Genomic DNA, 44,592 nt, shown 5'->3' with positions numbered 1-44,592 from the left:
CCCCCCCCCCCCCCCCCCCCCCCCCCCCCCCCCCCCCCCCCCCCCCCCCCCCCCCCTGCGACCTGGTCCCGCTAGAGGCGCACCCCGTGTCGCCGCAGGTAGGCCACCGGGTCGACGTCGGAGCCGTACCCCTCGCCCGTGCGCACTTCGAAGTGCAGGTGCGGGCCGGTGGTGTTGCCCGTGGAGCCCGAGCGGCCGACCTGGCGGCCCGCGGCCACCGACTGACCGGCACGTACGGTCAGCGAGGACAGGTGGCCGTACTGGGTGTACATGCCGTCGTGGTGCCGGATCACCACCTGATAGCCGTACGCGCCGCCCCAGCCGGCCTCGACGACGGTGCCCGCGGCGACCGCCTTGACGGAGGTGCCGGTGGGTACCGTGAAGTCCTGGCCGGTGTGGTAACCGCTGGCCCAGTGGGATCCGCTGCGGTGGTACGGGGTGCCGAGCGCCCCGCCGACCGGCGCGACGAACGTCCCCGCGGCCGAGGCGGGTGCGGCCCGCCGCTCCGCGGGCTTGGCGCCATTCCCCGGCTTGGCGCTCTTCCCCGGCTTCGCGCTCTTCCCCGGCTTCGCAGGCTTGGCGGCCTTCGCGGGCTCCGCGCCGGGCACGGACAGTTCCTGTCCGGGGAGGATGAGGTCGGGGTCGGCTCCGACGATCCGGCGGTTCACGTCGTAGAGGCGCTGCCAGCCGCCGAGGACGTCCTGCTCCTCGGCGATCCCGGAGAGGGTGTCCCCGCTGACGACCGTGTAGGAGTCGTCCCGCGCCGCGGGGTGACGGTCCGGCTCCGGCTTCCTGTCGGCCCGCTTCCCGGTCTTCTTCTCGCTTCTCCTCACCGGGGCCGCCTGCGCCTCCGGCCCGTCCCCACCGCCGCCCCGAGAGAGCCCGGCGCGCCGCGCGCACACGGGCCACGCCCCGGGGCCCTGCCCGTCCAGGACGCGCTCGGCTATCGCCACCTGCTCTGACCTGGTCGCCAGGTCGGCCTGGGTGGCGAACTTCGTGCCGCCGTAAGCCTTCCACGTCGACTGGGCGAACTGCAGCCCGCCGTAGTAGCCGTTGCCGGTGTTGATGTGCCACTTGCCGCTGCTCTCGCACTGGGCGACCTTGTCCCACGTACCGGCCGTGGCCGCGTCCGCACCCGTGGCGGCGATGAACGGCAGCGCGAGCCCCGCGCCGGATGCGGCGGTGACGGCGACGGCCACCGGCGAGAGCCGGCTCGGCGGCTGGGGTCTGCGGTGGCGACCGCGTACGGGCCGTACGGGCATGGGGAGGACCACCTCTCGGCTCCGGACACACGGCCGTACAAGTACGACAGAGGGATCTTGCCGCCGCAAGGGTGCTTTTGAGACTCTGTCGTCCCAAACCGTGCGGCCCGGAACCGGGTTGGCGCGGGGGGGCTCCCTCAGGACGTGCGGGGCGGCAGCGGGAGCGGCAGACCCGGCAGGCCGTCGAGGCTGACCGCGACGTACGGCTTGCTCACGCAGTAGTCGCTGAAGGACTCCTCGGTCTCGCGGGAGAAGCGCTGGGTGTGCAGCGGCCGTTCCTCCCGGAAGTCCATGAAGGGGACGGCGAATCCGCAGCTGTCGCTGATGCGTTCGGCGGTGACGACAATGACGGCGCGGAGGTCGGTCCGCTTGCGGATGTCGTCGGAGAAGTGCGGGAGCAGGTCGTCCCAGCGCGGGTCGTCGCGGAAGACGGCCTCGCCCCGCCCGTGCACCCGCACGACGGTGGGCGGACCGGCGAAGGCACACCACATCACGGTGATGCGACCGTTCTCCCGCAGGTGGGCGATGGTCTCGGCGCCGCTGCCGCCGAGGTCGGCGTAGGCGAAGGTGCGGTCGTCGAGGAGGGCGAAGGAACCGTCGAGACCCTTGGGCGACAGGTTGACGTGCCCGTCGCCGGACAGGGGCGCGGTGGCGGTGAAGAAGACCTTCTGTTCTTCGATGAAGGCGCGCAGGCGCCCGTCGATGCGTTCGTACGTCTTTCCCATGTCTGTGATTCTGCGGCGCGAGCCCCGGCTCCCGCCGCACCTTTCCGGCCACCGGACGGGTCAGCGCCGCCGGGGACCGCGACCGCGGGGACGCCCGTCCTCGCCGTCCCGGACGGCGATGCCCAGCGCGGCGGCCAGCGCCGGGGCCAGGTCGAGCAGCTGGGCGCTGCCGATGACGGCGCCGCGCAGCGAGTCGTGGCCGTCGGCGAGGTCGAGGCGGGTGGCGCCGCGCAGGTCCGTGGCGTCGAGTTCGGCGCGGCCGAGACGCAGGCGTTCCAGGGCTGTGCCAGGGAAGGAGACGTCCTTGAGGCGGGCGCCGCCGAGGTCGACGTCGCGCAGTACGCAGTCCTCGAAGACGACCTCGTGCAGCCGGGCGGTGCGCAGGTTGACGGAGTCGAACTTGCAGCGCCGGAAGACCACCCGGCGCAGCACCGCGCCGAAGGCCTCGACCCCGGCGAGCACGCAGGAGTCGGCGGTGGCGTCCATCCAGTTCGTCTCGGCGGCCGAGGTGCCGACGAAGCGGTCGCCCTGCAGCCAGACCTCGTTGAAGCGCGCCCGGCGCAGGCTGCCGCGCTCGAAGACGGTGTCGGTGATCGCGCACTCCAGGAAGACGGCACCGCCGGCGTCCTGTTCGCCGAGGGTGAGGCCGTCGAAGCGGACGGTGTCGTAGCGCTCCTCGACGCCCAGCACGGACTCGCCGAACGGCTCCAGCGCCTGCGCGTACGGCAGCTCGGACAGGGATTGCGGTGCCTTGAAGGTCATGGCGGCCACGCTAGGGCGTGTTTCGAAAGTAGCGCCGGCCGCCCGAAGGGCGGGTCCCGCGGCGTCTGGTGCGGTGCATCGCAAGGCGGAGAGTCGTCCTCGTAGTGGGCTACTCGGACGATTCGACAACGCAGCGAGGTGCCGTGCCAGGCGTCGCGGGACAGGCGGGACTTTCGAAACACGCCCTAGTGGCCCGCTGTGACAGCGCCGCCCTTCACGAATATGAACGATTTATCCGTGATGTCTTGCTACGTTGCGTCCCATGACCGCCCCCGCCCCCGGGACCTCGCCGCCGGCCCTCGCCGTGCCCGCCGTCCCGCTGCCCCGGCGCCGGGGCGTCGAGTTCGCACTGCTCGTCGGCGCGGTGCTGATCCCGGTGTACGGCTACTGCGCCGTGGGCCTGGCGCACGAGGGCGCCGTACCGCGGGGCGCGCTCGGCTACGGCGCGGCGGTCGGCGGCCTGGCGCTGGTGGCCCATCTGGCGGTGCGGCTGCGCGCCCCGTACGCCGACCCGCTGCTGCTGCCGATCGGGGTGCTGCTCAACGGCCTCGGCCTGGTCCTGATCTACCGCCTCGACCTGGAGACGCCCGACTCCGCCGCCCCGGCACAGCTGATCTGGTCCGGACTGGGCGTGGCCCTGTTCATCGCGGTCGTCCTGCTGTTGCGCGACTACCGCGCCCTGGCCCGGTACGCGTACCTGAGCGTCGTGGCGGCCCTGGTGCTGATGATCGCGCCGAGCCTCTTCCCCGCCGTGAACGGCGCCCGGATCTGGATCCGGGTCGCGGGCTTCTCCTTCCAGCCCGGCGAGTTCGCGAAGGTGCTGCTGGCGGTGTTCTTCGCGGCGTACCTCGCGGACAACCGCGCCGCGCTCGCCTACGCCGGCCGGCGGATCTGGCGCTTCCGCCGGCTGCAACTGCCGACCGGCCGGGTGCTCGGCCCGGTACTGGCGGTCTGGACGATCAGTCTCGGCGTGCTGGTCATCGAACGCGACCTGGGGACCTCGCTGTTGTTCTTCGGACTCTTCGTGATCCTGCTCTACGTCGCATCAGGCCGCACCGGCTGGATCGCGATCGGGTTGCTGCTGTCGGCGGCCGGCGCCTTCCTCGTCGGCTCACTCGAACCGCACGTGCACTCCAGGGTGGCGGACTGGCTGCACCCCTTCGCCGGCATCGAGGCGGGCCGGGGGCCGGGCCAGCTGGCGCAGTCGCTGTTCGCGTTCTCCGCCGGGGGACTGCTGGGCGCGGGCCTGGGTGAGGGGCACTCGATCCTGATCGGCTTCGCGGCCAAGTCCGACTTCATCCTGGCCACCGCGGGCGAGGAGCTGGGGCTGACCGGGCTGACCGCGCTGTTCCTGCTGTACGGGCTGCTGGTGGCCCGGGGCTACCGGGCGGGGCTGTCGGTCCGCGAGCCGTTCGGCAGGCTGCTGGCCGTGGGGCTGGCCTCGATCGTCGCGCTGCAGGTCTTCGTGATCGCCGGCGGGGTGACGGACCTGATCCCGCTGACCGGGATGGCGATGCCCTTCCTGGCACAGGGGGGTTCGTCGGTCGTCACCAACTGGGTGATCGTGGCGCTGCTCATCCTGCTCAGCGACACCGCCCGCCGGCCGGTGCCCGGCCCGGGCACCGGCCGGACCGCCGCCGGCGGGGCGGACGCGGCGTGACCCCGTACGCCCGCCGCGCGGCGGCGCTGTGCCTGCTGCTCCTCGTCGCCCTGCTGGTGAACGCCATCCGGGTCCAGGTGGTTCGGGCCCCCGCGTACGACGCCAACCCGGCCAACCGGAGGGTGCCGATCGACCGTTACGCGCAGCCGCGCGGCGACATCCTCGTCGGCGGCCGGCCCGTGACCGGCTCCCGGTCCACCGGCGCCCAGCTGGACTGGGTCCGCACCTACGCCGACGGCCCGCTCTACGCGCCCGTGACCGGCTTCTCCTCCCAGACGTACGGCACGGCCCTGCTCGAGGCCGCCGCCGACGACGTCCTCTCGGGCTCCTCTCCCAGCCTGTCCGCGCTCCCGCTGTGGAACGCGATCAGCAGGGCGCCGCGGCGCCCCGGCGACGTCCGCACCACCATCGACCCGGCCGCCCAGGAGGCCGCGTACAAGGCGCTGGGCGGCAAGAAGGGCGCGGTCGCCGCCCTCGACCCGGCGACCGGCCGCATCCTGGCACTGGTCAGCACGCCCTCGTACGACCCGGGCGTGATCGCCGGCACCGGCCCGGAGGCGCTCGGCGCCTGGCACCGGTTCGTCACCGCCGAGGACCAGCCGATGCTCAACCGGGCGCTGCGCCAGACCTACCCGCCGGGTTCGACCTTCAAGACGGTGACCGCGGTCGCGGCGCTCACCTCCGGGGTCGTCACCGACGTCGATGAGCCCACCGACTCCCCGGACCCCTATCCCCTGCCGGGTTCCACGACGACGCTGGGCAACGAGTCGGCGTCCGCGGGCTGCGAGGACGCGCCGCTGAGGTACGCGTACGTCGTCTCCTGCAACACCGTCTTCGGCAAGCTCGGCGACGACGTGGGCCTGCGGGCGATGCGCGAGACGGCGGAGGCCTTCGGCTTCAACGACCCCTCCATCGGCGTCCCCTCGCACCCCGCGGTCAGCGTCTTCGACCGCCGCATGGACCGGGCGCAGCTGGCCCTGTCGTCCATCGGGCAGTACGACACCCGGGCCACCCCGCTGCAGATGGCGATGGTCGCCGCGGCCGTGGCCAACGACGGCACGCTGATGTACCCGCATCTGGTGGACCGGACCACCGACGGCGCCGGCCTTCCGCTGGAGATCACCGGGGAGCGGGCCTACCGGCAGGTGATGGACGCATCCGTGGCGTTCACGATGCAGGACATGATGGTCGCCGTGGTGCGGCACGGCACGGGCCGCAACGCCGCCCTGCCCGGCGTGCTGGTGGGCGGCAAGACGGGCACGGCGCAGCACGGCGAGGACAACCGCAAGAACCCGTTCGCCTGGTTCATCTCCTGGGCGAAGGAGAGCCGCGGGGCCCCGGCGAAGGTCGCCGTCGCCGTCGTCGTGGAGGACGCCGCCGCGGACCGCGCGGACATCAGCGGCGGCGGCGAGGCGGCCCCGGTCGCCCGCGCGGTGATGCGCGCGGTACTGGGGCACTGATCCCGTGCCCGGCCCCGGTCAGTCCTGGGCGCCCAGCGCGATGGCCTCGTCGACCTCGGCCGCCCGTTCGGTCTCCTCCCTGGCGAAGCGCTCGGCGTCGAGCTTCTCGGCGATCTCCTCGTCCTGGGCCATCAGCAGGTCGAGGTCGGAGTCGCCCAGTTCCAGGACGCCCATGTCGACGTAGGCGCGCTGCAGCCGCTCGCCCCACAGCCCGATGTCCTTCACGCACGGCACGATGCGGCTGAACAGCAGCTTGCGGAAGAGCTGCAGGTACTCCGAGCGCTCGCTGAGCTCCTCCGCCTCCTGCCGCGGGATGCCGAAGTCCTCCAGCACCTCGGCGCCGCGCAGCCGGTCGCGCATGAGGTAGCAGCCCTCGATGACGAACTCCTCGCGCTCGCGCAGTTCGGCGTCGGACAACTGCTTGTAGTGGTCGCGCAGCGCCATCCGCCCGAAGGCCACGTGCCGGGCCTCGTCCTGCATGACGTAGGCGAGGATCTGCTTGGGCAGCGGCTTGTCGGTGGTGTCGCGGAGCATGCCGAAGGCGGCGAGTGCCAGGCCCTCGATGAGCACCTGCATGCCCAGGTACGGCATGTCCCAGCGGGAGTCGCGCAGGGTGTCGCCGAGCAGGGCCTGCAGCGAGTCGTTGATGGGGTAGACCATGCCGACCTTCTCGCGCAGGAAACGGGAGTAGATCTCGGCGTGCCGGGCCTCGTCCATCGTCTGGGTCGCGGAGTAGAACTTGGCGTCGAGGTCGGGCACCGACTCCACGATGCGGGCGGCGCAGACCATGGCGCCCTGCTCCCCGTGGAGGAACTGGCTGAACTGCCACGAGGCGTAGGCGCGGCGCATGTCGCGCTTGTTCCGCTCGGACATCTTGTCCCAGTAGGGCGTGCCGTGGACGGTCATGTTCTGGTCCGGCACGCCGAGCGGGTCGTACGGGTCGACCTCGGTGTCCCAGTCGATGCGGGTGACCGCGTCCCACTGCTTGTCCTTGCCCTTCTGGTAGAGGGCCAGCAGCCGGTCGCGCCCGTCGTCGTACTCCCAGGAGAAGCGGGCGGCTCCGGAAGCCGGGATCTCCCACAAGTTGTCCTGCGACGGCATTGGCGTCTCCTCGACTCTTGACGGGCTTGCTGACACACAGTCTCATAAGAGCATGACCGCTGGCACCCCTCTTGCAACGCGTGAAAAAGTGGCGGAGCGGCTGCTCGACGCCTCCGCGAAGCACTCCTTCGACCCCGACACCGAGCTGGACTGGGAGGCCCCGTTCGAGGACGGCGCATGGTTCTGGCCGCCCGAGCTGTGCTCCCTGTACGACACCCCGCTGTGGAAGCACATGTCGCAGGAGCAGCGGATCGAACTGAGCCGGCACGAGGCGGCGTCGCTGGCCTCGGTCGGCATCTGGTTCGAGATCATCCTGATGCAGCTGCTGCTGCGGCACTCCTACGACCTGGACCCCACCAGCGCCCACGTCCGCTACGCGCTGACCGAGATCGCCGACGAGTGCCGCCACTCGAAGATGTTCGCGCGGCTGGTGACCAGGCTCGGCACGCCGGTGTACCGGCCGTCGCGCCTGGACCACAACCTCGGCCGGGTGCTGAAGTCGGTCTCCACCACGCCCGGCTCCTTCACCGGCGCCCTGCTCGCCGAGGAGATCCTCGACTGGATGCAGCGGCTGACCTTCCCGGACGAGCGCGTGCAGCCGCTGACCCGCGGCGTCACCCGCATCCACGTGGTCGAGGAGGCCCGGCACATCCGCTACGCCCGCGAGGAGCTGCGCCGCCAGATGGGCTCGGCGCCGCGCTGGGAGCTCGCCTTCACCCGGGTCGCCTCCGCCGAGGCCGCCCGGGTGATCGCCCGGTCGCTGATCAGCCCGCGGGTGTACGCCTCGGTGGGTCTTGACCCCCGGTACGCCGCCGAGCTGGCCCGCACCAGCCCGCACCGCCGCGACGTGATGCGGCAGGCCGCGCGGAAGCTCATGGACTTTCTGGACGAGATCGGCATGTTCCAGGGCCCGGGCGTACGGCGCATGTGGCGCACCTCGGGGCTTCTCGGGTAGCACGACGCGCGGGCGGATACGCTGGCGTTCATGAACGGCAGTTCGACGCCGGCGCCCGCCGCTCCCGCCTACCGCCGGCTGAGCGTCGAGCAGCGGCGCACCCAGCTGCTCGCCGCCGCGCTGGACCTCTTCGGGCACCGCAGGCCCGAGGACGTCTCGGTCGACGACGTGGCGGCGGCCGCCGGGGTGTCCCGCCCCCTGGTCTACCGCTACTTCCCCGGCGGGAAGCAGCAGCTGTACGAGGCCGCCATGCGGGGCGCCGCCGAGGAACTGCGGACCTGCTTCGCGGAGCCCGCGGAGGGCGGGATGACCCAGCGCCTGTCCAACGCGCTGGACCGCTACCTCGCCTACGTGGACGAGCACGACGCGGCGTACTCGGCACTGCTGCGCGGCGGCAGCGTTGCCGAGACCAGCCGGACCGACGCCATCGTCGACGGGGTCCGGCGTGGCGCGGCCGAGCAGATCCTGATGCACCTGGGCGCACCGCGCCCCGGACCACGGCTGGCGATGATGGTCCGCTCCTGGATCGCGAGCGTCGAGGCGGTCTCGCTGACCTGGCTGGACGAGGGCAAGCAGCCGCCCGCCCAGGAGCTGCGGCGGTGGCTGGTGGACCACTTCGTCGCACTGCTGCTGGTCACTTCCACCACCGACCAGGAGACCGCCGGGGTCGCGCTGGCCGCGCTGGAGCGGGAGTCCGCCGGCAGCCCCGCCGGGGACCTGGCCCGCCGGGTGGCCCCGCTGGCCCAGGCAGTCGCACATCTGCTCCCACCTGCCGTTTCCTGAACGTGACCCGCTCCGCAGGGCCTACTCTGAGCCCGTGAGGCATGAGGACACGGAATTCGTCGGAGGGCCGCTGGACGGCCGCGTGCTGGGGGTGCTGACCGGCATCACCGGGCAGCCTCCGAAGGTGTACGAAGTGCCGGTTCCGCAAGAGGACGGCGCACCCCCTGTTGTGCACATCTATCATCGCGAGCCCAGTCCCGGTCCGCGCGCGCAGCGCCGTACGCGCTGGGTCTTCGTCTACGACCCCGAGGGGAACCGCCCGGGGAAGCCGCGCTGGCCCTGGTCGAAGCCGCGGGCGTGAGCCGCCGGGCGGTCGCGCGCGGGCGGACCGCCGCCGGACGTGATCGGGTGACGAGCCCGCGGGACTTGGCCCGGACGATTGACGGGATTGGCCCGGACCTGTTGCCGCGGATTGTCGCGCTCACTTCTTCCCGCCCCCCAAGGAGCGGCCCTACGGCCCGGGCCCGAACGGCGCCCAGGACCCGCGGGCCGGCGCGCACCTCCCCGGTGATCCACGCACTGCGCAAGGATCTGACGCTCCTTCACGTCCAGGACACAACTCCGGGCGATCATGGGACTGGACGAGCAGTACCACCGGATGGGCGGCGCCGACCTCCACATCGCCATGACCGACATGCCGCTCACCGGCTTCCCGGTCGCGGGCCACACCTCCCGGGCGTTCCCGCCGCCGTCCCGTCGCAGGTGGCCATCGGCCCTCCCGCGAGCAGCAACGCGGGCAACGGCTGGACCACCCCGGCCGAGGTGAACAAGGCGCTCGACTGCCTTACCAGGAAGGTCAACTGCGGCGGCTACGCCACCCACGGCACCTCACCCGCGCTGCACGGCCTGATGACCTGGTCGGTGAACCGGGACAAGTGGCGCTGCGGAATTCCACCGGAACTTCGGCGCCGTTTCGGATGACACCGGACGAACGGGTGGCTGCGCGGCCCGCGGAGCCACCCGTTCCGGCCGGTCCCTCTGTCGCAGCCGACCCGATCATGTAAGGATCTACCCGCAGGTATCGGCCGGACAGGCGGAGGTGACGGTATGTCAGCAGCACACCGACCGATGGAGTGGGTGCGCAGGGCACTCGTCTGCGGGACGCTGCTGGCCGCCGCGGCGCTGGGCATCCCCGCCCAGGCCCACGCCGCGCCCGACGACCCGGTGCCGGACGACCGGACGCTCGTGGTGCTGCTCGAGCAGCTGCAGGACCTCTACCTCAAGGCCGAGCAGGCCACCGAGACCTACGACCAGGCCAAGGCCGAGTTCGAGGAGAACCAGAGCAAGGCCGACCGCCTCGACCGGCAGCTCGCCGAGGAGCGCACCGCGCTCAGCGACGCCCGCGCCCTGGCCGGGCAGCTGGCCCGGGAACAGTACAAGTCCGGCGGCGTCTCCCCGTACCTCAACCTGCTGCTCAGCGACAACCCGCAGGACGCCTTCACCCAGGGACACATGCTCGACCGCGCCGCGGGCAGCCAGGCCGAGCTGGTCGCCCAGCTGGAGAACGGCGAGAAGCGGATCGCCGCGCTCAACCGGGCCCAGCAGCACGCGCTGGACGGCTCGGAGCAGCTGGAGAAGAAGCAGCGCGAGGCCAAGGAGGAGATCGAGCGGCAGCTGGCCGACGTCGAGCGGATCCTCGCCGGCCTGACCGGTGCCCAGATCGAGGACCTCCAGCGGATGGAGCAGCAGGGCATCGACCAGGCGCAGGCGGCCTTCCTGCGCTCCGGCCGGCTCGGCAGCGTGGCGCTCGCGCCCTCGAAGGCCGGCAACAGGGCGCTGAGCTTCGCCTACGCGCAGCTCGGCAAACCCTACGTCTGGGGGGCCGAGGGCCCGAAGGCGTACGACTGCTCGGGCCTGACCTCACGGGCCTGGGAGCACGCGGGCACCACCATCCCGCGCACCAGCCAGGAGCAGTGGAAGCAGCTGCCGCACGTCCCGCTGAACCTGCTGCGCCCCGGCGACCTGGTGGTCTATTTCCCCGGCGCCACGCACGTGGCGATGTACATCGGCAACGGCATGGTCATCCAGGCCCCGCGCCCCGGCGGCGTCGTCAAGATCTCCCCGATCGCCGCCAACCCGGTCCTGGGCGCCGTCCGGCCGGACTCCGGCGACCCGTCGATGAAGCGCTACGTCTCCCCGGTCGCCCCCAAATCGGCCACCGACCCGACGCCGCTCGGCGGCACCTCGCGCTCCTGAGCCGCGGCGGCGCGCCGCGACGGCGGGCCCCGGTCCCGGTGTGACCGGCGCCTCATCGCCATCGGACAGACCTGTCTGTTAGTTTTGCCGCGAGGGGCCCGCCGGGCCCCGGCGAGGATCACGGTGAGCACCATGGCCACGACGGCGAAGCGTCCCCCGGCGCGCGAGCGCATACTGACCACGGCCGAGGCGCTGTTCGCCGCGCACGGCCTGCGCGGCGTGGGGGTCGACCGGATCATCGCCGAGTCGGGCGTGGCCAAGTCCACCCTCTACGTGCACTTCCCCTCCAAGGACGAGCTGGCCGCCGCGTACCTGCGCAGGGTCGACGACTCCTGGCGGGGCAAGCTGCGGGCCGCCGCGCTGGCGGCCGGGGACGACCCCCGCGCGCAGCTGGTGGGCCTGTTCGACGCGGTGGCGGCCTCGTACGAGCGCCACGGCTTCCACGGCTGCCCGTTCATCAACGCCGCCGCGGAGAGCGAGCCGGGCAGTCTGCCGCACGAGGTGACCGCGGCGCACAAGCGGGCCGTCCGGGCATGGGTGCGCGGGCTGGCCGAGGCGGCCGGCGCCGCGGACCCCGACGAACTGGCACTGCAGCTGACCCTGCTCATCGACGGCACCCTGGCCGCGGGCAAGCTCGAGCAGAACCCGGCGATGCCGGCCGCCGCCAAGGCCGCGGCGCGGGCCGCGGTCGACCGGGCCTGCCCGCCCGCCGCCTGATCCCGGCCCCACCCTCGTCCGCACCGTCGACGAGGGCTTCCTCCGACCCGAATCAAACAGACCTGTCTGTTCGAAAGGACATCCGATGACCTCCTCCCGTCCCCCGGTGGACGCCACCATGCGCGCGGTCCTGCTGGAAGAGTTCGGCAGCCCCCTCGTCCTGGGCGCGATCCGCACCCCCGCGCCCGGTCCCGGCCAGGTGCTCGTCCGGATCGCGGCCTCCGGGGTGAACCCTCTGGACACCAAGATCAGCGCCGGGAAGGCCGCCCACGCGCGCACCCGGCCGCCCGCCGTGCTCGGCCTGGACCTGGCCGGCGTGGTCGAGGAGGTCGGTGCGGACGTCACCGGCTTCGCCCCCGGGGACGAGGTCTTCGGCATGACCGGCGGGGTCGGCGACCTGCAGGGCTCCCTCGCCGAGTACGCGGCCGTGGACGCCCGGCTGCTGGCCCGCAAGCCCGCCGCACTGACGATGCGTCAGGCTGCGGCGCTCCCGCTGGTCTTCATCACCGCCTGGGAGGGTCTGGTGGACCGGGCGGGTGTGCACGAGGGACAGAAGGTGCTCGTCCACGGCGGCGCCGGCGGCATCGGTCACGTGGCCGTGCAGCTCGCCAGGGCCCGGGGCGCGGAGGTCTTCGCCACCGGTTCGCCGCGGAACCTGGAGACCATCGCCGCCCTCGGCGCGACCCCGATCGACCGCACCGCCACCCCGGTCGACACCTACGTCGCCGAGCACACCGGTGGCGAGGGCTTCGACATCGTCTTCGACACCGTCGGCGGGGAGACGCTCGACGCCTCCTTCACCGCGGTGCGCACCTACACCGGCCATGTGGTCAGCGCCCTGGGCTGGGGCAGCCACAGCCTCGCGCCGCTGTCCTTCCGCGGGGCCAGCTACTCCGGGGTGTTCACGCTGCTGCCGATGCTCACCGGCCGCGGGCGCGAGCACCACGGCGAGATCCTGCGCGAGGCCGCCGCCCTCGCCGAGGCCGGGGCACTGCGGCCGCTTCTCGACCCGCGGCGCTTCACCCTGGCCACGGCCGCCGAGGCGCACGGTGTGGTCGAGCGCGGCGAGGGCCAGGGCAAGGTCGTCGTGGACGTCGCCGGGTGACGCCTCCCGGCGGTCAGCGGCGGTAGCAGTACGAGTCCGAGGAGGCGTCGCCGCCCTCCAGGCGCGTCTGGTGCACCCGCAGCCCCCGGAAGTCGGGGCCGTGCGGGAAGAAGCCGCCGTCGACGCGGAGCCCGCCGCTGGAGGTGTCGGCGTCGAGCTTGATCATCCACGGGTCGATGCCCTCGGGATAGAACTGCTCGTCCCAGGCGGCGTACAGGGAGTTCGTCACGTACACGCGTCGTCCGTCCCGGCTGAGCTCGACCATCTGCGATCCGCCGGTCAGCGGGACGTCGGGCTCCGCGGGATGCGTCCGCCGGCCGGCGATGCCGCCCAGTCGCACGGACGCGGTCAGCCTCGGCCGGCGCGGGTCGCCCACGTCGTACTGCAGCAGGTCGCCGGTACCCCACGCCGACACGTACAGCCACCGGTCGTCCACCGACAGGTCGATGTCGGTGATCAGCGGGGGCACGGCGCCGAACGGCCGCAGCGCCGGGGGCAGGTCCTCCGCCGGGGCGGGCTCGGCGGGGACGGTGATCACCTTGCGGACCGTGAAGTCCCCGTCCTCGCGGGTCCACAGCCACACCGACGCCGACAGGTCCTCGACGTCGACGACGGTGTTCACGAATCCCCAGGTCGCCTCGGGGTCGTGGGAGGGGCGTAGTTCCAGCACCATCTGGTTCTCGTCCCCCAGGTCGACGCGCTGCAGGTGCCGGCCGGCGTCCAGGTCCCAGAAGTGCACCGCGTGCCCGTAGCGGCGGTCCAGCAGCAGTTCGGGCACCAGCCCGTCCTCGATCATCGAGGGGCTGCCCCACTCGCTGGTCACGGCGATGTTCTGGCGCAGGTGCCACCAGACGTCGTAGGCGAGCCGCTGCGGTCCGCGCTCGCTCTCCCAGGCACGCAGCACGTCGAAGGTCTCGTGGTCCAGCAGCGCCACACCGCCCGGCCCGTCCGCGCCGTCCGCGCCGCCCAGGCAGGACAGGAACACCCCGTCGGGGCCGCAGTGGAGGGTGTGCGGCCGCGAGTACCCGGCCCTGGCGGCCAGTTCCCCCGCCTCGACCACCTTGACCAGGCGCGGGCGGACGGGATCGGGGCCGGTGTCCAGGACGTGCAGCCGGGAGGAGCGCAGCCCCGGGACGATGAGGTAGCGCCGCGCGGCATGGCTGTGGCCGGCGTGGGCCAGCGCGCTGGAGCAGGCGTTCCAGCCGAAGTGGTGCAGTTCGTTGCCCCGGCCGGGCAGCTCGACGTGGGCGGCGACCTGGCCGTACACCGGGGACTTGGGGTCGGTGACGACGGTGAACAGCGCGTCCGGGCGCTGTCCGGCCGGGTCGAAGCCGACGACGTAGGCGAGCTTCTCCGGGGGCGCGGCGATGGCGTCCGCCGGTGTGCGGTACAAGGTGGGGTCCAGATGGCCGTCGCGGTCGTGCTCGGTCGTCGTCATGGCTGTTCCCTCTCCCGTACGGGGCCCTGACCAGGGGCCTTGCGACGGGCAGCCTGGCTCGGCCGTACGGGATCTGTGTGCGGACGCCGGACGGATGTCCCGTATGACGAGCGTTTCACAGCCCCGGGGACCTGCCAAGGCGGGCCCGCGAGCGCCCGCTGGGCCCGCCCCACGCCGGGCCCGGTTGCCGGTACGCGGGCGGCGCCGGACCGGACACCGGGGCCGGCAGTAGGTTGCCGCCTCGTGACTCACGACGACGCCACCGTCGTGTCCCCACCCGTGCGGCCGGCCAAGGGCGAGCCGGTCCTCGTCCCCGAGGCGACGACCGTCGTCGTCGTGGCCGCGCTGGGGGCCTGCTGTGCATCGCCGTGGTGCTGGGACTCGCCTCGATGCAGCGGACACGCCTGGGCCGCTGAGACCGGCGGGCCGTCCGGCGCCGGCGGTGTGCGCCGCCGGCGCCCGGGCCGTCAGGCTCCGGCGGCCGAGGCCAGGTAGGCGGAGGTCGCCGCCGGGTCGTAGAAGTACGACTCGTAGTCCGACGGGTCGTCGAAGCCGTTGGCGAAGCGGTTCGCCACGGCCGGCAGCTGCCCGGCGGCGCCGATCAGGCCCAGGACATGCTCCGGCGGCGGGCCGAGCAGGGCGTTGGTCCACTTGGTGACCGGCTCGGCGGTGGTCCAGAAGCGGGCGAAGGCGGACTCCATCCAGTCCCGGTCGAAGGGCTTGTCGCCCTGCTCGACGATGGCGTCGAGGTAGGCGGCCGCGCACTTGGAGGCGCTGTTGGAGCCCTGGCCGGTGATCGGGTCGTTGGCCACGACGACGTCGGCCACGCCCAGCACCAGCCCGCCGGAGGGCAGTTCCGCCACGGGATGCCGGACCACCGGCGCGAACCGCCCGGCCAGGGTGCCACCGGCGTCCGTGAGCTCGACGTCACGCGCGCGGTCGTACTCCCAAGGGAGATGACGCTCCATCAGTTCCAGAGTGACGCGCAGGTGTTCCCGCGGGTCCTTGACGCCGTCGAAGACGTCGAGCGGACCGCCGGGCAGCCCCTCCCAGAACAGGATGTCGCAGGGGCCGGAGGTGGTGAGGGCCGGGATCACGATCAGTTCGCCGGCTCCGGGCACCATGTTGAGCCGCACCGCGTGGAAGTCGGGGTGCTCCGGGCGCGGGGCGAGGCCGTGCACATAGGCGACGGCCAGCGAACGCTGCGGGCTCTCGTACGGGGAACGCTCCGCGTCCCGGCCGAACATGGAGACCAGCTCGCCCTTGCCCGCCGCGACCATCACCAGGTCGTAGGCCCGGGAGAAGTAGTCCAGGTCGCCGACGGTCACGCCGTGGACGACCAGCTTGCCGCCGCGCTCGACGAAGGTCTCCAGCCAGCCGGCCATCTTCACCCGCTGGTCGACGGACTGCGCGTACGCGTCGAGCCGTCCCACCCAGTCGATGGGGCGTGATCCGTCGGGGGCGGCGACCGAGACGCCCAGCCCCTCGATCCGGGGGGTCTGCTCCTCCCAGAAGTTCAGGCCGAGCTCGCGCTCGTGCCGCAGCGCCGTGCCGAACATGCACTGGGTGGACATGACACGCCCCTGGCGTATCTCGTCCGCCGTGCGGTTGGACATGACGGTGACTTCGTATCCCCGGGACTGCAGCCCCAGGGCCAGCTGGAGCCCGGACTGGCCGGCTCCCACGATCAGTATCTTGCGCAAGGCGGCATGCTCTCTCGTACGGTGCGGCTTGGGTGCGTCCGGTGGGCGTCCCCACGACTCCCCCGGAAGACTGCTACTCCGGCTGGGCGACGAGGGCCTGCTTGACCAGGGCCAGCAGCACCTGGATCACCGACTGGCGGTCGCGGGCGTCGCATATCACCACCGGGATCTCGTCCGGCACGGCGAGCGCCTCGCGGACGTCGATCTCGTCGTAGGCGGTGGTGCCCTCGAAGTGGTTGACCGCCACGGCGTAGGGCAGGCCGCTGCTCTCGAAGTAGTCCAGCGCCGGGAAGGCGTCGGCCAGCCGGCGGGTGTCGGCGAGGACGACCGCGCCGATCGCCCCGCGCACCAGGTCGTCCCACATGAACCAGAAGCGCTGCTGGCCGGGGGTCCCGAACAGGTAGAGCACCAGCTCCCGGTCGAGCGTGATCCGGCCGAAGTCCATCGCCACCGTGGTGGTGGTCTTGTCCGGGGTGGAACCGAGGTCGTCGATGTCCTCACTGGCCCGTGTCATCACCGCCTCGGTGGTGAGCGGGGTGATCTCCGAGACCGCGCCGACGAAGGTGGTCTTGCCGACGCCGAAGCCGCCCGCCACCACGATCTTGGTCGAGGTGGGGGCACGGCTCACGTCCAGCTGCCACTCCTGCAGGCCGTCTTCTTCCGCGAGGGACGGCATGTCAGAGCCTGCGAAGTCCACCGAGCACCCTTTCCAGCAGCGCGCGATCCGGGGCCCCGGGCCCGTGCCCGGTCCCGTACACGCGGATCCTTCCCTGATCGGCCAGGTCGCTGAGCAGCACCCGGACGACACCGAGCGGCATGCGCAGCAGCGCCGAGATCTCCGCCACCGAACGCATCCGCCGGCACAGCTCCACGATGGCCCGCATCTCCGGCATGACGCGCTCGGCCCAGCTGCCCGAGGTCAGCTCCCGGCGCTCGGTGGAGCCGTCGATCGTCGCGACGAAGGTCTCCACCAGCAGCACGTGGCCGAAGGACGTACGGCCGCCGGTCAGCGCGTACGGCCGCACCCGGGCGGCCCTGCGCCCGGCGCCCCGTACCGGGAGCGCGGCGGCGGTCTGGGCCGCGGCGATCAGCGGACGGCGCATCAGCGGCCCCCCTCGATCGCGTGACGCAGCTCCGTACGGAGCGCGGGGGTGAGCGCATGCCCGGCCCGGCCCACGAACAGGGCCATGTGGTAGGCCACCACACTCATGTCGCACTCGGCGTCCGCGCTGACGCCGAGCAGCGAACCGTCCCCGATCGTCATGACGAACACACTGCCGTTCTCCATCGAGACCGCCGTCTGGCGCACGCCGCCGCCGTCCATCAGGCGCGCGGCGCCGTCGGTCAGCGAGGCGATGCCGGAGACCACCGTGGCCAGGTCGGCGGAGGTGCCCGCCGGGCCCTTGGGCCGTTCGGCCGCGCCGTCCGCCGCGTCCTCGTCCGCCGCGCCGGCCTCGTCCTCGGGCTCCGAGGTCAGCAGCAGCAGTCCGTCCGAGGACACGACGGCCACGGAGCGGACCCCGGGCACGTCCTCCACGAAATTGCTCAGCAGCCACTGGAGGCTACGTGCCTCGTGGCTCAGGCCCCGTTCACTCTGGGTGTCCGTACCGGCCGACATCAACCGCGTGCCTCCTCGACGCCTTCGGCTTCGACTTGTTGGTGTCCCCCCGAACTGCCTGCCGTCGCGGCCGCGTCCGCGGCCGTCCTCGGGGCGGGCAGGCCGCGCCGGATCTCCCGCGTCTCGGCCTCGGCCTCCGCCCGGCCGTCGCGCAGGCCCCGGGCGAAGCCGCCGAGCTTGCGCCGCAGCTCCTCCGGGTCGACGCCGCCGCCCTGCCGGGCCCGTCCGCGGACCTGCGGTTCACCCGAGAGCCCCGTGGACCGTGGCACCCGCTGCGGAAGCCCCTTGGCGGTGAGCCCCGCGCCCTCCGGCACCCGCGCGGAGTCCGGTGCGGGCGCCGCGGGCGAAGTCGCGGGCGCCTCGGCCGGTGCCGGCGCGGCTTCCGGTGCGGGGGCGGGCTGGTCGGCGCGGGCGTGCTCGACGGCGTGGCCCCCGGGCCCGGTTGTGTCGCCCGGCCCGGGCGCCGGCTCCCACACGGGCTCCACGGCCGCCGGTGCCGTCCGCTCCGGCTCCCCGGCCCGCTCCTCGCGCGCACGCCGCTGCGCCTCGCGCGGCCGCCACGGCTCGCCCGCGACGGCCGCCTCCACCGGGGTCTGCGGGCCTTCCGGGTCCTGCGCGGGAGCGGTGAGCGCCGCGGGGACGACCACCACGGCGGTGGTGCCGCCGCGCTTGGCGTCGCGGAGCTGGACGCGGATGCCGTGCCGGGCGGCGAGCCGGGCGACGACGTGGACGCCGATGCCGGTGGCCTCCGCACCGGAGGCGTGCTCCGCGGGATCCGCCTCGGTCAGCAGCGCGTTGAGCTCGTCCAGCCGGGCCGTGGGGATGCCGATGCCCTGGTCCTCGACCGACAGCATCAGCTCGCCGCTCTCCAGCGTCCAGCCGGACAGCTCCACCTCGGTCTCCGGCGGGGAGAACGCGGCCGCGTTCTCCAGGAGCTCGGCGATCAGGTGGCTGAGGTCGTCGCAGGCGAAGCCGGCGATGCGTCCCGCGGGCAACTGCTGGATGCGGACCCGCTCGTACTTGTCGATCTCGGAGACCGCGGCGCGCGCCACGTCGACCAGCGGGACGGGCTTGGGGTGTGCGTGGCCGTGCTCGGCGCCGGCGAGCAGCAGCAGGTTCTCGCTGTTGCGGCGCATCCGGGTGGCCAGGTGGTCCAGCCTGAACAGCTGGGCGAGCTCGTCCGGGTCGTGGACGAGTTCCTCCAGTCGCTCGATCAGCGTGAGCTGGCGCTCGACCAGACCGAGGGTGCGCATCGTCAGGCTGACGTAGGTGCCGTGCACGTCGCCCCGCAGGGTGCCCAGGCGCGCGGTGAGTGCCTCCTGCCGGCCGTGCAGCGCGTCGCGTTCCGCGGCGAGGGCGTCCCGTACGCCCTGGAGCCTGGTGTGCTCCGCGTCCTGATCGGCGACGCGCCCGCGCAGCCCGGCGACCTCGGCGCGGAGCGCGTTGACGGCCCGGGCCGTCGCCGCGAACTCGTCGGAGCCGACGACTCTGACCTGTTCCCCGGCGGGGACGTCCCCACGGGCGAAGCGGCCCAGCGCGGCGGCCGGCCGGGTGATCGAGCGGGCCGTGGAGACGCCGACACCGAGAACGAGCAGGAAGCACACCGAGGCGAGGGCGACGTGGAGTTCGAGGGCCGTCACGTCGTCGTCGCGCAGCGCGGCGAGCCGGTCGGCGGCGGCGGCCGCGAGCGAGGACTCGACGCCGCGCATCATGTCGACCCGCGCCGAGAGCGCCGCCTGGACCGCTCCCGGCTTCAGCGCGTGGTCGGCGGCGGACAGCGAGGAGCCGTTCAGCAGTTGCTTCAGGCGCTTGTCGGCCAGGTTGACGTCGGAGCCGGTGACCGTCTGGTCGTACTGCTCGACCGCGGCCCGCGAGGCACCGCCGCGGAAGCCGGCGAGCGCGGACCGCTCGCTGACGGCGGCGGTCTGCGCGGCGCCGACCAGGTCGGACTGCTCGCCGCCCGCGGTGAGCGCGCCGACCAGCAGGCCGCGCTGGACGGAAGCCTGGTCGACGGCGCGGGCGAGGTCGGGCAGCGCGGTGGTGTCGGCGGAGGCACCGCGGGCGGGCAGCGAGCGGGCGACGGCGGAGCCGACCCCGTTCAGCGCCCGGATCACCGGGTCGTAGGCCGCGACGACCGCCTCGGCGGAGCCGGGGCCGGGGCCGGAGAGCACCTTCCGCCGGACGGCGGGCAGTTCCCGAAGCTGCCGGACGACCTCGGCGGTCGCGTCGGCGAAGGCCGGGGCGTCGTCGGTGTCGGCGTCGGCCGCCGCCGCCAGCACCTCCTCGGTCTGGCGGTCGACCCGCTGCCGCTGGGTCCCGGAGACACCCGTGCCGCCCTCGGCGGAACGGCCGCCGGCCACGTGGACGGCCATGCCGTCGCGTTCGTCTGCCAGGGCGTGGGACAACGAGACCGCCTGGGCCTCCAGCCGTGCCATGCCCACCAGCCGCTGGGACTCGGCCAGATCGCGCACGCCGGTGGCCACGCCCGGAGCGGACGCGGCCAGGACCGTGACGGCGCAGATCAGCAGGGCGCCCAGCAGTCTCTGCCGTACGCGCTTGGTCCGCGGGTTACGTCGTGTTCGCACCGGTGCTCGCTATCCCGTCTCGCCTGTCAACTGGTCTCGAGATGACGACACATCGGCCGAGCGCCGAGCGCCGAGCACGGCAACGTCTGGCCTCATCCCGGCATCGTCCCGACCTTCTCAGGCCGGCCCGGAATGCGGATGTGCGTCCCCCGCCCCGACACTCGAACGAGTGAATCGCACCGACAAGTTGACGTTCAACTCCCCGACTGGATCGTTACGCGTGCGTCTGCCGGTCGGCCGGATCCGGAACTGGCATCGGAGCCGCCGCCCTGGCAGGATGCGCACCTTCACTCACCGGTAACCCCCGGTGACCACCCCCGGGGTTCGAACAGCTCCCCCGGGCGGTTGCTGGAGACTGGCCGCATGCGCATCGAGACGGCGACCGAGCCCGGCAGCCCCGGACGCCCCAACGAGGACTTCGTCGCGGTGGCCATGCCCGCGTCAGGCGGCGGCGGTTCACTGGTCCTGCTGGACGGCGTGACCCCTCCCGACGGCCTCACCGGATGCCGTCACGACGTCCCCTGGTACGTCGCCCACCTGGGCGGATCCATGATCGAACTGTCCGTTTCGCCCGCGGCCCCGAGCCTGGCGGAGTGTCTCGCGGAATCCCTCCGGCGCACTGCCGACGCGCACCGCGACACCTGTGACCTTTATCACCGTCGCACCCCGCAGGCGACCGTGGTGGCGGTCCGCTGGAATGCGGACACCCTGGAGCATCTGGTGCTATCCGACTCGGTGTTGCTCATCGAGGACACCGTAGGTCACGTCGGTGCCGTGCTCGACGACCGGCTGCGCCGGCTGCCCGGTCCGGTGCCCGCGCTGCGCGCCGCGGTGCGTGCCCTGCCGCGCGGCACCGCCGCCCGCGCCGCGGCGGCGGCGGAGTACGGGCGGGCGGTGGAGGCCCTGCGCAACGTCGAGGGCGGCTTCTTCACCGCGGCGGCGGACCCCGCGGTCGCGGCACGCGCCGTCACCGGCACCCGGCCGCGCTCGCAGGTCCGCGCGGTCGCGGCCCTGACGGACGGCGCCGCCCGGCTGGTCGAGGTCTTCCACGAGCAGGACTGGCGGGGCACGTTCACGCTGCTGCGCAAGGCCGGCCCCGAGGAGCTCCTGCGGCGCGTGCGCGCCGCGGAGCACGCGGACCCGGAAGGCATCCACTTCCCGCGCGGCAAGGCACGCGACGACGCGACCGCGGTGTTCGCCCGGTGGTGACGGCGGCATGGCGTACGCCGGGCGCAGGACCACACGGGTCGGGGACCCCACGGGTCGGGCGCTACGCGCTCTCCTGCTCCTGCGAGGCGTTCAGCTGGCCCAGCAGCCGGGCCAGTTCCCGCAGTTCGTCCCGGTCCCAGCCGCTGAGGCGGTTGACGTAGCGCGCCCGGCGGGCCTGGCGGACGCGTGAGAAGCGCTCGGCGCCCTCCGTGGTGAGCTGCACCAGGAAGGCCCGGCCGTCGGCGGGGTCGGGCTCGCGCCGGATGAGCCCGAGCACCTCCAGGGCGCGCAGTTGACGGCTCATCGTGGCCTTGCCGACGCCGAAGTAGCCGGCGAGCACGGTGGCCCGCTCGGGGCCGGTCTCGGCGAGCCTGGCGAGAATCCCGTACGCCGCGGGCTCCAGGTCCGGGTGGACCTCGCGGGCCATCTCGCCGGAGGAGGCGCGGGCACGCCGCAACAGGACGGTGAGCTCGCGTTCGAGCGCCTCCATCACGGGGTCCGCCTCCCTGGGGGAGCCGGCGGTTCCGGCCACCTGGTCACCCGCCTTCCGTCGTGAGAACTACTCGTCTCCGGCCGCCGTACGCGCAGCGTCCCCAGTATTTCGCAGGCGTGCACCAACGGCGTGACCAGGGGCCCTTCCGCGTCCGGTGTCCCGGCGACCGGCCCGCGCCCGCCGCGGGCCGCACGCACGGGAGCGGCCCCTCCTCAGGCCGTGGGAGGGGCCGCTGTCCATTCACCCGGTCAGGGGCCTCGGCTCAGGCCGCGACCGAGGCCTCCAGGCCGGAGTCCGCCTCGGTGACGGCGGGCACCAGGGCCAGCTTCAGCACGTGCCGGACGTCCGAGACCGCGTGGACCTCCAGCTTCTCCAGGACCTCGGCGGGGACGTCGTCCAGATCCGCCTCGTTCCTCTTGGGGATCACCACGGTGGTGATCCCGGCACGGTGCGCCGCCAGCAGCTTCTGCTTGACGCCACCGATCGGCAGCACACGCCCGGTCAGCGACACCTCGCCGGTCATCGCCACGTCGTCACGGACCCGGCGCCCCGACAGGAGCGAGGCCAGCGCCGTGGTCATGGTGATGCCCGCGCTCGGCCCGTCCTTGGGAACCGCGCCCGCCGGGACGTGCAGGTGGACGCCGCGCTCCTTCAGGTCACCGACCGGCAGCTCCAGTTCGGCGCCGTGCGAGCGCAGGAAGGAGAGCGCGATCTGCGCGGACTCCTTCATCACGTCGCCCAGCTGGCCGGTGAGCTGCAGTCCGCTGCCGCCGGTCTCCGGGTCGGCCAGCGACGCCTCGATGTAGAGGACGTCACCGCCCGCGCCGGTCACCGCCAGACCCGTGGACACGCCCGGCACCGCCGTGCGCCGCTCCTGCGGGTCCTGCGCGGACTCCGGCACGTGGTGCGGCCGCCCGATGAGCTCGCGCAGGTCCTCCGGGGTCACGGTGTACGGCAGCTCGCGCTCGCCGAGCTCGTGCTTGGCGGCGACCTTCCGCAGGATGCGGGCGATCGACCGCTCCAGGGTGCGCACCCCCGCCTCGCGGGTGTACTCCCCGGCCAGCCTGCGCAGGGCCGCGTCGTCGACCGTCACCTCGTCCTCGCCGAGCCCGGCCAGCTCGCGCTGGCGCGGCAGCAGGTGGTCACGGGCGATGACGACCTTCTCGTCCTCGGTGTAGCCGTCCAGCCGCACCAGCTCCATGCGGTCCAGCAGCGGCTCCGGGATGGCCTCCAGGACGTTGGCGGTGGCGAGGAACACCACGTCGCTCAGGTCCAGCTCGACCTCCAGGTAGTGGTCCCGGAAGGTGTGGTTCTGCGCCGGGTCCAGGACCTCCAGCAGGGCCGCGGCCGGGTCGCCGCGGTAGTCGGAGCCGACCTTGTCGATCTCGTCCAGCAGGACCACCGGGTTCATCGACCCGGCCTCCTTGATGGCGCGGACGACACGGCCGGGCAGCGCGCCCACGTAGGTGCGCCGGTGGCCGCGGATCTCCGCCTCGTCGCGGACGCCGCCGAGCGCGACGCGCACGAACTTGCGCCCCATGGCGCGGGCCACGGACTCGCCGAGCGAGGTCTTGCCGACGCCGGGCGGGCCCACCAGGGCCAGCACCGCGCCTCCGCGACGGCCGCCGACGACCCCGAGTCCGCGGTCGGTGCGGCGCTTGCGCACGGCCAGGTACTCGGTGATGCGTTCCTTCACGTCCTCCAGGCCCGCGTGGTCGGCGTCCAGCACCGCCCGCGCGCCGGGGATGTCGTAGGCGTCCTGGGTCGTGGTGTTCCACGGCAGCTCCAGGACGGTGTCCAGCCAGGTGCGGATCCAGCTGCCCTCGGGGGACGCGTCGCTGGACCGCTCCAGCTTCTCGACCTCCTTCAGGGCGGCCTCGCGCACCTTCTCGGGCAGGTCGGCGGCCTCGACGCGGGAACGGTAGTCGTCCGCCTCGTCCTCCGGGTCGCCGTTCAGCTCGGCCAGCTCCTTGCGGACGGCCTGCAGTTGCTGGCGGAGCAGGAACTCGCGCTGCTGCTTCTCCATGCCCTCCTGGACGTCCTTGCGGATGGTCTCGGCGACGTCCTGCTCGGCCAGGTGGTCGCGCAGCCACTGCGTGGCCAGCCGCAGCCGGGCGACCGGGTCCAGGGTCTCCAGCAGCTCGATGCGCTGCTTGGTGGTCAGGAAGCCGGAGTAGCCGGCGTTGTCGGCGAGCTGCGAGACGTCCTCGATCTGCTGGACGCGGTCCACGACCTGCCAGGCGCCCCGCTTGCGCAGCCAGCTGGTGGCCAGCGCCTTGTATTCCTTCATGAGCTCCGCGACGGTGCCGGGGGCCTCGGCCGGTGCGGGCTCGGAGAGCTCGGTGCCCTCCACCCACAGGGCGCCGCCGGGGCCCGTCGTGCCTGCGCCGATGCGCACGCGGCTCACGGCACGGAGCACGGCACCGGGATCGCCGTCCGACAGGCGTCCCACCTGCTCGACGGTGCCCAGTGTGCCGACGCCCACGTAGTCCCCGTCGACCCGGGGAACGAGCAGGACCCGCGGCTTGTTGCCGAGACCGGGCCGACCGGACCGCTGTGCGGCCTGGGCGGCCTCGACCGCGGCCCGCGCCTCGGCGTCGGTCAGGTCCACCGGCACGACCATGCCGGGCAGGACCACCGCGTCGTCGAGGGGCAGCACGGGCAGGGTGAGCGGCGCGAACGCCGACGAAGACGATTGAGCCATTATCTCTCCCTAAGCAATGAAGTTGAGCTACACAGGCTCAATGCATCTGATGCCCTCGGTGTTCCCCAGGCCGCGTTCGCTCTGAGCGATCAGCCGCGGCGCGCACCGTGTCGACGGCGACACCGACGGCATCGGCGTCTGCGCGGCCCGCCCGTCGGCGCCCGGCGCGGGCGAACCGGGAGCACGTGTCCGGAGACCGGCTGTTCCGAGCCGGGCGGCAGCCACTGAGAGGGGCTGGCTTCGGGCCCGCGGGGTGGACTCCTCGCCTCGCCGGCCACGACCGTCGGCAGACGCGGCCTCCGGCCTCACCGGACACGCGCCCCCGAGAACCGCCGGCGGCAGCGGCGGCGATAGAGGGGTGTGAGACTCTTCCGGCCCATGAGCCACGAGCCCCCCGGGGACGACGCGCTCCTGCGCGCGATCGCCCGGGGCGACGCCCAGGCCCTCGCGGATCTGTATGACCGCCATTCCGGATGGCTGCACGCCCGGCTCACGCGGCGCTGCTCCGACCCCGAGACCGTCCGTGAGGTGCTGCAGGACACCTTCGTCACGGCCTGGCGCTCCGCGCGGGGCCATCGCGGCGGAGCCGTGGGCGGCTGGTTGTGGGTGATCGCCGTTCGGCGACTGGCGGACGCCCGCCGCGCCGCGGCGCGGGCCGGCACCCGCGACCTGCTGGCCGCCGAGGAACCGGGCACCACCCCCTCCGCCGAGGAGCACGTCCTGGCCGGGCTGGAGTACGGCGACGTGGGCGCCGCGCTCGACCGGATCTCCCCGGAGCTGCGGGCCGTGCTGCGGGCCACCGTGATCGACGGCCTCACCACCCGTGAGACCGCGCGCCTGCTCGGCATCCCCGAAGGCACCGTCAAGACCCGGGCCTCGCGAGCGCGCCGGGAACTGCGCGCCGCCCTCGCGGCCCTCGACCCCGCGGGAGGTACCGCATGATGACCCCGGCCCGGGGGCGCCCCCGGCGTTCCCCGTCGACCCCGCGCTCGGCCCCGCGCCGGAACCGCGGCGCCTGGCACGTACCCGAGGACACCGCCGCCGCCTACGCCGACGGCACCCTCGCCGACACCGCCGCCTGGTCGGTGGACAAGCACCTGGAGTCGTGCGCGGCCTGCTCCGCCCGGATCTCCGCGCTGGTCCGGGCGGGCGCGGGCGGAGCGGTCCTCGCCGAGGTCCGGGACGCCGTGCTCGCCGCGGCCGCGGGCACCTCGCCGCCGAGGGCGGAGCCGCGGACGGCCGCTGCCCGGCCCTGGCTCGCCGCGGTCCGCTCCGCGCGCACGCTGCGTCCCGCCTGGGTGGCGTCGGTGCTGCTGATGCTGGCGGCGGCCGTGGCGCTGACACGTTTCGGCTGGGCGCCGCAGGGACGCCCCTGGCTGCTGGTACTCACCCCGGCGCTGCCGCCGGTGGGCGTGGCCCTCGCGTACGGGCGGTACGGCGATCCGGCCCACGAGCTGGCCGCGTCGACGCCCTCCGGCGGGCTGCGGCTGCTGCTGACGCGCACCGGAGCCGTGCTGGCGGTGTGCGTGCCGCTGCTGACCGCCGCCGGAGGCGTCCTGGCGGGCACGGGCGCGGCGGTGGCGTGGCTGCTGCCGGGCCTCGTGCTCACCGGGGCCACGCTCGCGCTGGGCAGCTGGACAGGCTGCCACCGGGCCGCCGCCGTGGTGACCGGGGGCTGGCTGTGCGCGGTCGTCCTGTGCGGGCTCCCACCCGAGTCCGCCCCCCTGCTGCTCTCCCCCACCGCGCAGCCCGCCTGGGCCGCGGCCGGCGCCGCCTGCGCCCTTCTTCTGATCCTTCGCCGTACCTCTTTCGACCACCTGGAGCGCCCATGAGCACCGAGACGACCGTCTCCGTCGACGGTCTGACCGTGAGACACCGCAGGACCACCGCCCTGGAAGCCCTCGACCTGCGGTTCGGGCGCGGAGTCCACGGGCTTCTCGGCCCCAACGGCGCCGGGAAGACCTCGCTGATCCGGGTGCTGGCCACCGTGGCCGGGCACCAGTCGGGCCGCCTGGAACTGCTGGGCCACGATCCGGCGACCCAGCCCGGGCGCACCGCGATCCGGCGGCGCCTCGGCTACCTGCCGCAGGAGTTCGGCTACTACCCGGGCTTCACTGCGCGCGAGTTCGTGGCCTACGTGGCCTGGCTCAAGGAGATGCCCGCGACCGCGGTACCGGCGGCCGTCGAGCGGGCACTGGAGCGGGTCGGCCTCGGCGACCGTGCCGACGCGAAGCTCAGGACCCTGTCCGGCGGCATGGTGCGCCGGGTCGGCATCGCCCAGGCCATCGTCAACGACCCGTACCTGCTGCTGCTCGACGAGCCGACGGCCGGCCTCGACCCGGAGCAGCGGGTGGAGTTCCGCGCCCTGCTCAGGGAAGTGGGCGCCACCGCGACCGTCCTGGTCGCCACCCACCTCGTCGAGGACGTGGCCGCCGCCTGCACGGACGTGACGCTGCTCGCCGGCGGCCGGGTCGCCTTCCGCGGTACGGCGGCGGAACTGGCCGCGGCCGGGGACGACGACGGGGCCGGGGACAGCCCGATCGAGCGCGGCTACACGGCGGCGCTGCGCCGCCACCGCGCCGCGGCCGCCGGCGTCCGGGAGGCCGCCGTATGAGCACCACGGACACCCTGGTCTCCCCTCCGCAGGCACCTCCCGCCGCCGCGCCCCGTGCGCGGCGCGCCCCCCGCACCGAGCTGCTGCGCGGCTACGGGCCGTGGACGGGGGTCGCCGTGGCCGGCGGCGTCCTCGTCGCCGTACTGGCCAGGCGGTACTCGCTGGGGGACAGCTGGGCGGTGCTCCACGGCTCGCTGCGCGAGGCGGGCCTGCTCCTCGGCGGTCCGCTCGCCCTCGCCGCGGGCTGCTGGCAGGGCGGGCGCGAACGGCGGCGCGGCACCGGCGACCTGCTCGCCTCGGCCGCGCGGTCACCGCTGCGCAGGGCGCTGGTGGCGGCCCTGCCGTCGATGGTCTGGCCGGTGCTGGGCTATCTGACGGCAGCGGGCCTGTGTCTGGCGCTGGTCCTGCCGTACGCGTCCTACGGCCACCCCTCGTGGGACCGGCCGGCCGCCGACGCGGTGGCGCTGGCCGCCATGGGCGCGCTCGGTTTCGCGGCGGGGCGGGCCCTGCCCTGGCGGTTCACGGCACCGCTGCTCGCGGTCGCCGGGTATCTGCTGCTCGGCATCGGCGCCTACGGCGAGTCAGGCGCCACGGTGCTCAGCCCCGCGTACGCCGGTCCCCCCGGTGACGCCCCGGTCTGGTGGGCGGGCCCCGTCGCGGCGGTGTGGTGCGCCGGACCGGCCGCCGCCGCGCTGCTGGCCGGTCACGCCCGGCGGCGGGTGATCGCCGTTCTGCCGCTGGTCGTCGCCGTCGCGGCCGCGTCCGTCCTGTACCGCAGCGACGACGATCTGTGGCGTCCCGACCCCGCCGCTTCCGCGCTCGTCTGCGACCAGGGCACCCCGACGGTGTGCGTCCGCGCGGTGCACGGCTCGGCGCTGCCCGCGGTACGCGCGGTGGTGGACCGCATCGACGCCCGGCTGGACGGCGCCCCGGGAGCGCCCGTCCGGTACCGCGAGGGGGGATCGCCGGAGACGGCGCCGCCCGGGGAGGTCCGGTTCCAGCTGTACGGCGGCGTCTTCCGAGGCCGCCTCGGCGACGACGGCATGCTCTACCGGGACTTCGTGTACGCCGTCTCCTCCACGGCTCCGTGCGAGAGGAACCAGGTCGGTGCGCGCGCCCACGCCAATGAGTACGCCGCCCAGGAGTGGCTGCGCCTCGGGCGACCCCTCTCCCCCGCCGACGGGGCCGGGAACCGCCTCGCGCGCGCGGCGGCGGACCGGTTGCGCGCCATGACGCCCGACGACCGCCGCGCCTGGCTGGGCCGTTACCTGGCCGGCGTCCGGGCCTGCGACATCGGCGGGGTGCCGGCGCCGTGACCCCCACCGGACCCGTCGAGGAGGCCTCACGATGACCCCTTCCCTTCTGTCGCTCTATGTCCGCTCGCGCGGCCTGCCCGGCGCCGCCGCCGCGCTGGCCGTCCTCTTCGCCGCCTCCCGCTGGAGCGCGGACTGGCTGGTCGGCCGCCCGTTCTACGGCACCGGCGCGCGCGTCCCGGTGGTCGTCCTCGCCCCGGTCCTCACGGCGGCCGTCATCGGCGTCTCGCTCCACACCCACTCCCGGGAAGTGGACCGCGGTGCCCCGCTGCCCTGGTGGCGGTGGCGGGCCGTGCACCTGCTCGCCCTCACCGGGCCGGCGGTGCTCTGCCTGGGCGTCGCGGTCCCCGGGGACCCCGGCCACTTCGGCGCCCCGACGATGGTCCGGGGTGTCCTCGGCTTCACCGGGCTCGCGGCCGCGGGCGCCGCCGTCCTGGGTGCCCGGCTGAGCTGGCTGCCGCCGGTGCTCTACGGCGGCGCCGTCTATCTCGTGGCGCCCCGTACGCCGGGCGGAGCGGCCGCCGTGTGGGCCTGGTCGATGCAGCCGGGCGCGCAGTCCGCGGCATGGGTGACCGCCGTCGCCCTCTTCGTGGGCGGCGCGGCCCTGGTGGCCGTCCGGGGGCCGGCCCCGGAGGGCCGCGGGTAAATACTCCGTCCGGCCCGCGGACCCGCCTCATTACGCTGGGTCCATGTACACGAACGACGAGGAACGGCCCGTCACGCTCGACCGGCGTGACGGGCCGTTCGGCGAGGTCGCCCTGCGGCGCACCGGCGGGCGCTACGAGATCATCGCCAACGGCACCTTCCTGATGGACACCTCCGACGGCCGCTCGGAGCGGCTGCTCGTCGACGCGGCGCTGGACGCGCTGCCGGCGGACCGGGCGGACCTGTCGGTGCTGATCGGCGGACTCGGGGTGGGTTTCTCGCTCGCGCGGGCGGCGGCCGAACCGCGGTGGACGCGCATCGCGGTGGCCGAGCGGGAGCGGGCGGTGGTCGACTGGCACCGCTCGGGACCGCTGGGCGCCTTCTCCGAGCACGCGCTGGAGGACCCGCGGGTCAGCGTGGTCGAGGGCGATCTGGTGGCGTACGTCCGGAACGCGGACGTGACGTACGACGCACTGTGCCTGGACATCGACAACGGCCCGGACTGGACGGTCACCGAGGGCAACGGGGGGCTGTACGGTCCGGCGGGCCTCGCGGCCTGCGGGGAGCGGCTCGAACCCGGTGGCGTACTGGCGGTATGGTCGGCGCAGCCGTCCGCCGCGTTCGAGGACGCACTGCGGTCGGCGCGGTTCACGCAGGTCCGGACCATCGAGATCCCGGTGAATCGGGGCGTTCCGGATGTCGTGCACCTGGCAATCAAACCCGCATAGCCGCGGCGTCGTCCCGCCCCGTACGCTGCAGCGCAACGCAAACGACCATGGGGGACCCCACATGGACAGCACACAGCCGACGACGGCCGACGCCGCAGCGGTGGCGGCCACCCCCGGTGCGCAGCGCCGCGTGCTGGTGGTGGAGGACGACGCCACGATCGCCGACGCCATCGCGGTACGCCTGCGGGCCGAGGGCTTCCAGGTCCGCACCGCGGGCGACGGTCCCGCCGCCGTGGAGACCGCCGCCTCCTGGCAGCCCGACCTCCTCGTCCTCGACGTCATGCTCCCCGGGTACGACGGCCTGGAGGTCTGCCGCCGCGTGCAGGCCTCACGTCCGGTCCCGGTGCTGATGCTGACCGCCCGGGACGACGAGACCGACATGCTGGTCGGGCTCGGCGTGGGCGCCGACGACTACATGACCAAGCCCTTCTCGCTGCGCGAGCTGGTCGCCCGGGTCCATGTGCTGCTGCGCCGCGTGGAGCGCGCCACGATCGCCGCACGCGACCCGCGCGGCGCCAACATGCAGCTCGGCGACCTGGAGATCGACAACGCCCAGCGCCGGGTCCGGGTCCGGGGTGCCGACGTGCACCTCACCCCGACCGAGTTCGACCTGCTGGTCTGCCTGGCACAGCAGCCGCGCGCGGTGCTCTCCCGGGAGCAGCTGCTCGCCGAGGTGTGGGACTGGGCGGACGCCTCCGGCACCCGCACCGTCGACAGCCACGTCAAGGCACTGCGGCGGAAGATCGGCGCGGAACGCATCCGTACCGTGCACGGGGTCGGCTACGCGCTCGAGACGCCCACGCCGTGAGCCCCTACAGCGCGCCGCGCCCGCCGACGCTGCGGGAACGTGTCTGGGCCGCGCTGAGGCCGTACGACCCCTTCCGGTCGATCAAGGCGGCGCTGCAGTACCTGGTGCTCGCCTCGGTGCTCATCACCACGGGCCTGATCTTCGTGGCGATGCACTCCGCGACCGAGATCCGGATCATCACGATCTTCTCGATCATCGCCTCACTGCTGATCTCGCAACTGGTGGCGCACGGGCTGACCGCGCCGCTGCGTGAGATGACCTCGGTCGCCGGTGCCATGGCGCGCGGCGACTACAGCCGGCGGGTCACGGCCGTGCGCCGCGACGAGGTCGGCGAGCTGGCCGAGACCTTCAACCGGATGGCCGCCGACCTGGAGGCCGTCGACCAGCACCGCAAGGAGCTGGTGGCGAATGTCTCGCACGAGCTGCGCACCCCGATCGCGGCACTGCGCGCGGTCCTGGAGAACGTCGTGGACGGGGTCTGCGAGGCCGACCCGGAGACCATGCGCACCGCGCTGCAGCAGGCGGAGCGGCTGAGCCTGCTCGTCGCCCACCTGCTGGACCTCTCCCGCCTGGACAACGGCATCGTGCCGCTGGACGCCAAGCGTTTCGAGGTCTGGCCCTACCTGTCGGCGGTGATCAAGACCGCCGGGCTCGGCCTGCAGGACTCCCAGGCGCCCGCCGGGCGGGCGCGCAAGGACGTCCACCTCCACCTGGACGTCTCGCCGCCGGAGCTGACCGCGTACGCGGACGCCGAGCGGCTGCACCAGGTGGTCGCCAACCTGATCGACAACGCCGTCAAGCACAGCCCGCCCAGCGGCCGGGTCACCGTCCGCGCCCGCCGCGGCACCGGCCCAGGCAGCCTCGACCTGGAGGTCCTGGACGAGGGCCCGGGCATACCGGAGGCCGAGCGCACCCGCGTCTTCGAGCGGTTCAACCGCGGCACCGCGGGACCGGGCGACGGCGGGACGGGGCTCGGGCTGGCGATCGCGCGCTGGGCGGTGGATCTCCACGGCGGACGTATCGCGGTCGCGGAATCCCCCCGCGGCTGCCGGATCCGCGTCACCCTCCCGGGTACCGCCCCGGCGTCGGCTTGACGCTCCAGCCTGGGCGGATGTTGCCAGAGGCAACCGGACCAGTCGATTCAGCACCTCATTCCCGCCAAACTCCGCGCCGAAACCGCCTTTCCGATGTGACTTAGGCGACGACTGGCCTCCCCGCCTGCAGGAAACGCTCGGGTAGGCGTAGCCTTTATTTCCGCTGTCCATCACCTTGTGAAGCGGAAGAGGGCGGTTGCCGCCGTGTCGCCACACCCCAATAGCTCGAGCTCCCCCGACCTCCGGTCGGGCGGTACCCCCGGGACCGAAACCGATGGGCAGGGCCAGGGCCCTGCCGCGGGCTTCGGGCCCAACGAGTGGCTTGTCGATGAGATCTACCAGCAGTACCTCCAGGACCCGAACTCGGTGGACCGAGCCTGGTGGGACTTCTTCGCCGATTACAAGCCGGGAGCGGATACGGGTTCCGCAGTCGCCTCGGGCCAGCCTCAGGCGGCCCCCGCAGCGCCGCCGGCCGCTCCGGCCGCACCCGCTGCTCCCGCTCCGGCCGCGGCGCCCGTGACGCCCGCCGCCGCGCCGGCCCCGGCCGCCGCCCAGGCCCCCGCCGCCGCGCCGGCCCCGGCCCCCGCGCCGGTCGCGCCCGTCGCCCCGGCCCCCGCGAAGCCCGTCGCCGAGAAGCCCACTCCGGCGCAGCCGCAGCCGACGGCCAAGGCCGCCCCGGCCACCGAGGCTGCCCAGGGACCGGAGTACGTGACGCTGCGCGGCCCGTCCGCGGCCGTGGCGAAGAACATGAACGCCTCGCTGGAGCTGCCCACGGCCACGTCCGTGCGTGCCATCCCGGTGAAGCTGCTGTTCGACAACCGCATCGTCATCAACAACCACCTCAAGCGCGCCCGCGGCGGCAAGGTCTCCTTCACCCACATCATCGGCTACGCCATGGTGCAGGCGCTGAAGATCATGCCGGCGATGAACTGGTCGTTCGCGGAGAAGGACGGCAAGCCGACGCTGGTCAAGCCCGACCACGTCAACCTGGGCCTGGCCATCGACCTGGTCAAGCCCAACGGCGACCGCCAGCTGGTCGTCGCGGCCATCAAGAAGGCCGAGACCCTCAACTTCTTCGAGTTCTGGCAGGCCTACGAGGACATCGTCCGCCGCGCCCGCGTCGGCAAGCTGACGATGGACGACTTCTCCGGCGTCACCGTCTCGCTGACCAACCCCGGCGGCATCGGCACCGTCCACTCCGTGCCGCGCCTGATGCCCGGCCAGTCGGTGATCCTCGGCGTCGGCTCGATGGACTACCCCGCCGAGTTCCAGGGCACCTCCCAGGACACCCTGAACAAGCTGGGCATCTCCAAGGTCATGACGCTGACCAGCACCTACGACCACCGGGTCATCCAGGGTGCGGCGTCCGGCGAGTTCCTGCGCATCATGAACCAGCTCCTGCTGGGCGAGAACAACTTCTTCGACGACATCTTCAAGGCGCTGCGCATCCCCTACGAGCCGGTCCGCTGGCTCAAGGACATCGACGCCAGCCACGACGACGACGTCACCAAGGCCGCCCGCGTCTTCGAGCTGATCCACGCCTACCGGGTCCGCGGCCACGTCATGGCCGACACCGACCCGCTGGAGTACAAGCAGCGCAAGCACCCCGACCTGGACATCACCGAGCACGGGCTCACCCTGTGGGACCTGGAGCGCGACTTCGCGGTCGGCGGCTTCGCCGGCAAGTCGCTGATGAAGCTGCGCGACATCCTCGGCGTGCTGCGCGACTCGTACTGCCGCACCGTCGGCATCGAGTTCATGCACATCCAGGATCCGCTGCAGCGCAAGTGGATCCAGGACCGGGTCGAGCGCCAGCACACCAAGCCCGAGCGCGACGAGCAACTGCGCATCCTGCGCCGCCTCAACGCCGCCGAGGCCTTCGAGACCTTCCTGCAGACCAAGTACGTCGGCCAGAAGCGCTTCTCCCTGGAGGGCGGCGAGTCCGTCATCCCGCTGCTCGACGCCGTCATCGACGCGGCCGCCGAGTCGCGTCTGGACGAGGTCGTCATCGGCATGGCCCACCGCGGCCGCCTCAACGTGCTCGCCAACATCGTCGGCAAGTCGTACGCGCAGATCTTCCGCGAGTTCGAGGGCAACCTCGACCCGAAGTCGATGCACGGCTCCGGCGACGTGAAGTACCACCTGGGCGCCGAGGGCACCTTCACGGGCCTGGACGGCGAGCAGATCAAGGTCTCGCTGGCCGCCAACCCCTCGCACCTGGAGGCGGTCGACCCGATCGTCGAGGGCATCGCCCGCGCCAAGCAGGACGTCATCGGCAAGGGCGGCACGGACTTCACCGTCATGCCGGTCGTGCTCCACGGCGACGCGGCCTTCGCCGGCCAGGGCGTCGTGGCGGAGACCCTGAACATGTCGCAGCTGCGCGGCTACCGCACCGGCGGCACCGTGCACGTGGTGATCAACAACCAGGTCGGCTTCACCGCCGCCCCGGAGTCCTCGCGCTCGTCGATGTACAGCACCGACGTCGCGCGCATGATCGAGGCGCCGATCTTCCACGTGAACGGCGACGACCCGGAGGCCGTGGTCCGCGTCGCGCGGCTCGCCTTCGAGTTCCGCCAGGCGTTCAACAAGGACGTCGTCATCGACCTCATCTGCTACCGCCGCCGCGGTCACAACGAGGCCGACAACCCGTCCTTCACCCAGCCGCTGATGTACGACCTGATCGACAAGAAGCGCTCGGTGCGCAAGCTCTACACCGAGTCCCTCATCGGTCGCGGCGACATCACCCTGGAAGAGGCCGAGCAGGTCCTGCAGGACTACCAGGGCCAGCTGGAGAAGGTCTTCACCGAGGTCCGCGAGGCGACCGCGCCGGCCGCCGCGCAGCAGGAGGAGACCCAGGCCACCGGTCCGGAGTTCCCCGTCCCGGTGGACACCGCGATCAGCCAGGAGACCGTGAAGCGGATCGCCGCCTCGCAGGTCAACATCCCCGAGCGGATCACCGTCCACCCCCGTCTGATGCCGCAGCTGCAGCGCCGCGCGGCCATGGTCGAGGACGACACGATCGACTGGGCCATGGGCGAGACCCTCGCCATCGGCTCCCTGCTGATGGAGGGCACCCCGGTCCGCCTCGCCGGCCAGGACTCCCGCCGCGGCACCTTCGGCCAGCGGCACGCCGTCCTGGTCGACCGGGAGACCGGCGAGGACTACACCCCGCTGCTCTACCTGTCCGAGGACCAGGCGCGCTACAACGTCTACGACTCGCTGCTCAGCGAGTACGCGGCGATGGGCTTCGAGTACGGCTACTCGCTGGCCCGCCCGGACGCGCTGGTCGCCTGGGAGGCCCAGTTCGGCGACTTCGTCAACGGCGCCCAGACCGTCGTCGACGAGTTCGTCTCCTCGGCCGAGCAGAAGTGGGGCCAGACCTCCGGCGTCACCCTCCTGCTGCCGCACGGCTACGAGGGCCAGGGCCCGGACCACTCCTCCGCCCGCATCGAGCGCTTCCTGCAGCTGTGCGCGCAGAACAACATGACGGTCGCGGTCCCCACCACTCCGGCGAACTACTTCCACCTCCTGCGGTGGCAGGTCCACAACCCGCACCACAAGCCGCTCATCGTCTTCACCCCGAAGTCGATGCTGCGCCTGAAGGCGGCGACCTCGAGGACGGAGGAGTTCACCTCCGGCCGGTTCCAGCCGGTCATCGGCGACAGCACGGTCAAGCCCGAGGACGTCCGCAAGGTCGTCTTCTGCTCCGGCAAGGTCTACTACGACCTCGTCGCCGAGCGGGAGAAGCGCGGTGCCTACGACACCGCCCTCATCCGCATCGAGCGCCTCTACCCGCTGCCGGGCCTGGAGATCCAGGCCGCCCTGGCCCCGTTCACCAAGGCCCAGAAGTACGTCTGGGCCCAGGACGAGCCAGCCAACCAGGGTGCCTGGCCCTTCATCGCCCTCAACCTGATCGACCACCTCGACCTGGTGCTCGGCGCCGCTCCTGACAACGCCGACCGGCTGCGTCGCGTGTCGCGTCCGTCCTCCTCGTCGCCGGCGGTCGGTTCCGCCAAGCGGCACCAGCAGGAGCAGGAGCAGCTGGTGCGTGAGGTCTTCGAGCTCTGACGCACTACTGAGCGCCACCACGCGAAGGGGCCCCGCACTGCGCGAGCGCGAGTGCGGGGCCCCTTCGCGTACGCGGGCCCGCGGGAGGGGGAGCCACGGGCCGGAGCGCCGGGAGTACTTATCCTGGCCTGGTACGTCATTTTTCGACCCTGATCCGGAGCACCCCTTGTACTTCACCGACCGCGGCATCGAGGAGCTGGAGAACCGGCGCGGCCAGGAGGAGGTCACCTTCGAGTGGCTGGCCGAGCGGCTGCGGGAGTTCGTCGACCTCAACCCGGAGTTCGAGATCCCGGTGGAGCGGCTGGCGACCTGGCTGGCCCGGCTGGACGACGACGAGGACGAGTAGCCGCCGGTGGCGGGACCGGGGGTCTCGGGCGTGGAAGGCGCCGGTCTGCCGTCGGCCGGCGTGACCTCGACCGTACGGGCCGCGTCCCCGGGCAGCCCGATCTCCCATGCGGGAGGCCCGCACGGGACGGACCTCGCGTGACGAAGGGTGGCCGTGGCCGACCTCGGCGGTGCCCCTCGCACCCGGGTGGAGTTCCACGGCGTCAGTACCGGGGGCGGCCTGCCCTGGTCGTCCCTCGCGGTGAGGGTCGCGGCGCCGTGCAGTGCGCGGAGGGCGCCCGGGGTGCCGGCCGCCTCGACCCGTGCGACCGCCGGCCGCGACGCGTTCGCGTGGACGCCTGCGGCCGGGAAGCGCACGGCGGTCGTGCCGGCCGTGCGGGCGCTCACCCGGGCCGCCGAGGGGCTCACCCCGGCGGCGGGCTCGCCGGTCCCGGCAGGGGTTCCCCAGGCGGCGAGGGCGGGCCCCGTGCGGAGGGTGGCCACGGTGGCCGTGCGAAGGCGCACGGGGAACCGAGCGCAAACACCGCCCGTCGCCCCCGTACGGCCGGTCGCGGCGCGCGCGAGGCGGTCTCCCGCGTGCGGGACCCACCCGTATGCCGCGCGGCCGCCCGCCGGGAGACGGAGTATCCGCCGGAAGCCGCCACCGGCAGCCGCGCGGCGCTCCCTTGACTTCCGATCCACGCGATATATCGTGTCTATCGAGAGACGCGATATGTTGCGTTGTCGGCGTCGTAGGCGTTGTCGGCCTTGCCCCGGGGTGCCCGGGTGAACCCCAAGGAGGGGCGTAATGAGCGGAACCCCCGGCTCACGGGAGTGGACGGTCACCGAGCCGCACAAGATGGTCTTCGACGGAAACGTCGACACCCTTCACGTCCGGGTGGTCAATGGCGCCGTCAACGTGGTCGGCGTCGACGAGGGCCCGGCCCGCCTGGAGGTGAGCGAGCTCGACGGCCCGCCGCTGATCGTGTCGCACGAGGGCGGCACGCTCACCGTCACCTACGAGGACCTGCCCTGGAAGGGCCTGCTCAAGTGGCTGGACCGCAAGGGCTGGCGGCGGCACGCCGTCGTCTCGCTCGCGGTGCCGCAGCGCACCAACGTGTCCGTCGGGGTGGTCGGGGCGAACGCCGTGATCTCCGGGATCTCGGACCGCACCGCCGTGAGGGGGGTCAACGGCGACATCACGCTGGTCGGCCAGGCCGGCCCGGTGACCGCCGAGACCGTCGCGGGGAACGTGGAGGCCCAGGCGGTCTCCGGCGACCTGCGGGTCAACACCGTCTCGGGCGACCTGACCGTGGTCGAGGGCAGCGGCGCCACCGTCAAGGCCGACTCGGTCAGCGGCAACATGGTCCTCGACCTGGACCCGCGCAGCGGCGCCGACGTCCGTCTGACCTCCGTCTCGGGGGAGATCGCGATCCGCATCCCCGACCCCGGGGACGCCGAGGTGGACGCCAACACCACCAGCGGCGACGTCTCCTGCGCCTTCGACGAACTGCGGGTCAGCGGGCAGTGGGGGGCCAAGCGGATCTCCGGCCGGATGGGGTCCGGCGGCTCCCGGCTGAAGGCCACCACGGTGTCGGGCGCGATCGCGCTGCTGCGCCGCCCTCCCCAGGACGACCACGGATCCGCGGACGCGGATCCGTTCCGGAAGGACGTCTGAGATGGCCCCCGTCTTCGCACACGGCCGCCTCCGCCTGTACCTCCTCAAGCTGCTGGACGAGGCCCCCCGACACGGCTACGAGGTGATCCGGCTGCTGGAGGAGCGCTTCCACGGCCTCTACGCCCCCTCCGCCGGCACCGTCTACCCGCGGCTGGCCAAGCTGGAGAAGGAGGGCCTGGTCACCCACTCCACCGAGGGCGGCCGCAAGGTGTACTCGATCACCGACGCGGGCCGCGCCGAACTCGCCTCCCGCAGCGACGAGATCGCCGACCTGGAGAACGAGATCCGCGACTCCGTCTCCACGCTCGCCGCCGAGATCCGCGAGGACGTCCGCGGCGCCGCCGGCGACCTGCGGCGCGAGATCAGGGCGGCCGCCCAGCAGGCGGCGCGCACCCAGCCGAAGTCCTCCCCTTCGGACTGGAAGGAGCAGATGCGCCGCTCCAAGGAGGAGATCCGGCAGGCCCGCGAGGAGGCCCGCACCGCCAAGCGCGCCGCGCGGGAGGCCCAGGACGCCGCCCGGGTCGAGATGCAGCGCATCGCACGCCGCGTCCAGGAGGAGGTCCAGGACCACGTCCGGCGCGGCGACTGGCAGACCGGCGTCCGCGAAGGACTGGCCGAACTCACCCGGGAGCTGGGGCAGTTCGGCCGTACGTCCACCTGGCCGCCGTACGTGAAGCCCGAACCCGCCGAGGCGCCCGAATGGGGCGCGGAGGACGCCGCCGTGACCGAGGACCCGGCCCGCGACCTGGAACGTCTGCTGGACCGCTTCCGCGACGACGTCCGCGACGCCGCCCGCGACAACGGCGTGGACGCCGAGCAGCTGCGCGAGGTCCGCCGCCATCTGTCCACGGCGGCGGCCCACATCGGCGTCGTGCTGCGCGGCGGGCGCAAGGACCGCGAATAGGCCCTGCCCACGGCCTCGTCCCCCGACGTGTCCGGGCCCCCGCCCGCCGGCGGAAGCCCGGACACGCCCGGTCCGCGGCGGAGGGCGTAGGGAGTTCCCCGATGCAGTTCCCCGATGCCGCGGCACCCGTGCCCTGGCAGGCTCTCCGATGCGACGGCGCCGGCGCGCGGCCGGTGGAGGTCGCGCGTCCCCCGCGGCGCCTGCCCGACGCACCGTCACCGTCGGCCGTGACGCGGCGTGGAACCGGTGGCACCACCCCCGGCACCGCGGGCGCCGTCCGTCCTGGCCGGTCCGATGACCCGCTTCACGGTGACGGTCGGGGACGTCCCGGGTGGCCGCGTGGTCCTGGTCCTCCCAACGGCCACAGGTCCGGGGCCCGCTGTGGGGATGCCCCGAACCGTTCTCCGGACCGCGCCGGGCCTCAGACGGTCAGGACGACCTTCCCGAACAGGTCGCCGCCCGCCATCTTCTCGAAGCCCTCGCGGGCGCGGTCCAGCGGCAGCACGGTGTCGATGACCGGACGCACCCCCGTGACCGCGCAGAAGCTCAGCAGGTCCTCCAGTTCGTCCTTGGTGCCCATGGTCGAGCCGACGACCTTGAGTTCCAGGAAGAAGATCCGGTTCAGCTCGGCGGCCTTCGGGTCGGGACCGGAGGTGGCGCCGGAGATCACCAGCGTGCCGCCGGGACGCAGCGACTTGACCGAGTGGGACCAGGTCGCGGCGCCGACGGTCTCGATGACCGCGTCCACCCGCCGCGGCAGCCGGGCGCCCGGTTCGAAGGCGGCGTCGGCGCCGAGGTCCTCGGCGCGCTTGCGCTTGGCCTCGTCGCGGCTGGTGGCGAAGACCCGCAGGCCCGCGGCCTTGGCCAGCACGATGGCCGCCGTGGCGACACCGCCGCCGGCGCCCTGGACCAGGACGGAGTCGCCCGGGCGCACGCCGGCGCCTGTGAAGAGCATCCGGTAGGCGGTCAGCCAGGCCGTGGGCAGGCAGGCGGCCTCCTCGAAGGAGAGCTCCTTCGGCTTGGGCAGCAGGTTCCAGGTGGGCACGGAGACCTTCTCGGCGAAGGTGCCCTGGTACCTCTCGGTGAGGATGCTGCGCGGCTCGTCGGGGCCCACGCCGTGCCCGCTCAGGCCGACGACGGGGTAGACGACGACCTCGTTGCCGTGCTCGTCGATCCCGGCGGCGTCGCAGCCGAGGATCATCGGCAGGCTCTCCTCGCCGAGCCCCACCCCGCGCAGCGACCACAGGTCGTGGTGGTTGAGGGAGGCGGCCTTGACGGTGACGGTACTCCAGCCGGGCCGTGCCTCCGGCTCGGGGCGCTCCCCGAGTTCGAGGCCGCTCAGCGGCTGGTCGCGGTCGATGCGGGCGGCGTAGGCAGCGAACATGACCTTGACGCTAGCGCCGCGCGGTGCCCCGGCGTAACCGCGCGGGGATGTGACACGCGCCGCGTGGCGTGGTGCCCCCGGCCGGCGGGCAGCACGCCACGCGGCGGCGTGGTCTGCGGGCGTACGGCGCTCAGCGCCGGGCGACGCCCTCGGCCCGGGCGGCCGCGGCCACGGCGGCGGAGACCGCGGGGGCCACGCGCTCGTCGAAGGGCGAGGGGATCACGCAGTCGGCGGACAGCTCACCGTCCACGACCGCGGCCAGCGCCTCGGCGGCGGCGATCTTCATGCCCTCGGTGATGCGGGAGGCCCGCACCTGCAGCGCGCCCGAGAAGATGCCCGGGAAGGCGAGCACGTTGTTGATCTGGTTCGGGAAGTCGCTGCGCCCGGTGGCGACGACGGCCGCGTACTTGTGCGCCACCTCGGGGTGGATCTCCGGCGTGGGGTTGGCCATCGCGAAGATGAAGCAGCCCTTGGCCATGGTGGCGACGGCCTCCTCGGGCACGGTGCCGCCCGAGACACCGATGAAGACGTCCGCGCCCGCGAGCGCCTGCTCCAGCGTCCCGGTGAGCCCGGCCCGGTTGGTGTAGGTGGTGAGCTCGCGCTTGGCGGAGTTCAGGTCCTCGCGGCCCGCGTGCACCACGCCCTTGCGGTCGGTGACGGCGACGTCGCCGATGCCGGCCTCGACGAGGATCTTGGCGATGGCGACACCCGCGGCGCCGGCCCCGGAGATCACCGCGCGCAGCTCGCCCAGCACGCGGCCGGTGAGCCGGGTGGCGTTGCGCAGCGCGGCGAGGGTGACGACGGCGGTGCCGTGCTGGTCGTCGTGGAAGACGGGGATGTCCAGGCGCTCCTGGAGCTTGCGCTCGATCTCGAAGCAGCGGGGGGCGGAGATGTCCTCCAGGTTCACCCCGCCGAAGGAGGGGGCGAGGCGCACGACGGTGTCGACGATCTCGTCCACGTCGGTGGTGGCCAGCGCGATCGGGACCGCGTCCACGCCGCCGAACTGCTTGAAGAGGATCGCCTTGCCCTCCATCACCGGCAGGGACGCCTCCGGGCCGATGTCACCGAGGCCCAGCACCGCCGTGCCGTCCGTGACCACGGCCACGACCTGGGACTTCCACGTGTAGTCGTGGACCAGCTCGGGGTGCTCGGCGATGGCGGTGCACACCCGGGCGACGCCCGGCGTGTAGGCGAGCGACAGGTCGTCGGCGTTCCGCACCGGAACGGTGGCGGTCACCTCCATCTTGCCGCCGCGGTGGAGGGCGAACACCGGGTCCACGGGGCTTTCCGGGCCGTCGCTGTCGGCGCTCTCCGCGTGGTCGGCGCCGTCGGTGCTTTCGCTGCTGTCGGTGCGAGGATTCACGATCTCCGCTGCCACTGTTGACCCCTTTGTCCGAATTGTCTATGAGGGTACTACCCCCTACAACAGGGGATAGGTGGGCTCGGCTTCCGTACACCCGGACTCGAGTGGTCCCGGGCGAGACGGAGGCCAGGCGCGCCGCACGCACGCCGAGGGGCCCCCGGTGAGGGGTAAGGGTCCGTTGTACCGGAAGACGGTTTCCGCTGACGAGTCTGTTCGCCGCACCGCGGCGTCGCACATCGGGAACTTCTGCGCACAACGCAACAAGTCGTCCGAATAGCGGGACAAGGAAAGTGATGCACGCAACTTCGCGGCACGGCCCCAGCACGGTCCGGCCTTGGTGTACCGGCCTGGTGGGGGGCCAGGGGATCGCCCGTTATGCGATTTTGACACATCCGGACACCCATGAGGACGTGTCCGGATGGCAAGATGCGGAGATCACACGCGTACGCGACCACCGAACGTGTGCACCCGGAAGATCGGCTGCTCCCAGGATTCCCCGCAGGAGGAACCACCCATGACCGCACGTACCACCCGTCGCTCGACCGTGACGAACCGCTTCGCCGCGGTCGCAGCGATCGCGGTCGCCGGCGCCCTCGTCCTCACCGGCTGCGGCGACCAGACGGACAAGGGCGGTTCCCCGTCCGCGTCGAGCGACGCCTCCAAGGCGCCCCTCTTCGAGAAGCTGCCGAAGTCGGTGCAGTCCGCGGGCGTGCTCAAGGTCGGCTCGGACATCGCGTACCCGCCGGTGGAGTTCGTCAAGGACGGCAAGAACGTCGGCATCGACCCGGACCTGGCCGACGCCATGGCCAAGCAGCTCGGCGTCAAGGTCGAGTTCAACAACGGCACCTTCGACACCCTGCTGACCGGTCTGCGCGCCAAGCGCTACGACATGGTGATGTCCGCGATGAGCGACACCAAGGACCGCCAGGAGGGTGTCGACTCCTCCACGGGCAAGAAGGTCGGCGAGGGCGTCGACTTCGTGGACTACTTCACCGCGGGTTCCTCGATCATCGTGAAGAAGGGCAACCCGGAGGGCGTCACGTCGCTCGCCGACCTGTGCGGCAAGAAGGTCGCCGTGCAGCGCGGCACCACTTCCCAGGACCTGCTCAAGGCCCAGAAGTGCGACAAGCCGATGTCGATCCAGGCCTTCGACACCGACACGGAGGCGCAGACCCGCCTGAAGGCCGGCGGCGTCGTCGCCGACGTCTCCGACTTCCCGGTCGCCGCGTACGCCGTGAAGACCTCCGGTGGCGGCAACGACTTCGAGCTGGCCGGCGAGCAGGTCGAGGCCGGCCCGTACGGCATCGCCGTCGCCAAGAGCAACACCGAGCTGCGCGACGCGCTGCAGGCCGCGCTGACCGCCGTCATCAAGGACGGCTCCTACACCAAGGTCCTGGAGAAGTGGGGCGTCACCGACGGCGCCGTCACCGAGGCCAAGATCAACGGCGGCTCCTGAGTCACGACAGCAAGAGGCTTCCCTCCATGTCCGAAGCGAATGACAAGGTCCCGGCCGGCACCCCGGCCGGGACCCCGCCCGCCGGGGCCTCCCGCCCGGAGGCCATCAAGGCGATCCCCGTACGGCACTATGGCCGCTGGATCTCGGCGATCCTGGTGCTCGCCGTGCTCGGCCTGCTGGTCAACGCTTTCGCCAACGCGAATGTGAACTACGGGGCGATCCCGGACTTCCTGTTCGACTCCGCGGTGCTCAAGGGCCTGCGGAACACGATCGTCATCACCGTGGTCTCGATGGCCCTGGGCCTGGTCCTGGGCATCGTGCTCGCGGTGATGCGGCTGTCGAAGAACCCGGTCACCTCCTCGGTGGCCTGGGGTTACATCTGGTTCTTCCGCGGCACCCCGGTCTACGTCCAGCTGCTGATCTGGTTCAACCTGGCGCTGATCTTCCCGGTCATCAATCTCGGCTTCTACAAGGACGAGATGAACCAGTTCATGACCCCCTTCATGGCCGCGCTGCTGGGCCTGGGTCTGAACGAGGCCGCGTACATGTCCGAGATCGTGCGGGCCGGCATCCAGTCCGTCGACGAGGGCCAGACCGAGGCGTCGCACGCGCTGGGCATGACCCAGGGCCAGAACCTGCGCCGCGTCGTGCTGCCGCAGGCGATGCGGGTGATCGTCCCGCCGACCGGCAACGAGTTCATCAACATGCTGAAGACCTCGTCACTGGCCGCGCAGGCCGCCCAGTACGCCGAGTTGTTGCGCTCCACCACCGACATCGGCAACACCACCGGTGCCACCGTGGAGATGCTCTTCCTCGCCGCGGTCTGGTACCTGGTCCTCACCTCGGTGTTCTCGGTCGGCCAGTACTACCTGGAGCGCCGTTACGCCCGCGGCACGACCCGCAACCTGCCGCCCACCCCGTGGCAGCGGGTCAAGGCCAACCTGGGCACCTTCCGCCGCCCGGAGGTGGCACGATGACCGACTTCAGCAAGGGCACCGGCGCCCACCCGATGGTCAAGGCCGAGGCGGTGCACAAGCACTTCGGCCTGGCCCACATCCTCAAGGGCATCGACCTGGAGGTCGCCCCGCGTGAGGTGTTCTGCCTGATCGGCCCGTCGGGCTCGGGCAAGTCCACCTTCCTGCGGTGCATCAACCACCTGGAGAAGATCAGCGGCGGCCGGCTCTCGGTCGACGGCGAGCTGGTCGGCTACCGGCAGAAGGGCGACAAGCTCTACGAGCTCAAGGACCGTGAGGTCGCCGCCAAGCGCCGCGACATCGGCATGGTCTTCCAGCGCTTCAACCTCTTCCCCCACATGACCGCGATCGAGAACGTGATCGAGGCGCCGGTGCGGGTGAAGAAGGAGGCCAAGGCCGTGGCCCGCGAGCGGGCGCTGGCCCTGCTGGACCGGGTCGGCCTGCGCGACAAGGCCGGGCACTACCCCGCCCAGCTCTCCGGTGGCCAGCAGCAGCGGGTCGCCATCGCCCGCGCGCTGGCGATGGAGCCGAAACTGATGCTCTTCGACGAGCCCACCTCGGCGCTCGACCCGGAGCTGGTCGGCGACGTCCTGGACGTCATGCGGGGCCTGGCGGAGGACGGTATGACGATGATCGTGGTCACCCACGAGATGGGCTTCGCCCGCGAGGTCGGCGACGCCCTGGTCTTCATGGACGACGGCGTCGTGGTCGAGTCCGGCCACCCGCGCGACGTGCTCACCAATCCGCAGCACGACCGCACCAA

General features: G+C 72.9%; 38 protein-coding genes and 1 pseudogene. 25 read left to right on the top strand and 14 right to left on the bottom strand.

What is annotated here, in order from left to right:
- Window positions 1-71: 71 nt before the first annotated feature.
- The 3 genes from AC3EUJ_RS31600 to AC3EUJ_RS31590 all read right to left on the bottom strand — a co-directional run bounded on the left by AC3EUJ_RS31600 (window position 72) and on the right by AC3EUJ_RS31590 (window position 2,749).
- Complete coding sequence (locus AC3EUJ_RS31600; RefSeq protein WP_431967435.1) at window positions 72-1,262, bottom strand: transglycosylase family protein; 1,191 nt, start codon at window positions 1,260-1,262, stop codon at window positions 72-74.
- 137 nt (window positions 1,263-1,399) lie between these two features.
- A complete protein-coding gene (locus tag AC3EUJ_RS31595; RefSeq protein WP_431967433.1) occupies window positions 1,400-1,987 on the bottom strand; it encodes a pyridoxamine 5'-phosphate oxidase family protein in 588 nt (195 codons plus the stop codon).
- Window positions 1,988-2,047: 60 nt separating this feature from the next.
- Window positions 2,048-2,749 carry a pentapeptide repeat-containing protein gene (locus AC3EUJ_RS31590; RefSeq protein WP_431967431.1) on the bottom strand — a complete coding sequence of 234 codons (702 nt, stop codon included), beginning with the start codon at window positions 2,747-2,749 and terminating at the stop codon, window positions 2,048-2,050.
- Between the two features lie 262 nt (window positions 2,750-3,011).
- Here AC3EUJ_RS31590 and AC3EUJ_RS31585 point away from each other — a divergent pair, with 262 nt between their 5' ends.
- A complete protein-coding gene (locus AC3EUJ_RS31585) occupies window positions 3,012-4,409 on the top strand; it encodes an FtsW/RodA/SpoVE family cell cycle protein (RefSeq protein ID WP_431967429.1) in 1,398 nt (465 codons plus the stop codon).
- Window positions 4,406-5,869: a penicillin-binding transpeptidase domain-containing protein gene (locus AC3EUJ_RS31580; protein ID WP_431967427.1), complete on the top strand. Its 1,464-nt coding sequence runs from the start codon at window positions 4,406-4,408 to the stop codon at window positions 5,867-5,869. Before AC3EUJ_RS31585 ends, AC3EUJ_RS31580 begins: the two co-directional genes overlap by 4 nt.
- Window positions 5,870-5,887: 18 nt before the next feature.
- Here the strand turns inward: AC3EUJ_RS31580 and AC3EUJ_RS31575 are convergent, their stop codons facing one another.
- Window positions 5,888-6,970 carry a ferritin-like domain-containing protein gene (locus AC3EUJ_RS31575; RefSeq protein ID WP_431967425.1) on the bottom strand — a complete coding sequence of 361 codons (1,083 nt, stop codon included), beginning with the start codon at window positions 6,968-6,970 and terminating at the stop codon, window positions 5,888-5,890.
- A gap of 52 nt (window positions 6,971-7,022) precedes the next feature.
- Here AC3EUJ_RS31575 and AC3EUJ_RS31570 point away from each other — a divergent pair, with 52 nt between their 5' ends.
- From AC3EUJ_RS31570 to AC3EUJ_RS31540, 7 genes and pseudogenes are all read left to right on the top strand, one after another.
- Window positions 7,023-7,925 (top strand): AurF N-oxygenase family protein, encoded by a 903-nt coding sequence (locus AC3EUJ_RS31570; RefSeq protein ID WP_431967423.1) that lies wholly within the window; start codon window positions 7,023-7,025, stop codon window positions 7,923-7,925.
- 30 nt (window positions 7,926-7,955) lie between these two features.
- Complete coding sequence (locus tag AC3EUJ_RS31565; RefSeq protein WP_431967421.1) at window positions 7,956-8,708, top strand: TetR/AcrR family transcriptional regulator; 753 nt, start codon at window positions 7,956-7,958, stop codon at window positions 8,706-8,708.
- Between the two features lie 34 nt (window positions 8,709-8,742).
- Window positions 8,743-9,009, top strand: coding sequence for a hypothetical protein (locus tag AC3EUJ_RS31560; protein ID WP_431967419.1), 267 nt, complete (start codon window positions 8,743-8,745; stop codon window positions 9,007-9,009).
- A gap of 151 nt (window positions 9,010-9,160) precedes the next feature.
- Window positions 9,161-9,612, top strand: a pseudogene (locus AC3EUJ_RS31555) (chitinase); the annotation flags it as partial.
- A 143-nt stretch (window positions 9,613-9,755) separates the two neighbouring features.
- A complete protein-coding gene (locus tag AC3EUJ_RS31550) occupies window positions 9,756-10,904 on the top strand; it encodes a C40 family peptidase (RefSeq protein ID WP_431967417.1) in 1,149 nt (382 codons plus the stop codon).
- Window positions 10,905-11,036: 132 nt separating this feature from the next.
- On the top strand, window positions 11,037-11,621 hold the full coding sequence (locus tag AC3EUJ_RS31545) for a TetR/AcrR family transcriptional regulator (protein WP_431967415.1): 585 nt from the start codon (window positions 11,037-11,039) through the stop codon (window positions 11,619-11,621).
- 85 nt (window positions 11,622-11,706) lie between these two features.
- On the top strand, window positions 11,707-12,726 hold the full coding sequence (locus AC3EUJ_RS31540) for a zinc-dependent alcohol dehydrogenase family protein (protein WP_431967413.1): 1,020 nt from the start codon (window positions 11,707-11,709) through the stop codon (window positions 12,724-12,726).
- A gap of 13 nt (window positions 12,727-12,739) precedes the next feature.
- On the opposite strand, the gene AC3EUJ_RS31535 is transcribed toward AC3EUJ_RS31540, so the two are convergent.
- The 6 genes from AC3EUJ_RS31535 to AC3EUJ_RS31510 all read right to left on the bottom strand — a co-directional run bounded on the left by AC3EUJ_RS31535 (window position 12,740) and on the right by AC3EUJ_RS31510 (window position 20,070).
- Entirely contained in the window at window positions 12,740-14,164 is a 1,425-nt protein-coding gene (locus AC3EUJ_RS31535; protein WP_431967411.1) for a selenium-binding protein SBP56-related protein, read from the bottom strand.
- 467 nt (window positions 14,165-14,631) lie between these two features.
- Window positions 14,632-15,867: a styrene monooxygenase/indole monooxygenase family protein gene (locus tag AC3EUJ_RS31530; RefSeq protein WP_431967409.1), complete on the bottom strand. Its 1,236-nt coding sequence runs from the start codon at window positions 15,865-15,867 to the stop codon at window positions 14,632-14,634.
- A 73-nt stretch (window positions 15,868-15,940) separates the two neighbouring features.
- Window positions 15,941-16,543: a GTP-binding protein gene (locus AC3EUJ_RS31525; protein ID WP_431967407.1), complete on the bottom strand. Its 603-nt coding sequence runs from the start codon at window positions 16,541-16,543 to the stop codon at window positions 15,941-15,943.
- 1 nt (window position 16,544) lies between these two features.
- Window positions 16,545-16,970: a DUF742 domain-containing protein gene (locus AC3EUJ_RS31520; protein WP_431967405.1), complete on the bottom strand. Its 426-nt coding sequence runs from the start codon at window positions 16,968-16,970 to the stop codon at window positions 16,545-16,547.
- A complete protein-coding gene (locus AC3EUJ_RS31515; RefSeq protein ID WP_431967403.1) occupies window positions 16,970-17,485 on the bottom strand; it encodes a roadblock/LC7 domain-containing protein in 516 nt (171 codons plus the stop codon). Before AC3EUJ_RS31515 ends, AC3EUJ_RS31520 begins: the two co-directional genes overlap by 1 nt.
- Complete coding sequence (locus AC3EUJ_RS31510) at window positions 17,485-20,070, bottom strand: sensor histidine kinase (RefSeq protein WP_431967402.1); 2,586 nt, start codon at window positions 20,068-20,070, stop codon at window positions 17,485-17,487. Before AC3EUJ_RS31510 ends, AC3EUJ_RS31515 begins: the two co-directional genes overlap by 1 nt.
- 363 nt (window positions 20,071-20,433) lie before the next feature.
- Between AC3EUJ_RS31510 and AC3EUJ_RS31505 the strand changes: the two genes are divergently transcribed.
- Window positions 20,434-21,279 (top strand): hypothetical protein, encoded by an 846-nt coding sequence (locus AC3EUJ_RS31505; RefSeq protein ID WP_431967401.1) that lies wholly within the window; start codon window positions 20,434-20,436, stop codon window positions 21,277-21,279.
- A gap of 61 nt (window positions 21,280-21,340) precedes the next feature.
- Here the strand turns inward: AC3EUJ_RS31505 and AC3EUJ_RS31500 are convergent, their stop codons facing one another.
- Both AC3EUJ_RS31500 and lon read right to left on the bottom strand, forming a co-directional pair.
- Window positions 21,341-21,769, bottom strand: a complete 429-nt coding sequence (locus tag AC3EUJ_RS31500; protein WP_431967437.1) for a MarR family winged helix-turn-helix transcriptional regulator — start codon at window positions 21,767-21,769, stop codon at window positions 21,341-21,343.
- A gap of 265 nt (window positions 21,770-22,034) precedes the next feature.
- Window positions 22,035-24,476: an endopeptidase La gene (gene lon, locus AC3EUJ_RS31495; protein WP_431967399.1), complete on the bottom strand. Its 2,442-nt coding sequence runs from the start codon at window positions 24,474-24,476 to the stop codon at window positions 22,035-22,037.
- Window positions 24,477-24,854: 378 nt separating this feature from the next.
- Here lon and AC3EUJ_RS31490 point away from each other — a divergent pair, with 378 nt between their 5' ends.
- From AC3EUJ_RS31490 to AC3EUJ_RS31435, 12 genes are all read left to right on the top strand, one after another.
- Window positions 24,855-25,418, top strand: coding sequence for an RNA polymerase sigma factor (locus tag AC3EUJ_RS31490; RefSeq protein ID WP_431967397.1), 564 nt, complete (start codon window positions 24,855-24,857; stop codon window positions 25,416-25,418).
- On the top strand, window positions 25,415-26,308 hold the full coding sequence (locus tag AC3EUJ_RS31485; RefSeq protein ID WP_431967395.1) for a zf-HC2 domain-containing protein: 894 nt from the start codon (window positions 25,415-25,417) through the stop codon (window positions 26,306-26,308). Before AC3EUJ_RS31490 ends, AC3EUJ_RS31485 begins: the two co-directional genes overlap by 4 nt.
- Window positions 26,305-27,090 (top strand): ABC transporter ATP-binding protein, encoded by a 786-nt coding sequence (locus AC3EUJ_RS31480; RefSeq protein ID WP_431967393.1) that lies wholly within the window; start codon window positions 26,305-26,307, stop codon window positions 27,088-27,090. The genes AC3EUJ_RS31485 and AC3EUJ_RS31480 overlap by 4 nt, the downstream gene beginning before the upstream one ends.
- On the top strand, window positions 27,087-28,406 hold the full coding sequence (locus tag AC3EUJ_RS31475) for a hypothetical protein (RefSeq protein ID WP_431967391.1): 1,320 nt from the start codon (window positions 27,087-27,089) through the stop codon (window positions 28,404-28,406). Before AC3EUJ_RS31480 ends, AC3EUJ_RS31475 begins: the two co-directional genes overlap by 4 nt.
- Before the next feature lie 31 nt (window positions 28,407-28,437).
- Window positions 28,438-29,049, top strand: coding sequence for a hypothetical protein (locus AC3EUJ_RS31470; protein ID WP_431967389.1), 612 nt, complete (start codon window positions 28,438-28,440; stop codon window positions 29,047-29,049).
- 43 nt (window positions 29,050-29,092) lie between these two features.
- Entirely contained in the window at window positions 29,093-29,776 is a 684-nt protein-coding gene (locus tag AC3EUJ_RS31465) for a spermidine synthase family protein (RefSeq protein ID WP_431967387.1), read from the top strand.
- Between the two features lie 61 nt (window positions 29,777-29,837).
- Complete coding sequence (locus AC3EUJ_RS31460) at window positions 29,838-30,584, top strand: response regulator transcription factor (RefSeq protein ID WP_431967385.1); 747 nt, start codon at window positions 29,838-29,840, stop codon at window positions 30,582-30,584.
- Window positions 30,581-31,678, top strand: a complete 1,098-nt coding sequence (locus tag AC3EUJ_RS31455) for a HAMP domain-containing sensor histidine kinase (protein WP_431967383.1) — start codon at window positions 30,581-30,583, stop codon at window positions 31,676-31,678. The genes AC3EUJ_RS31460 and AC3EUJ_RS31455 overlap by 4 nt, the downstream gene beginning before the upstream one ends.
- 204 nt (window positions 31,679-31,882) lie before the next feature.
- Window positions 31,883-35,746: a multifunctional oxoglutarate decarboxylase/oxoglutarate dehydrogenase thiamine pyrophosphate-binding subunit/dihydrolipoyllysine-residue succinyltransferase subunit gene (locus tag AC3EUJ_RS31450; RefSeq protein WP_431967381.1), complete on the top strand. Its 3,864-nt coding sequence runs from the start codon at window positions 31,883-31,885 to the stop codon at window positions 35,744-35,746.
- 166 nt (window positions 35,747-35,912) lie between these two features.
- The gene (locus AC3EUJ_RS31445) at window positions 35,913-36,092 is read left to right on the top strand and encodes a DUF6104 family protein (protein ID WP_431967379.1); all 180 of its coding nucleotides are present in this window, start codon (window positions 35,913-35,915) and stop codon (window positions 36,090-36,092) included.
- A gap of 786 nt (window positions 36,093-36,878) precedes the next feature.
- On the top strand, window positions 36,879-37,748 hold the full coding sequence (locus AC3EUJ_RS31440) for a DUF4097 family beta strand repeat-containing protein (protein WP_431967377.1): 870 nt from the start codon (window positions 36,879-36,881) through the stop codon (window positions 37,746-37,748).
- A gap of 1 nt (window position 37,749) precedes the next feature.
- Window positions 37,750-38,652: a PadR family transcriptional regulator gene (locus tag AC3EUJ_RS31435; RefSeq protein WP_431967375.1), complete on the top strand. Its 903-nt coding sequence runs from the start codon at window positions 37,750-37,752 to the stop codon at window positions 38,650-38,652.
- A gap of 421 nt (window positions 38,653-39,073) precedes the next feature.
- On the opposite strand, the gene AC3EUJ_RS31430 is transcribed toward AC3EUJ_RS31435, so the two are convergent.
- Window positions 39,074-40,036, bottom strand: coding sequence for a zinc-binding dehydrogenase (locus AC3EUJ_RS31430; protein WP_431967373.1), 963 nt, complete (start codon window positions 40,034-40,036; stop codon window positions 39,074-39,076).
- Window positions 40,037-40,166: 130 nt separating this feature from the next.
- Window positions 40,167-41,414, bottom strand: coding sequence for an NAD(P)-dependent malic enzyme (locus tag AC3EUJ_RS31425; RefSeq protein WP_431967371.1), 1,248 nt, complete (start codon window positions 41,412-41,414; stop codon window positions 40,167-40,169).
- Between the two features lie 499 nt (window positions 41,415-41,913).
- Between AC3EUJ_RS31425 and AC3EUJ_RS31420 the strand changes: the two genes are divergently transcribed.
- The 3 genes from AC3EUJ_RS31420 to AC3EUJ_RS31410 all read left to right on the top strand — a co-directional run.
- Window positions 41,914-42,855, top strand: a complete 942-nt coding sequence (locus AC3EUJ_RS31420; protein WP_431967369.1) for an ABC transporter substrate-binding protein — start codon at window positions 41,914-41,916, stop codon at window positions 42,853-42,855.
- Between the two features lie 26 nt (window positions 42,856-42,881).
- Window positions 42,882-43,832, top strand: coding sequence for an amino acid ABC transporter permease (locus AC3EUJ_RS31415; RefSeq protein WP_431967367.1), 951 nt, complete (start codon window positions 42,882-42,884; stop codon window positions 43,830-43,832).
- A partial coding sequence (locus AC3EUJ_RS31410; RefSeq protein ID WP_431967365.1) for an amino acid ABC transporter ATP-binding protein occupies window positions 43,829-44,592 on the top strand: 764 nt, incomplete at its 3' end. The genes AC3EUJ_RS31415 and AC3EUJ_RS31410, both read left to right, overlap by 4 nt.

The organism is Actinacidiphila sp. bgisy160 (genome assembly GCF_057707815.1).
The sequence above is the reverse complement of the archived record's forward strand: the minus strand, read 5'-3'. Positions and strand labels throughout refer to the sequence as shown.

Excerpts from the sequence above, each read along its gene's own strand:
- AC3EUJ_RS31600 (WP_431967435.1), bottom strand. The coding sequence starts at position 1,262 with ATGCCCGTACGGCCCGTACGCGGTCGCCACCGCAGACCCCAGCCGCCG.
- AC3EUJ_RS31595 (WP_431967433.1), bottom strand. The coding sequence starts at position 1,987 with ATGGGAAAGACGTACGAACGCATCGACGGGCGCCTGCGCGCCTTCATC.
- AC3EUJ_RS31590 (WP_431967431.1), bottom strand. The coding sequence starts at position 2,749 with ATGACCTTCAAGGCACCGCAATCCCTGTCCGAGCTGCCGTACGCGCAG.
- AC3EUJ_RS31585 (WP_431967429.1), top strand. The coding sequence starts at position 3,012 with ATGACCGCCCCCGCCCCCGGGACCTCGCCGCCGGCCCTCGCCGTGCCC.
- AC3EUJ_RS31575 (WP_431967425.1), bottom strand. The coding sequence starts at position 6,970 with ATGCCGTCGCAGGACAACTTGTGGGAGATCCCGGCTTCCGGAGCCGCC.
- AC3EUJ_RS31570 (WP_431967423.1), top strand. The coding sequence starts at position 7,023 with ATGACCGCTGGCACCCCTCTTGCAACGCGTGAAAAAGTGGCGGAGCGG.
- AC3EUJ_RS31565 (WP_431967421.1), top strand. The coding sequence starts at position 7,956 with ATGAACGGCAGTTCGACGCCGGCGCCCGCCGCTCCCGCCTACCGCCGG.
- AC3EUJ_RS31550 (WP_431967417.1), top strand. The coding sequence starts at position 9,756 with ATGTCAGCAGCACACCGACCGATGGAGTGGGTGCGCAGGGCACTCGTC.
- AC3EUJ_RS31545 (WP_431967415.1), top strand. The coding sequence starts at position 11,037 with ATGGCCACGACGGCGAAGCGTCCCCCGGCGCGCGAGCGCATACTGACC.
- AC3EUJ_RS31540 (WP_431967413.1), top strand. The coding sequence starts at position 11,707 with ATGACCTCCTCCCGTCCCCCGGTGGACGCCACCATGCGCGCGGTCCTG.
- AC3EUJ_RS31535 (WP_431967411.1), bottom strand. The coding sequence starts at position 14,164 with ATGACGACGACCGAGCACGACCGCGACGGCCATCTGGACCCCACCTTG.
- AC3EUJ_RS31525 (WP_431967407.1), bottom strand. The coding sequence starts at position 16,543 with ATGCCGTCCCTCGCGGAAGAAGACGGCCTGCAGGAGTGGCAGCTGGAC.
- AC3EUJ_RS31520 (WP_431967405.1), bottom strand. The coding sequence starts at position 16,970 with ATGCGCCGTCCGCTGATCGCCGCGGCCCAGACCGCCGCCGCGCTCCCG.
- AC3EUJ_RS31515 (WP_431967403.1), bottom strand. The coding sequence starts at position 17,485 with ATGTCGGCCGGTACGGACACCCAGAGTGAACGGGGCCTGAGCCACGAG.
- AC3EUJ_RS31505 (WP_431967401.1), top strand. The coding sequence starts at position 20,434 with ATGCGCATCGAGACGGCGACCGAGCCCGGCAGCCCCGGACGCCCCAAC.
- AC3EUJ_RS31500 (WP_431967437.1), bottom strand. The coding sequence starts at position 21,769 with ATGGAGGCGCTCGAACGCGAGCTCACCGTCCTGTTGCGGCGTGCCCGC.
- lon (WP_431967399.1), bottom strand. The coding sequence starts at position 24,476 with ATGGCTCAATCGTCTTCGTCGGCGTTCGCGCCGCTCACCCTGCCCGTG.
- AC3EUJ_RS31490 (WP_431967397.1), top strand. The coding sequence starts at position 24,855 with ATGAGCCACGAGCCCCCCGGGGACGACGCGCTCCTGCGCGCGATCGCC.
- AC3EUJ_RS31485 (WP_431967395.1), top strand. The coding sequence starts at position 25,415 with ATGATGACCCCGGCCCGGGGGCGCCCCCGGCGTTCCCCGTCGACCCCG.
- AC3EUJ_RS31480 (WP_431967393.1), top strand. The coding sequence starts at position 26,305 with ATGAGCACCGAGACGACCGTCTCCGTCGACGGTCTGACCGTGAGACAC.
- AC3EUJ_RS31475 (WP_431967391.1), top strand. The coding sequence starts at position 27,087 with ATGAGCACCACGGACACCCTGGTCTCCCCTCCGCAGGCACCTCCCGCC.
- AC3EUJ_RS31470 (WP_431967389.1), top strand. The coding sequence starts at position 28,438 with ATGACCCCTTCCCTTCTGTCGCTCTATGTCCGCTCGCGCGGCCTGCCC.
- AC3EUJ_RS31465 (WP_431967387.1), top strand. The coding sequence starts at position 29,093 with ATGTACACGAACGACGAGGAACGGCCCGTCACGCTCGACCGGCGTGAC.
- AC3EUJ_RS31460 (WP_431967385.1), top strand. The coding sequence starts at position 29,838 with ATGGACAGCACACAGCCGACGACGGCCGACGCCGCAGCGGTGGCGGCC.
- AC3EUJ_RS31440 (WP_431967377.1), top strand. The coding sequence starts at position 36,879 with ATGAGCGGAACCCCCGGCTCACGGGAGTGGACGGTCACCGAGCCGCAC.
- AC3EUJ_RS31435 (WP_431967375.1), top strand. The coding sequence starts at position 37,750 with ATGGCCCCCGTCTTCGCACACGGCCGCCTCCGCCTGTACCTCCTCAAG.
- AC3EUJ_RS31430 (WP_431967373.1), bottom strand. The coding sequence starts at position 40,036 with ATGTTCGCTGCCTACGCCGCCCGCATCGACCGCGACCAGCCGCTGAGC.
- AC3EUJ_RS31420 (WP_431967369.1), top strand. The coding sequence starts at position 41,914 with ATGACCGCACGTACCACCCGTCGCTCGACCGTGACGAACCGCTTCGCC.
- AC3EUJ_RS31415 (WP_431967367.1), top strand. The coding sequence starts at position 42,882 with ATGTCCGAAGCGAATGACAAGGTCCCGGCCGGCACCCCGGCCGGGACC.